The organism is Glaciibacter superstes DSM 21135, assembly GCF_000421145.1.
GTDB classification, from domain to species: domain Bacteria; phylum Actinomycetota; class Actinomycetes; order Actinomycetales; family Microbacteriaceae; genus Cryobacterium; species Cryobacterium superstes.
The window spans coordinates 1-57,282 of the sequence record NZ_ATWH01000002.1 but is presented as its reverse complement, the minus strand read 5'-3'; the positions used below and the strand labels follow the sequence as shown (position 1 = coordinate 57,282).

55 protein-coding genes, 1 tRNA gene and 3 rRNA genes (1 of these 59 only partly in view) are annotated in these 57,282 nt (G+C 64.1%); 29 read left to right on the top strand and 30 right to left on the bottom strand.

Annotation, left to right across the window (positions count from 1 at the left end; all coding sequences use genetic code 11):
• A protein-coding gene (gene mobF / locus K323_RS0102425) for a MobF family relaxase (RefSeq protein ID WP_022883697.1) crosses the window boundary here: on the bottom strand, window positions 1–173 show its start. It extends 3,385 nt beyond the left edge of the window; only the first 173 of its 3,558 coding nucleotides appear in the window; it begins with the start codon at window positions 171–173; its stop codon lies off the left edge, out of view.
• Between the two features lie 265 nt (window positions 174–438).
• On the opposite strand from mobF, the gene K323_RS0102420 reads away from it, so the two are divergent.
• From K323_RS0102420 to K323_RS30810, 3 genes are all read left to right on the top strand, one after another.
• Window positions 439–1,515 (top strand): DNA cytosine methyltransferase, encoded by a 1,077-nt coding sequence (locus K323_RS0102420; protein WP_022883696.1) that lies wholly within the window; start codon window positions 439–441, stop codon window positions 1,513–1,515.
• Between the two features lie 589 nt (window positions 1,516–2,104).
• Window positions 2,105–2,296: a hypothetical protein gene (locus K323_RS0102410; protein ID WP_022883694.1), complete on the top strand. Its 192-nt coding sequence runs from the start codon at window positions 2,105–2,107 to the stop codon at window positions 2,294–2,296.
• Entirely contained in the window at window positions 2,293–2,571 is a 279-nt protein-coding gene (locus tag K323_RS30810) for an FAD-dependent oxidoreductase (RefSeq protein WP_425402256.1), read from the top strand. The genes K323_RS0102410 and K323_RS30810 overlap by 4 nt, the downstream gene beginning before the upstream one ends.
• A gap of 156 nt (window positions 2,572–2,727) precedes the next feature.
• Here the strand turns inward: K323_RS30810 and K323_RS0102405 are convergent, their stop codons facing one another.
• Window positions 2,728–3,015 (bottom strand): DUF1905 domain-containing protein, encoded by a 288-nt coding sequence (locus tag K323_RS0102405; RefSeq protein WP_022883693.1) that lies wholly within the window; start codon window positions 3,013–3,015, stop codon window positions 2,728–2,730.
• A 14-nt stretch (window positions 3,016–3,029) separates the two neighbouring features.
• The gene (locus tag K323_RS0102400; protein WP_022883692.1) at window positions 3,030–3,410 is read right to left on the bottom strand and encodes a DUF1761 family protein; all 381 of its coding nucleotides are present in this window, start codon (window positions 3,408–3,410) and stop codon (window positions 3,030–3,032) included.
• Window positions 3,411–3,488: 78 nt separating this feature from the next.
• Between K323_RS0102400 and K323_RS0102395 the strand changes: the two genes are divergently transcribed.
• Window positions 3,489–4,118, top strand: a complete 630-nt coding sequence (locus tag K323_RS0102395) for a TetR/AcrR family transcriptional regulator (RefSeq protein ID WP_033372370.1) — start codon at window positions 3,489–3,491, stop codon at window positions 4,116–4,118.
• 264 nt (window positions 4,119–4,382) lie between these two features.
• On the opposite strand, the gene K323_RS0102390 is transcribed toward K323_RS0102395, so the two are convergent.
• Window positions 4,383–4,931 (bottom strand): TetR/AcrR family transcriptional regulator, encoded by a 549-nt coding sequence (locus K323_RS0102390; protein WP_051147185.1) that lies wholly within the window; start codon window positions 4,929–4,931, stop codon window positions 4,383–4,385.
• A 137-nt stretch (window positions 4,932–5,068) separates the two neighbouring features.
• Here K323_RS0102390 and K323_RS0102385 point away from each other — a divergent pair, with 137 nt between their 5' ends.
• The 23 genes from K323_RS0102385 (at window position 5,069) to K323_RS0102275 (ending at window position 27,055) form a co-directional block, all read left to right on the top strand.
• Window positions 5,069–6,451 carry an MFS transporter gene (locus K323_RS0102385; protein WP_022883689.1) on the top strand — a complete coding sequence of 461 codons (1,383 nt, stop codon included), beginning with the start codon at window positions 5,069–5,071 and terminating at the stop codon, window positions 6,449–6,451.
• A 402-nt stretch (window positions 6,452–6,853) separates the two neighbouring features.
• The gene (locus K323_RS23840; RefSeq protein WP_022883688.1) at window positions 6,854–8,029 is read left to right on the top strand and encodes a Cmx/CmrA family chloramphenicol efflux MFS transporter; all 1,176 of its coding nucleotides are present in this window, start codon (window positions 6,854–6,856) and stop codon (window positions 8,027–8,029) included.
• A gap of 146 nt (window positions 8,030–8,175) precedes the next feature.
• Window positions 8,176–9,000, top strand: a complete 825-nt coding sequence (locus K323_RS0102375; RefSeq protein WP_245570904.1) for a helix-turn-helix domain-containing protein — start codon at window positions 8,176–8,178, stop codon at window positions 8,998–9,000.
• Window positions 9,001–9,214: 214 nt separating this feature from the next.
• Entirely contained in the window at window positions 9,215–10,291 is a 1,077-nt protein-coding gene (locus K323_RS0102370; protein ID WP_022883685.1) for an ArdC-like ssDNA-binding domain-containing protein, read from the top strand.
• Entirely contained in the window at window positions 10,291–11,202 is a 912-nt protein-coding gene (locus K323_RS0102365) for a bifunctional DNA primase/polymerase (protein ID WP_026851135.1), read from the top strand. Before K323_RS0102370 ends, K323_RS0102365 begins: the two co-directional genes overlap by 1 nt.
• Window positions 11,199–11,855: a DUF2637 domain-containing protein gene (locus tag K323_RS0102360; protein WP_022883683.1), complete on the top strand. Its 657-nt coding sequence runs from the start codon at window positions 11,199–11,201 to the stop codon at window positions 11,853–11,855. Before K323_RS0102365 ends, K323_RS0102360 begins: the two co-directional genes overlap by 4 nt.
• Complete coding sequence (locus K323_RS28690) at window positions 11,852–12,253, top strand: hypothetical protein (RefSeq protein ID WP_022883682.1); 402 nt, start codon at window positions 11,852–11,854, stop codon at window positions 12,251–12,253. Before K323_RS0102360 ends, K323_RS28690 begins: the two co-directional genes overlap by 4 nt.
• Window positions 12,254–12,338: 85 nt before the next feature.
• A complete protein-coding gene (locus K323_RS0102350; RefSeq protein WP_022883681.1) occupies window positions 12,339–13,202 on the top strand; it encodes a hypothetical protein in 864 nt (287 codons plus the stop codon).
• Window positions 13,195–14,259 carry a ParB N-terminal domain-containing protein gene (locus K323_RS0102345; protein WP_022883680.1) on the top strand — a complete coding sequence of 355 codons (1,065 nt, stop codon included), beginning with the start codon at window positions 13,195–13,197 and terminating at the stop codon, window positions 14,257–14,259. Before K323_RS0102350 ends, K323_RS0102345 begins: the two co-directional genes overlap by 8 nt.
• A 74-nt stretch (window positions 14,260–14,333) precedes the next feature.
• The gene (locus tag K323_RS0102340; protein ID WP_022883679.1) at window positions 14,334–15,020 is read left to right on the top strand and encodes a hypothetical protein; all 687 of its coding nucleotides are present in this window, start codon (window positions 14,334–14,336) and stop codon (window positions 15,018–15,020) included.
• A gap of 14 nt (window positions 15,021–15,034) precedes the next feature.
• A complete protein-coding gene (locus K323_RS23825) occupies window positions 15,035–16,231 on the top strand; it encodes a M23 family metallopeptidase (protein WP_022883678.1) in 1,197 nt (398 codons plus the stop codon).
• Window positions 16,228–16,494 carry a DUF6112 family protein gene (locus tag K323_RS0102330; protein ID WP_022883677.1) on the top strand — a complete coding sequence of 89 codons (267 nt, stop codon included), beginning with the start codon at window positions 16,228–16,230 and terminating at the stop codon, window positions 16,492–16,494. Before K323_RS23825 ends, K323_RS0102330 begins: the two co-directional genes overlap by 4 nt.
• Before the next feature lie 82 nt (window positions 16,495–16,576).
• Window positions 16,577–16,846, top strand: a complete 270-nt coding sequence (locus tag K323_RS0102325) for a DUF6112 family protein (protein WP_022883676.1) — start codon at window positions 16,577–16,579, stop codon at window positions 16,844–16,846.
• A 40-nt stretch (window positions 16,847–16,886) separates the two neighbouring features.
• On the top strand, window positions 16,887–18,350 hold the full coding sequence (locus K323_RS0102320) for a TrbL/VirB6 family protein (RefSeq protein WP_022883675.1): 1,464 nt from the start codon (window positions 16,887–16,889) through the stop codon (window positions 18,348–18,350).
• A gap of 41 nt (window positions 18,351–18,391) precedes the next feature.
• Window positions 18,392–19,813: an SCO6880 family protein gene (locus K323_RS0102315; protein ID WP_157509336.1), complete on the top strand. Its 1,422-nt coding sequence runs from the start codon at window positions 18,392–18,394 to the stop codon at window positions 19,811–19,813.
• A 39-nt stretch (window positions 19,814–19,852) separates the two neighbouring features.
• The gene (locus K323_RS0102310; protein ID WP_022883673.1) at window positions 19,853–20,662 is read left to right on the top strand and encodes a hypothetical protein; all 810 of its coding nucleotides are present in this window, start codon (window positions 19,853–19,855) and stop codon (window positions 20,660–20,662) included.
• Complete coding sequence (locus K323_RS0102305; RefSeq protein ID WP_022883672.1) at window positions 20,659–22,203, top strand: ATP-binding protein; 1,545 nt, start codon at window positions 20,659–20,661, stop codon at window positions 22,201–22,203. Before K323_RS0102310 ends, K323_RS0102305 begins: the two co-directional genes overlap by 4 nt.
• Window positions 22,203–22,742 (top strand): hypothetical protein, encoded by a 540-nt coding sequence (locus tag K323_RS0102300; protein ID WP_022883671.1) that lies wholly within the window; start codon window positions 22,203–22,205, stop codon window positions 22,740–22,742. The genes K323_RS0102305 and K323_RS0102300 overlap by 1 nt, the downstream gene beginning before the upstream one ends.
• Window positions 22,739–24,514, top strand: a complete 1,776-nt coding sequence (locus K323_RS0102295; protein ID WP_022883670.1) for a TraM recognition domain-containing protein — start codon at window positions 22,739–22,741, stop codon at window positions 24,512–24,514. The genes K323_RS0102300 and K323_RS0102295 overlap by 4 nt, the downstream gene beginning before the upstream one ends.
• A 65-nt stretch (window positions 24,515–24,579) precedes the next feature.
• Window positions 24,580–25,032 carry a single-stranded DNA-binding protein gene (locus K323_RS0102290; protein ID WP_022883669.1) on the top strand — a complete coding sequence of 151 codons (453 nt, stop codon included), beginning with the start codon at window positions 24,580–24,582 and terminating at the stop codon, window positions 25,030–25,032.
• 13 nt (window positions 25,033–25,045) lie between these two features.
• A complete protein-coding gene (locus K323_RS0102285) occupies window positions 25,046–25,630 on the top strand; it encodes a hypothetical protein (protein ID WP_022883668.1) in 585 nt (194 codons plus the stop codon).
• Window positions 25,627–25,842 carry a helix-turn-helix transcriptional regulator gene (locus tag K323_RS0102280; RefSeq protein WP_022883667.1) on the top strand — a complete coding sequence of 72 codons (216 nt, stop codon included), beginning with the start codon at window positions 25,627–25,629 and terminating at the stop codon, window positions 25,840–25,842. The genes K323_RS0102285 and K323_RS0102280 overlap by 4 nt, the downstream gene beginning before the upstream one ends.
• Entirely contained in the window at window positions 25,826–27,055 is a 1,230-nt protein-coding gene (locus K323_RS0102275; protein ID WP_022883666.1) for a tyrosine-type recombinase/integrase, read from the top strand. The genes K323_RS0102280 and K323_RS0102275 overlap by 17 nt, the downstream gene beginning before the upstream one ends.
• Before the next feature lie 186 nt (window positions 27,056–27,241).
• Here K323_RS0102275 and K323_RS0102270 read toward each other — a convergent pair.
• Window positions 27,242–27,315, bottom strand: a tRNA-Pro gene (locus K323_RS0102270).
• Window positions 27,316–27,573: 258 nt separating this feature from the next.
• Between K323_RS0102270 and K323_RS0102265 the strand changes: the two genes are divergently transcribed.
• Both K323_RS0102265 and K323_RS0102260 read left to right on the top strand, forming a co-directional pair.
• The gene (locus K323_RS0102265) at window positions 27,574–28,137 is read left to right on the top strand and encodes a GNAT family N-acetyltransferase (RefSeq protein WP_245570903.1); all 564 of its coding nucleotides are present in this window, start codon (window positions 27,574–27,576) and stop codon (window positions 28,135–28,137) included.
• A gap of 127 nt (window positions 28,138–28,264) precedes the next feature.
• On the top strand, window positions 28,265–28,738 hold the full coding sequence (locus K323_RS0102260; protein ID WP_022883664.1) for a hypothetical protein: 474 nt from the start codon (window positions 28,265–28,267) through the stop codon (window positions 28,736–28,738).
• A gap of 108 nt (window positions 28,739–28,846) precedes the next feature.
• Here the strand turns inward: K323_RS0102260 and der are convergent, their stop codons facing one another.
• The 25 genes from der to K323_RS0102140 form a co-directional block, all read right to left on the bottom strand.
• The gene (gene der / locus K323_RS0102255; protein WP_022883663.1) at window positions 28,847–30,370 is read right to left on the bottom strand and encodes a ribosome biogenesis GTPase Der; all 1,524 of its coding nucleotides are present in this window, start codon (window positions 30,368–30,370) and stop codon (window positions 28,847–28,849) included.
• Window positions 30,367–31,068 carry a (d)CMP kinase gene (gene cmk / locus K323_RS0102250; protein WP_022883662.1) on the bottom strand — a complete coding sequence of 234 codons (702 nt, stop codon included), beginning with the start codon at window positions 31,066–31,068 and terminating at the stop codon, window positions 30,367–30,369. Before cmk ends, der begins: the two co-directional genes overlap by 4 nt.
• A 5-nt stretch (window positions 31,069–31,073) precedes the next feature.
• Window positions 31,074–32,156: a prephenate dehydrogenase gene (locus tag K323_RS0102245; RefSeq protein WP_022883661.1), complete on the bottom strand. Its 1,083-nt coding sequence runs from the start codon at window positions 32,154–32,156 to the stop codon at window positions 31,074–31,076.
• A gap of 39 nt (window positions 32,157–32,195) precedes the next feature.
• Window positions 32,196–33,017 carry a pseudouridine synthase gene (locus tag K323_RS0102240; protein ID WP_022883660.1) on the bottom strand — a complete coding sequence of 274 codons (822 nt, stop codon included), beginning with the start codon at window positions 33,015–33,017 and terminating at the stop codon, window positions 32,196–32,198.
• On the bottom strand, window positions 33,014–33,712 hold the full coding sequence (gene scpB / locus K323_RS23820; protein ID WP_022883659.1) for an SMC-Scp complex subunit ScpB: 699 nt from the start codon (window positions 33,710–33,712) through the stop codon (window positions 33,014–33,016). The genes K323_RS0102240 and scpB overlap by 4 nt, the downstream gene beginning before the upstream one ends.
• Entirely contained in the window at window positions 33,702–34,544 is an 843-nt protein-coding gene (locus K323_RS0102230; protein ID WP_022883658.1) for a segregation and condensation protein A, read from the bottom strand. The genes scpB and K323_RS0102230 overlap by 11 nt, the downstream gene beginning before the upstream one ends.
• Complete coding sequence (locus K323_RS0102225; protein ID WP_026851128.1) at window positions 34,528–35,409, bottom strand: ParA family protein; 882 nt, start codon at window positions 35,407–35,409, stop codon at window positions 34,528–34,530. Before K323_RS0102225 ends, K323_RS0102230 begins: the two co-directional genes overlap by 17 nt.
• A gap of 140 nt (window positions 35,410–35,549) precedes the next feature.
• Window positions 35,550–36,455, bottom strand: coding sequence for a site-specific tyrosine recombinase XerD (gene xerD, locus K323_RS0102220; protein ID WP_022883656.1), 906 nt, complete (start codon window positions 36,453–36,455; stop codon window positions 35,550–35,552).
• Between the two features lie 119 nt (window positions 36,456–36,574).
• A complete protein-coding gene (arfA, locus tag K323_RS0102215) occupies window positions 36,575–38,128 on the bottom strand; it encodes an arabinosylfuranosidase ArfA (RefSeq protein WP_022883655.1) in 1,554 nt (517 codons plus the stop codon).
• 76 nt (window positions 38,129–38,204) lie between these two features.
• The gene (locus K323_RS0102210; protein WP_022883654.1) at window positions 38,205–39,104 is read right to left on the bottom strand and encodes a carbohydrate ABC transporter permease; all 900 of its coding nucleotides are present in this window, start codon (window positions 39,102–39,104) and stop codon (window positions 38,205–38,207) included.
• Window positions 39,101–40,048, bottom strand: coding sequence for a carbohydrate ABC transporter permease (locus K323_RS0102205; protein ID WP_022883653.1), 948 nt, complete (start codon window positions 40,046–40,048; stop codon window positions 39,101–39,103). The genes K323_RS0102210 and K323_RS0102205 overlap by 4 nt, the downstream gene beginning before the upstream one ends.
• A 44-nt stretch (window positions 40,049–40,092) precedes the next feature.
• Window positions 40,093–41,397, bottom strand: coding sequence for an extracellular solute-binding protein (locus tag K323_RS0102200; protein ID WP_051147181.1), 1,305 nt, complete (start codon window positions 41,395–41,397; stop codon window positions 40,093–40,095).
• Between the two features lie 167 nt (window positions 41,398–41,564).
• On the bottom strand, window positions 41,565–42,563 hold the full coding sequence (locus K323_RS0102195; protein WP_022883651.1) for a LacI family DNA-binding transcriptional regulator: 999 nt from the start codon (window positions 42,561–42,563) through the stop codon (window positions 41,565–41,567).
• Between the two features lie 10 nt (window positions 42,564–42,573).
• A complete protein-coding gene (locus tag K323_RS0102190; protein WP_022883650.1) occupies window positions 42,574–43,245 on the bottom strand; it encodes an NUDIX domain-containing protein in 672 nt (223 codons plus the stop codon).
• Window positions 43,238–44,965, bottom strand: a complete 1,728-nt coding sequence (locus K323_RS0102185; RefSeq protein WP_022883649.1) for a CTP synthase — start codon at window positions 44,963–44,965, stop codon at window positions 43,238–43,240. Before K323_RS0102185 ends, K323_RS0102190 begins: the two co-directional genes overlap by 8 nt.
• Window positions 44,962–46,656 carry a DNA repair protein RecN gene (gene recN, locus K323_RS0102180; protein WP_022883648.1) on the bottom strand — a complete coding sequence of 565 codons (1,695 nt, stop codon included), beginning with the start codon at window positions 46,654–46,656 and terminating at the stop codon, window positions 44,962–44,964. Before recN ends, K323_RS0102185 begins: the two co-directional genes overlap by 4 nt.
• Window positions 46,657–46,726: 70 nt before the next feature.
• The gene (locus tag K323_RS0102175) at window positions 46,727–47,647 is read right to left on the bottom strand and encodes an NAD kinase (RefSeq protein WP_022883647.1); all 921 of its coding nucleotides are present in this window, start codon (window positions 47,645–47,647) and stop codon (window positions 46,727–46,729) included.
• A 4-nt stretch (window positions 47,648–47,651) separates the two neighbouring features.
• Entirely contained in the window at window positions 47,652–48,530 is an 879-nt protein-coding gene (locus tag K323_RS23815) for a TlyA family RNA methyltransferase (protein ID WP_022883646.1), read from the bottom strand.
• Entirely contained in the window at window positions 48,530–48,805 is a 276-nt protein-coding gene (locus tag K323_RS23810) for a hypothetical protein (protein WP_022883645.1), read from the bottom strand. Before K323_RS23810 ends, K323_RS23815 begins: the two co-directional genes overlap by 1 nt.
• Before the next feature lie 10 nt (window positions 48,806–48,815).
• A complete protein-coding gene (locus tag K323_RS0102160) occupies window positions 48,816–49,841 on the bottom strand; it encodes an HAD-IIA family hydrolase (RefSeq protein WP_022883644.1) in 1,026 nt (341 codons plus the stop codon).
• Window positions 49,822–50,634, bottom strand: coding sequence for a tetratricopeptide repeat protein (locus tag K323_RS23805; protein ID WP_245570902.1), 813 nt, complete (start codon window positions 50,632–50,634; stop codon window positions 49,822–49,824). The genes K323_RS0102160 and K323_RS23805 overlap by 20 nt, the downstream gene beginning before the upstream one ends.
• Before the next feature lie 218 nt (window positions 50,635–50,852).
• On the bottom strand, window positions 50,853–51,326 hold the full coding sequence (locus K323_RS23800; protein WP_157509318.1) for a hypothetical protein: 474 nt from the start codon (window positions 51,324–51,326) through the stop codon (window positions 50,853–50,855).
• Window positions 51,327–51,618: 292 nt separating this feature from the next.
• Window positions 51,619–51,735, bottom strand: a 5S ribosomal RNA gene (gene rrf / locus K323_RS0102150).
• A gap of 120 nt (window positions 51,736–51,855) precedes the next feature.
• A 23S ribosomal RNA gene (locus tag K323_RS0102145) occupies window positions 51,856–54,985 on the bottom strand.
• A 493-nt stretch (window positions 54,986–55,478) separates the two neighbouring features.
• Window positions 55,479–57,013, bottom strand: a 16S ribosomal RNA gene (locus K323_RS0102140).
• Together the 16S, 23S and 5S rRNA genes form the textbook arrangement of a ribosomal RNA operon.
• Between the last annotated feature and the right edge of the window lie 269 nt (window positions 57,014–57,282).

Genomic DNA, 57,282 nt, shown 5'->3' with positions numbered 1-57,282 from the left:
CTTCCGAGCGTTGGGAGGCCGCTGCCCATCCAGCGTCCCGGCGGCGTGCCGTCCGCGTTGTAATACCTCGTCAACGGGGTCGAAAGGTCCCGGTCGCCGTCACCAGCCGCCACTGTGCGCAGCAGGTACTTGTAGCCGTCGCCAGCCGACATCACCCGCATCGACACCGTCACCGCAGCTCACCTTCCCTCCATCAAGGAGGAGGTGAACAAGCAGGATCAATGGCTTCAGAAATCACACGCGGGTGGTCGCGACCTCGATCTGCAAGACGCGTGGTGGCTCAGAAGCGAGGTGAGCGAAAAGGGGTCCAGGTGGGTCCGGAATGAGTGATCTGGCCTGCTCGGCGTGGGGCGTGGGCGTGTACCTGGCAGGTGACCAGCTCGGCACTGGAGTCCGTGAACGGATGACGACCGAGGTCACCGATCAGGCGGAGTCCCCATGCACGAACCGAACGACATCACCGACCAGCGGCTACGGGTCGGATCGCTGTTCTCCGGATACGGCGGCCTCGACCTCGCCGTCGAAGAAGCCTTCAACGCCCGAACCGTGTGGTTCTCTGAGATCAACGAGCCTGTCGCCCGCGTCTTCGCCCACCACTGGCCCGACGCCCCGAACCTCGGCGACATCACCACCATCGACTGGAATCAGGTTCCGCCAGTGGACGTCCTCTGCGGTGGGTTCCCCTGCCAGGACGTCTCCACCGTCGGCAAACGCGCCGGCCTCGCCCCAGGAACACGTTCCGGGCTCTGGGCGAACATGGCTACCGCGATCGACGCGTTGCAACCTGAGTGGGTTGTCATCGAGAACGTCCGCGGGCTACTTTCCTCGCCCGCGATCCGCCCCGTTCAGGAAGGAACCGACGATGAACGATGCAACCCCGAAACCGCAACCCCCGGCAAGGCAACCCTTCGCAACCTGGAACTCGATCCTTGGGGCTTGGGAGACGAGTCAGCTCGACCTCTTCGCGCGCTTGGCGCCGTTCTCGGAGACCTGGCCGACCTCGGCATGGATGCACGATGGATCGGTCTACCCGCTTCCGCGATCGGCGCACCACACCCAAGATTCCGGATCTTCATCCTCGCTCACCGCACTCTTCCGCACTCCGCTCGCATCGGACTCGTCCAGGGGCGGCGAGACCCTGGATCAGGTGAAAGCTCGCCGCGGGACGATCGCGCTCAGCCATCAGGTCATCGACCTCGTACTCAACCACGGACAGCCTTCACCGGAGAAGGCGGCAGAGTTGATCGCGGACTTCTTCGACGCTGGGGACGCTACGCCCCAGCCATCGCCCGATGGGAACACATCACCGGACGAACAGCCCCAGCCCCCGCAATCCTGAACGAGGGGGCTGGTCCACGACCAGCCCCCTCGTTCGTGGAATGGCTCATGGGCTTGGACGAAGGCTGGGTCACGGACCAGGAGCTTGAACTGACCAACACGCAACAACTCACCGCGCTCGGCAACGGCGTCCTGCCCCCGACAAGCCGCGGCAGCATTAGACGCTCTACAGCATGACCATACGACCTGAAGTCAGCGATGTCTGGAGCCTCATTGACGCCGTGATGTTTGGGCACGTCATCGGGGCAACAGTATCGCTCGGGTGTAGTTGGCCCTCACATGCCGGCTCAGGGCACCGCGACTCAGTCGCCTGAGCTTCAGTAAGTCGGCGAAGAGTCCTACCGACTCGGTGGCTCGGTCGGACACACAGGGCGATATCACCGTCACCGCACGAGACGACCGATCGCCTGGGAAGCCTCGCGGATCTTCTCCTCCGCGATGTCGCCGCCTGCCCTGGGGTATCGACAGGTTCAACTGTATACCCTCCTGGGGTATTCCGTTCAAGGCGAAATGAGGGAGCCGATGGACCAGCAGGACACCGATGTGCTCATCATCGGCGCGGGGTGGCGGGCCACGCGGCGGCGATGACGTTGCGCCACGAAGGTTTCACCGGAACGGCCTGCATCGTGCACGACGAGACGACCGCACCGTACAACCACACTCTGGTGGACAAGGGCATCCTCCCGGGCCTACTCGCCCTGAACAAGCAGCTCTCCCGAACCTCGAACTACTGGACGCACCGTTTGTGCAAGGCCGTGCCACCGGAATGGATCGAGCAGAAAGTGTCGTCCATTCGGAGGGTGGGGGGACCCTCCGATTCCGCGCACTCGTCGTCTCCGCGGGCGGCACGCCGCAACCGACGATGGGTGATGGCGTCGGCGGAGTGTTCACGCTGCACAGCGCATTCGATGCCGTTCGTATCCGCGAGCACATCGGCACCGAGTTCGCCGGCCCGTGACCGGGCTCGGGGCCGGAATCGTGGGGACGGAAGCCGCAAGCGTGTTCGCCGGTGCCGACGTACGCCTGGTTGCTCGGGCAGATTTGCCTCTCCAAGCGAGCCTGGGGGAACCGATCGCTGCGCAGCTGCGAGGTCTCCACCTCATGCACACAGATTTTCGGCCCGGAAGGGTGGTGCAGGCGGTGAAGAGGTCGAGCCGGGGCGTCGAGGTGCGTCTCGACGACGGAACCCGAGTACGTGCTTCTAAAACTCGAGCAAGCCGCTTAGATCGTTGATTTCCCGGGTATATCGAGGGATATCTGCTTGAGTACTGGCATGAAGTTCAGGGTGCGAGATCGCACCGTGCGAGCAATCACTCGCAGAGCTGGAGGGCGTCGAACCCTCCCCGTCATCCCGCTCTAACAAATACCTCCGGTTCGACTTCGCTGCTGTTAGTTCAAGCGCCGCTGAAGGTGGACGGTGACTTCGTCGCCATCGTCCTTGTGGATGCGCTTGCGGATGGTTGCGGAGACCGGGAGCTTGTGGGTGCCGTCACCCAGTGCCATGAAGGCACCCTTGAAAGGTTCTCCGTTGACGGTGCCCTCGACTTTCACGAGACCTCGGGTGCCGAATACGGTCGCCGAGTCTGGCAGTTGGACGCAAGTCCAAGTGTCTCCTTCGCGGACCTTGCCGAGGATGGCGGTGAAGGTGATGTCGAGCGGTTGTGGTTCGCGTGTCATGTCGATGCTCCGTTTCAGATGAAGAGGCCGACGAGGAGGCCGATGATGATGAGCTTGGCGATCCAATCGGCGAGGTGGATGGCCGCCACGGGGACAGGCGTGTTCTCGTGCACCACGCCTCCGAGGAGCAGGACCAGCGGCAGTAATGACAGGGCTAGACCCAGCAGAGCGCCCGGCCCCGCGCCATGCCAGTGTGCGGCGATCAGGAGACCGGCCAGGAGGCAGGACACGATGAGACTGCGCAGCACGACGAGCAGCATCTGGACTGCGATCGGGATGCCGGGCCTTGCGGTGCTCCGACTCGTGATGAGGCGTGACACCGGCGGCACCGCGTACAGGGCCGCGCTGGCGATGAATGAGACGACTGTCGCCAGAGCGACTCCCAGGATGACCATGATTTGCCTTTCGGTACGTTCGAGTACTTAATTACACTAAGGATCCTATTCAGTCCTGTCAAGTACTAAACTGTGGTCGTGGTCGAAGAACGAACGCCCCGAGGGCGCCCTCCCGGATCGAGCGGGGATGAGCTGCTCGCGATCGCGCGCGCGGTATTCCTCGATCGGGGATTCGCGCGCGCCACGATGGACGAGGTCGCGTCACGAGCGCACATCTCCAAGGCGTCGCTCTATCGCGCGCACAGGTCGAAAGCGGCCCTCTACGCGGCGGTCGTTTCCGACTGGGCTGCAGCCGGCCGTGGCGCGATGCGTCCAGCGCTGAACCAGCTCGTCCAGGGTGAGGATCCTGAAAGCGACCTCATCGAGCTCGGGGCTACGATCCGGGCCGGCGTCCTCAGTCCCACCGTCCTGGCAATGCGCCACCTGGTGAGTAGTGAGGCGGAGGCTCACCCCGAGGTCGCGGCGACGTACTTCGCGGAGAGCTGGGAACGAAATATCGATGACCTCGCGGACGCATTCCGTGATTTGGATCGACAGGGCAAGCTGGAGATTGACGACCCACGTGCCGCTGCAGACGAGTTCACCTGGCTGGTGATCGGTGCCGCGCTCAACGCGGCCCTCCTCAAGGGCGACGTTCCGGATGCGCCTCCCCGGCTTGCCTCCGCCGTCGCACTGTTCCTTGCCCGGTACGCCCCCGACACCAACTGACTCGTTGAGATCCGGCGGGTCGTCCACATGGGTAAACGGTCTCGCCGCAACCGTGCGGACGATGTGGCAATCCACCTCGCACTCCGCGAAGCCGGGGTGATGCTCGTCTCGGCCACCGAGAACATCGTTGGTAGACCTGAGTAGAGTGAGAAATTTCCCTCGGCGGTCAAGAACTCTTGCAATCGGGCTGTCGGGACATGCCGTTCGAGCCTACGCCCGTCCGACTCTTGGCCGGACCGAGGAGATGACCGACCTTTCCGCTTCCTAGCCAACGTCAGGCGGGTTGAGGAGGCCGAGCACTGTGCTGACAATCAACTCGGGCGCATCAGCTGGGTCGAGGCGGCCACTGGCAATCTCGGCCGATGCGCCGTGGAGAATCTGTTGGAGCACGGCGATAAGCCACGAAATCGGCATATCAGTCCGGAACAAGCCTTCGTCGCAGCCGCGACGAATGAGCGCCTCGACTCGTCTGGCCGGGTCAGCGTGAAGCTGCCGGATGCGCGCCGGTGAGAGTTCATCCTGGGCAGCGGCGATAATCGAGCGCGCTTGGTCGACCAGACGCCAGCTGCTGTGGATTAACCGAGTGAGCGCCTCGCGTGGATCCCCGTCGAGGTCGACAGAGCTCAGGGTCTGCTCGCCATGCTCGATGACTCTCGCGACGACAGCATCAATGAGCTCGGGGCGTGAAGCGAAGTGGCCGTACAAAGTGACCCGTCCGAGCCCTGCTTCCTTGGCGATGTCCGCCATGGTCGCGTTCGGACGGTTCCCTAGGCAGGTGATCGCGGCGTCAAGGATGCTCTCGACGTTCCGCATGGCATCGGCACGCTTGGCGGTGGGCCGTGGACCGTGGACCGGCAACTATCATTGCGACCTCGTTTCTCAAACACGCGTGTACGAGTTATAGTAACAGGGTACAACTCAAACACCCATGTTTGACTTAGGAGAACGCGATGTCGACCACAAGAGAACAACTCGATGCCAGCGACGGGACCCATCCAAAACGCTGGCTGGCATTGGCCCTGCTGGGCACGGCGCAGTTCATGCTCATCCTCGATGTCACCGTGGTTGCGGTAGCGCTGCCCCAGATGGGTGCCGATCTGGATCTGTCGCGCGAAGCGTTGACCTGGGTCGTCGCCGCCTACACAGTGGCCTTTGGCGGGCTCATGTTGCTGGGCGGGCGTAGCGCGGACCTATTCGGTGCCAAGCGGATGGTGGTCGCCGGTTTGCTCGTATTCGTTGCCGGCTCGCTCGCTGCCGGCCTGGCCGACAACGTCACCTTCCTGCTGGGAGGTCGCGTTGCTCAAGGGATCGGCGCGGCCATACTCTCACCCGCAGCACTCTCGGCCGTCGTGCGGCTATTCTCCGGGGACGAGCGCAACCGTGCTCTGGGAATCTGGTCGGCACTCGGCGGTGGCGGAGCGGCCGTGGGAGTGCTACTCGGTGGTCTCATCACGGCAGGTCCGGGATGGCCTTGGGTGTTCTTCATCAACGTGCCTGTGGGCGCGATCGTCCTCATCGGCCTCCTGCGCGTGCTGCCACCGCTGCCACCTATCTCCGGGCGCGGCGGCCTGGACGCCGTAGGTGCGCTTCTAGTCACCGTGGCGACTGGCCTTGCGATCTACTCCCTGACCGTCGCGGGCGATGCTGGCTGGGTTTCAACGCAGACACTCATCTCGGCCGGAGCAGCGGTCGTGCTCTACCTCCTCTTCGGTTGGCGGCAAAGGACTGCAGCGTCCCCGCTCATGGACCTCGGCCTGCTCACTCGGCGGCCGGTGTTCACTGGTGTGTTCGTCATCCTCATTGCCACAGCCCTCATGGTTGCAGTGTTCTTCCTCGGCACCTTCTACTTCCAGCAGTCCGCAGGACACGGACCGCTGGTCACCGGGCTCCTGTTCCTGCCGGTGGCTCTGGCCACCATGATCGGCGCCAACCTCGGCGGACGACTCATCGGACGTATCGGTGCGCGCAAGCTGGGTGCCATCGGGATGATCATTGCCGCGGTCGGGTTGCTCATACCTGCCCTCTGGGTGACAACACTGGCCACGACCATCGGCATCAGTTTTGGCGCGTTCGGTATCGGGACTCTCTTCATCGTCGCTTCCGCCACCGCACTGGGCCAAGTCGCTCCGGAGGAAGCCGGCATCGCCTCGGGCCTGCTCAGCACCTTCCATGAGTTCGGCGCATCAATCGGAGTCGCAACCGTCTCCAGCATCGCCGCCCTCAGCCTCGCCGGCGGTGGCAACGCGGGATTCCAACAGGCCTTCCTCGTCGCAGCCATCGCAGCCATCGTCGCGGCAATCATCTCCAGCATCATGATCCCGGCAAAACGTTGATGCGACTAAGGAAGGGGCCATTCACAAAATGGAGCTGGCGGCTGGCAACGCACATCACCCGATCGACAAGCTTCACTGCGGACCGTCCCGGTCAGGCTGTGTGCGCACTCCGAGCTCTTCAAGGACGCTTGGGTTGGTGACGAGTCGTCACGACGGCCGGATGCTGCCTTCCGCAGTACCCGGATGATATTCTCCTCAGGTGAGTTCTCCTGAAGCATCCAGAGTCGGGCTGCCGGCCTTCCGGTAGCCCAAGATGCTGATGCGTTGACACCACCCGGTTGAGACGACTCCAGAACACCCAGTAGCCATACTCGCGGCCGGCTGTTCTGTTGATTCGCGTCCGAAGTACGGAAGTGCCGTTCGAGCACCCTTTCCCAACTTCTCACTTCGGAGCGTATTTTCATGCCCATTTTGCTGTATCTCCTCGCTGTCGCCGTCTTCGCGCAGGGAACCTCAGAGTTTCTCCTCGCAGGACTCCTGTCCGGTATCTCATCTGATCTCGGCGTGACCATTCCGCAGGCGGGGCTTCTCACATCCGCATTCGCTGTTGGCATGGTGGTGGGAGCACCCGTCATGGCTGCTCTCGGTCGTAACCTGTCACCACGCTGGACGCTGTCCGGCTTCCTCGCCGTCTTCATCGCCATGCACGTGGTCGGTGCGATGACGGACGACTTCTCCGTGCTGCTGACAACCCGTGTCATCGCTGCTCTCGCCAACGCCGGCTTCCTCGCGGTGACCCTCTCGACGGTCACCACGATCGTTGCCCCGGAGCGGCGAACCCGCGCTCTCGCCGTCGTGCTTGGCGGAACAACAGCCGCGCTGATCGTGGGTGTTCCCGCCGGTGCGCTCGTCGGATCGCTCTGGAGCTGGCGAACCGCTCTTCTCGCTATCGCGGTCATCTCGCTGCCTGCACTCATCGCTGTGCTCGCGGCCACTCCGACCAGACTCGACCAAGCCGATCACTCGCGCTCGCGGGGGACGCTCCGTACCGAGCTACGAACCCTCCTGAGCCCGTCCCTCCAGACGACAATGCTGCTGGCGGTCCTGGTCAACGCCGCAACGTTCTGCACGTTCACCTACCTCGCACCCCTCGTCACCGATCAAGCAGGCCTGGACGAACGTGTGGTTCCTGTTGTGCTCGCCCTCTTCGGTGTCGGGGCTTTCACGGGAGTGACGACGGCGGGAAGGCTCGCCGACCGCTACTGGCGTCAGATCCTGACCTTCGGCGGTATTGCTCTGCTCGTGGGTTGGGTCCTGTTGGGAACCACTGCGGTGCATCCCGTTGCCCTGTTCGGTTTCGTCTTCCTCCAAGGCGCGTTGTCGTTCGCCGTGGGCAGCACCCTGATCGGCCGAATCATGGCCGTGGCTCTGGAGGCGCCGACCATGGGGGGCTCTTACGCGACCGTCGCGCTGAACCTCGGTGCCATTCTTGGCCCAATCCTTGGCGGCATCGCTTTCGGAGCTTTCGCGGAGCAAGGTCCTGTCTTTGTGAGCGCTGGCCTCGTTGTCGCGGTGCTTTTCGTATGGGCGATGCAGGCGCAATCGATCCACCGTACCAACACCTCGCTGAAGCCGTAGAAGCAGGAGTTCAGGGGTGACGCGGGATCGCGATGTCGGCTGACAGTGCAGGACATTCGTTCTGCTTCGAGCCTGTGGTGGCTCGAAGCAGAACGGTCTGCTCTGTGGTCGCGCCGGTCGCGTATGACTGCATCAAGCTGATCTTCGTGAGATCAGGTTCAGCCACGCTATGCAGCGAGGTCGGGCAACATCGCATCGTGGCCGGCGATGTGGTGCTTCTCGCCTCGAACACTCTTTGCGGAAGCGAGCCACGGGACACGATCACGGTCACGACCCTCTATCTGGACCGCGATTACCTGACCGATCAGGTGTTCTGGCAGCTCTCCGCTATTCTCCGTGATCGGCACGAAGCGGGACTGCTCATCGACGCCGTCTACGCCGACCCTCTCCAGGTGATTCATCTTGGAGAGGACAGCGCAGGAAAATTCGCACCGTGGCTGGATGAACTCGTCGCCCTCAGCAGTGATCGTGGGCAACAGTCCCGCTTCTATCGGATGCAAGCATTACTTTTCGCTGTCCTGGACGTGATCGTGCCGCATATCAGCGTGAGCGTAACCCGCCGGCCTGCTGTGCAACGCAGAGCAACCGCTCCCGGCACGCCGCGACAACGCCGGTTCCTCCCGCTGCGTCGCGAGGCCCACCACGTCGCCAACTTGATCCGCGAAGCCCCTGAACGCGATTGGACTCTGAATGAACTCGCTGAGACCGTGTATCTGTCCGCATCGCAACTCGGCCGAGTGTTCGCGGAGGCATACGGGAAGTCGCCGATCGCCTACCTAACCATGGCGAGAGTCGAACGCATGGCCGCTCTCCTGCATGACTCTGATGACTCGATCGCGTTAGTTGCCCGTCAAGTTGGATGGGCAGATGCGGATCACGCTGCCCGGCAGTTTCGCCGGAGCGTCGGGGTTCCGCCAAGCGAGTATCGACACAGCGTCCGGAGGGCAAGCCAGTCTGAGCGTTCCGTCTGATCTACGCATCCACCCAGACGATTTCAGCGAAGTCTCGTTCTCCCGCGTGTCACGGTTGCTGTGATCGCGTAGACCGGATGTGAAGCGTCGGGTTCGTCGCGGAGCCTGACGGTCGCCGCGTTTGTTCTGACGTCCGTCCTCCTGATCCTCCTGGCGTACCTCATGGTCGCAAGGGTCACTTCTGTTCTGGTGGCCCGCCAGGAGGGAGGTCATCATGGCGACGACGGAGGAGGCTCGGGCTGCGCGGGATGCGAAGCTCGATGCTCTGCATGAGCGCTTGACTGGTGCTGTCGAACGGCTGGTGTCGGGTGAGGACTGGAAGCGTGCGCTCGAGTTCGCTGCCCGGTTCCGGTCACGCTCGTTCAACAACACGCTGCTGATCTGGGCGCAGCATATGGATGCGTTCGAGCAGGGACGTGTTACGGAGCCGGAGCCGTCGTATGTGGCGGGGTTCAAGCAGTGGCAGACCCTCGGCCGACAGGTCGCGAAGGGCCAAGCCGGGTACATGATCTACGCCCCCGTGATGGGTCGGTTCGCGACGTTCACTCCGGCGGATGCGGGGTCGTGGCGCCGACTTGGGAAGTTCGAGAAGCCGAAGCCTGGCGAGGCCGCGCGGTCGAACATCATTGGTGCCCGACCGGCCTACGTGTGGGACGTTTCCCAGACGCATGGGGAGCCGATCCCGGAACGCCCGGCCCCGGTGTTTCTCGAAGGCGAGGCACCGGCTGGGCTCTGGGATTGGCTCGCAGCGCTGGTGGAGGCTGAGGGCTTCGCGGTGTTGCGGGTGCCGCATGAGGGCATGATCGGCGGCGCGAACGGCTTAACCGACTACACGGCGAAGACCGTCGCGGTCCGGGAGAATATGCCGGACGCCGCGCAGGTAAAGACCCTCGCGCACGAGCTCGCCCACGTGAAGCTCCACGGGCCAGGCAATCCGGAGGCGTCGGGACATCGCGGGATCGGTGAGGTCGAGGCTGAGTCGGTCGCTCTGATGGTCGGTGCCGCTCACGGGATGGACACCAGCGAGTATACGATCCCGTATGTCTCGGGGTGGGCGGGCACGGTGAAGGATAAGAACCCGGCAGAGGTGGTGCAGGCCACCGGTGAACGAGTCCGCAAGACCGCCGGGACGATCCTCGACGCACTACCCACGGTGCAGGTCGCTGCAGGTGATCCTCCGGGACTGGTCCGTGAAGCCCGGCCGGCGGCACGACCTGAATGCGCGACGGCCCAGAGTGCCGATGCCACCCGGTCGACGCGATCGGCGACTCCGGCGGCGAGAGGGCTGTGATGGATACCGCAAGCCTGCTCGCGTCGGTTACTGGACGTTCTCTACCGGACGCCGCCACATTATTCGCTCGTGCCGGGGTGCCGGTGTTTCCGTGCGTGCCGGGCGAGAAGCGACCGCTCATCAGGCATGGTTTCCACGAGGCGACGAGTGATGCGCGGCAGGTCGCGGCGTCGTGGCGGCGGTGGCCGGCCGCGAACATCGGAATCCCGACCGGTGGCGTCTCCGGGCTGGAAGTCGTCGACGTGGATGTGAAGGCTTCAGGTTCGGGGTTCGCCGGGTTTAACAGGGCGCACCGGGAGGGTCTGGTAGCGGGGTGGGAGGTGTTGGTGCGGACGCCGTCGGGCGGGATGCACGCCTACTACCCGGCGCACCGTGACCGGCACCAACCGTCATGGCAGGCCGCCGGCGCGCATGTCGATTTCCGGGGCAACGGCGGATACATCATCGCGCCACCCTCCGTCGTCCAGGTGACCACGGAGCTGCGTGCGTCGTATGTGCTGATCACCGGGTCGAACTCCCCAGGGTCCCCAGTGAATGCTCCTGCTCTGCGGGAGTTCCTAGACCCCCGCCCCAATCCCGCTCTCTTGCGAAATTGGGGACGGTTGACGGCTTCCGTTGCTGCTGACCCGGAGCGGCTCGCAGCCTGGATCACGGCCCGCGGCGAGGGGGAACGCAATCGCGGGCTGTTCTGGGCTTCCTGCCGTCTCTCCGAAGCCGGCATGAGTCTGCCTGAGATGCACGACGCCCTCGCGCCGGCTGCAGAACATGCAGGGCTCTCGCCGCGGGAGATCACCGCAACGATCCGTTCCGCCTACCGCGCCACCCACACCACCTCTGCCACCTCTGGGGGTTCTGGGCGCGATGAGATACCGCGCCGTATGGCACGGTCCAGTAGCCAGGTGCTCTCATGAACCCCGCACCCGTGGATCTCGTGCGCAGACGTGGCGGGCGCCTGGCCGTCGTCACCGCAGTCGCCGGAACAGTGTTCATCGCTGCCGGAGCTTTCTGGTTGTCCTTTACAGCGTTGGCTGATCTGGCGCACCGGTCGGGAGTATCAGCGAGCCAGGCGTGGGCGTGGCCGTTGATCGTGGACGGCATCATCGTCGTCGCGACAGTCGCCGTCGTCGCCCTCGCCGCGCAGAAGTCGGCCTGGTATCCGTGGCTACTCCTCGGAGCCGGTGCCGTGGTCTCGGTGACGGCGAACGCACTCCACGCCGTCGTGTCTGCTGACGCGGATGTGCCGCCGATACTGGCCGCCAGCGTCGCGGCCGTCCCGCCGCTGGTGCTGCTCGCGATCACGCACCTGACCGTCATCCTCACCCGCCCCCTCCACCTCGAACCGGTCGAGCTCTCTCCTGAGACCGAGTCCGACGGTGTGACTGATGCTGATGCCGCGGAACTCGTGGTGGCGCGGCCCGTGGGTCGCGAGCTGGCGGTGGCGCTGCGGGGCGATGGCTGGTCGAACAAGCAGATTGCCTGGCAGGTCGGAGTGCACCCTTCCACCATCGGCAGATGGTTCCACACGCCCGCACTTCCCAGCACCGATGACAAGGAGACACCATGAGCACCGACCAAACACCAGAGACCATCGACCGCCCAGCGAGCGAGAAGCCCGACGTGCCGCGTGCTGTTGAGGACAACGAGGAACTGTCGCGCCACGGCGACCCGTCCCTCACCAAGCCAGACCCGACAAAGAAGGCGGAGCGGAAGCCCGGCCGGGGCGTCGTATGGACCCGACCCACAGACCTGCTCTCCCACGCAGGCGGGCGAATATCGGGGTGTGGGATCGACTTTCAGGCCGAACTCACTCGCCGCACTCGCCGGGTCACCGTCCAAGCGGCCGCAACGCGCCGGCACGCGATCAGCGAACGTGCTCACCGCTTGTCGCCCTTGTCAGCATTCGGAAACCGGAGAACGCCGCCAGCCCAGTCAGTGGGGCGTCCGGGGATCGGAACGCGGTGAGCTGATCATGATCACCCCCAGCATCATTGCATCGTGGATTACTGGGGGTGGTGTGTGCACCTGCCTGTCAGGAGGTGCCACACCCATGACAACCACGAGCACACAGCAAGGCCAGCGCCGACAGGGTTTCGAGAACTCCGAAGGACTCCGCACTCTCCTCACCCGCCTGCACGCTCAGGGACGCGGGGCATGGCGAGCCGACCCCGAGGTCACCGCGCTCATGCGGCACGCCGCCGAGAAGTACGCGGCGTTGGCGAAGAAACATGGCTTGGACCCGTGGGAAGCCGTCTCGGCCGCGTTCGACGCGATGCGTGCCCCGTCAGTGCGGAAGGCCGATGATCCGTGGGCGATGGTCACCCGCGCCGTGCAGGTCACCTGCATCGCGGAAGAACGCGCCAACGGGCTCTTGTGTTCGGTGCATCAGGCCAGGCGGCCGCGCTTCTCCGTGTTTCATGACGCGGAGCGGTTCAGCGACCGCGAGAACCCGCTCACCGACTATCACGAAACGTTCCGCATCACCCCGTTCGATGATGACGATGAGGAACAAGCGGACGGCTTCGACGGGATAACGAGCGTCGAGTCAGCGGTCGAAGACGCGATCGACCTGTTCACCCTGATGGGCTGGTCCAGTACCTCGGCACGAGGCGGAGTCGAGTACATCTGCTCCCGCCTGACCGATTCCGCGTCGCGCCAGTCCGCGTTCGAGGCGCTGCGCCGCGACTACCCCGCCCGCGCACTCTTGGATCTTCCCAGCGCATCGTGGCTGGGGATGCTGCGGATCGTGCTCGGCAACCCCGACCCCGATCTCGCGCACACCGACGCCGGCCGCGGTGTCCTCTTGCGTCTCCTCATCGGCGAATCACTTCCCGCGCTACTCAATGATGATGCTTTGCTTGCCGAGATCGTCATGGTGACGCCAGAACATCCGTCGAGGTGGGGTCGTGGCTAACAGTCCTGGGCATATCGAGCTGGAACGCTCACTCGACTCCATCACCGTCGGCCGTCGCCACCGCACCGACCTCGGCGATCTCGACGCGATGATCGAGTCCATCCGCCGCGAAGGACTCCTCCAGCCGATCACGATCACGCCCGAGGGTGCGCTGGTGTGCGGTGCCCGCCGGCTCTCCGCGCTCCAAGCATTGGGGATCAAGACGGTGAACGTCTGGGTGCGATCCGGGATCACCGACCGGCTCGGGCAGCTCCTCGCCGAACAAGACGACAACGCCCTCCACAAGCCCCTGACCCCGACTGAGCAGGCAACCCTCTATCGGGAGCTGAAGACCGTGATGGCTGAGGATGCAGCCCGCAGGCAGGTCGATTCACGGTTCGTTGCGGGCGGTCACAACCCGAGAGTTGACGGTGGTGCCAAATTGGCACCACCGTCAGAATCGGCGGGCAAAGCCCGTGCGCAGGCGGCTCTTATGGTCACGGGACGCAATGCCTACACAACTCTGGAACGAGTCGGACGTCTCCAAGATCTGGCAGGCGACGCTTCCCAGCCCGAGCATGTACGCGCAGCAGCATCGGCGGAGCTGGAACGGATCGATGCAGGCGCCGGTGTGTACTCAGCCTTCCAACGAGTGAATGCGGAAGCCACGCTGACCGAGCTGGAACAACTCGCTGTGAACCCCGACGCATCCCCAGCCGAGCAAGCCCACGCCCGCGCAGAAGCCGCGCGGGTTCGCGCGGAGGAACCGACCGTGCGGGCCGCCGACCTGGAACGGTTAGCCGCGGACGCACTCGCCCGTGTCCGGGCATCAGGAAAGAAGCCCCGAGGGAAAACACCTCTGGTGCTTCCGGGCGGATGGGAGCGGCGAACCTTGCGGGCGTTCGTGCTCACCTGGACGGACCTCATCGAGTGGTGGGAACACTTCGATGTCGAGGAAATCGCGGCCGGGCTGACGGATGAGCAGTGGGAGCAGTTCACCGCGACCGTTGCCGGCACTGTCGCTTTCGCTGAAGCTATCGAGGTTGCGCGACAGGATTCCTCTCGCCGCACGGCCTAACCAGGGGGCTCGGGTGCGGGGTGTGCACCTTCTAGGCGACAACCCTGTTCGTCGTCTTCTGGGAGGACACCCGCATGGACCCCGCCGCTGACCGTCGCCGCCGTCGCCTCCTGATCGCCGTCATCGCTGGCGGTGTCGCACTTTTTCTCCTGGTTGGTGTCGGCGTGTACGGGCTGCTTCGCGGGCCCGGCTCCGACGCCGACACTCCTGACCCGGTGACCTCCACTGCACCGGGCACTCCCACACCCTCGAACGGCACGGGCAGCAAACCCGAGCCGTTGCCCGTGTCAACTGATCCGGAAGCCTTCGCCCAGAGCATCGCCACAGCCTTGTTCACCTGGAACACGACCGGCAGCGCGGGGCCGGCGGACTACGCGCAACCGATCCTGGATGCCGCCGACGAGGCGGAGGCGGACCTGCTCGCCTCGGACATACGCGGATATCTGCCGTCTCCGCCTGCGTGGGCGCAGCTCCGGCAGTACCAGACCCGCCAATGGCTGACCATCGACACCGCCGCCGTCCCCGAAGCGTGGGAAACCGCGGTCGAACAGGCCGCGCCGGGCCAGCTCCCCAAAGGGGCGACCGCGTACACGATCACCGGAGTCCGGCACCGTACCGGGACCTGGGATACCGACCCGGTGGAGTCTTCCGGGCCGGTGTCATTCACGGTGTTCATCGCTTGTAGTCCGGTGGCGCCGGAGTTCCGTGCGGGGCCTTGCCGGGTGCTGCGGCTGTCCCAGCTCGACAACCCTCTCCACTGAGCCGGAGGTTCGTGATGTTGAAGAAGGTCCTCGCTCTCGGCCTGGCGCTCGTCTTCCTCGGCCCCGCCGCCGCGCTGGTCGGGGTCGGGGCGTTGATGAACCCCGCCGGGATCTCCGCCTGTCTACCGGGGTCGCTCGCGTTGGGGCCGATCCCGGACTCGCTGACCGCGACCACCCGCGACGGCATCACCATCACCCTCGACAAAACCCAGCTCACCCACGCGGCCACGATCATCACCACCGCCGGACAGACCGACGGCGTCGGCGCACCGGGTGCGCGGATCGCGATCATGGCCGCCCTTACCGAGTCGTCCCTGCGGATGCTCGCCAATACCGGCACCTACCCCGAATCCGGGAATTACCCGAATGACGGTAACGGCTCCGACCACGACAGCCTGGGTTTGTTCCAGATGCGCCCACAATCCGGGTGGGGCACGGTCGCCGAACTCATGGACCCGCGGTATCAAGCCAAAGCTTTCTTCGGTGGGCCGACCGGCCCGAACTACCCGAGCCCGCGCGGCCTCCTCGACATCCCCGACTGGCAGAACCTCGACCCCGGCGAGGCCGCGCAGTCGGTCGAGGTTTCGGCGTTCCCTGACCGGTATCAGAACTATCAACCCGTCGCGGAGAAGATCCTCGCCACCCTCACCCGGCCCGCGCCTGGTCCAGGCGGCGGGAATCCGGGCGGTGCGCCGGTGGTGCCGGAGACGACCAGGATCGTGTTTCCTCTGCCGGAGGGGACGTGGACGAGGACGAGTCCGTGGGGGCCACGGATTGATCCGATCACTGGTGCGGCGTCCTTCCACGGCGGCAGTGACTTCGCCGCCGCGGGCAGGACCCCGATCTTCGCGGCGATGGATGGTGTCGTCGTCCATGCCGGCTACACGGATTCTGGGGGCGGGAACATCGTCATCGAGCACACCGTCCAAGGTGAGCGTGTGGCGTCGATGTACGTCCACATGTGGGAGAACGGGATCTTCGTCACCGAAGGGCAGACCGTCACCGCGGGCCAGCACATCGCTGACGTCGGCTCCTCCGGCCACTCCACCGGACCCCACCTGCATTTCCAGATCCACCCCGGCGGCCAAGGCCAGCCCACCGTGGACTCCGACATCTGGCTGACCGAGCATCACGCCGAAGGCATCACCGGCGGCGACACCGCATCCAAGACCTGCACCCCTATCTCGACCGAGAGCGATGGCACCCCATGAACGTGTTTCCCGACTTCGGCGGCGTCGGTGCCGCAGGCGACCTCCGCTCCGTCATCGGTGCCCTCCTCATGTTCGTCTTGGTGATCGCGGTACTCATGCTCATCGTCTCCGCGATCACCTGGGCCATCGCGTCCCCCAACGGCAACCACCATGTCGCCGCTAAAGCGAGGGCGGGCCTGTTCGTCTCCGTCGGCACCGCCGCACTGGCAGGGGCTGGCGTCGCGTGGCTGAACTTCCTCATCGACATCGGCAACACCCTCTAACCGTCTCTGTGCTCCGCCTGGGGCGTGCTGTGCACCTGACCGTCGAGAACTTCATCTCGCCACTGTCAAAGGGAGCACACTCGTGATCGACATCGACCCCAACGGAACCGGCCTTCCCGGTATCGAGCAACTGCGCACCATCGTCGGCGCAGTCATGACCATCGGCCTCATCCTCTCCGTCCTCGCCTTGATCATCTCGGCGATCATCTGGGGCTTCGGCTCCAACGGCTCGAACCCCCACCTCGCGTCCCGCGGGAAGACCGGCGTTCTGGTTTCTTGCGGGGCGGCGATCATCTGCGGTGCGGCCGTGACGCTCGTGAACTTCTTCTGGAACGTGGGCCAAGGCGTATGAACCCCCGCAACCACACTCCACGCGGGCGGAGGTGGGCCGGATGAGCGTCTGCGATGTCCCCGTCATCTCCACCGTCTGCGACGCCGTCGGCGAAGGAACCGCGTCCCTGATCGCAGCACCCTTCGACTGGCTCGCCCAAGCAATGGGACAAGCCGCATCCTGGCTGTTCGAAGCCGTCTGGTCGGTCTTCGATACCACGACCCTCGTCGATGTCACCGGCGCCGAATACATCGGCGTCTACAACATCCTCTTCGGCGTCGCGATCTTCGTCATGCTGGTGTTCTTCTGCCTCCAGCTCATCACTGGACTGATCCACCGCGACCCCACCGCCCTCACCCGCGCAGCCCTCGGCCTCGCCAAATCGGTGCTCGGATCGTTCGTCATCATCAGCCTCACCACCCTGCTGCTGGAGATCACCGACCAGCTCGCCGTCGGCATCGTGCAAGCCACCGGGAACACGATGGAAGGAATGGGCGACCGGATCGCCCTGCTGGCTGCCGGGTTCGCAACGATCAACATCGCAGGCCCCGGCGTCGGGGCGATCATCACGATTTTCCTCGCGGGACTCGCCATCAGCGCGGCGGCGATCGTGTGGTTCTCCCTCCTCATCCGCAAAGCCCTCCTCCTGGTCGCAATCGTCTTCGGACCCGTCGCCCTCGCGGGAGCGTCGTGGGATGCGACCAAGGGCTGGTTCGGGAAATGGGCGTCGTTCGTGATCGCCCTCATCCTGTCCAAGCTCGTCCTCGTCGTCATCTTCCTCGTCGCCATCGCCCAAGTCAGCGCACCCATCGACGCGGATCTCGCGTCGATCTCGGACCCGATAGCCGGGGTCGTGCTGATGTTCATCGCAGCATTCGCGCCCTACATCACCTACAAATTCATCAGCTTTGTGGGCTTCGACATGTACCACGCGATGAGCTCCGAACAAGAAGCGAAATCCGCGCTGAACCGTCCCGTCCCTGTGCCATCCAACCCGTCCCCTGATGGCGCGAAGAAGGTTCTCGACGGCGGCGGCGACAAGAACGGGTCCCCGCCACCAGATCCATCGCCCGGCGGTGGAGGCGGTACGCCTCCCGCGTCTCCAGGCGGAACGCCAGCCGCCGGGGCAGGCTCGAGTACCGCCACGACTGGTGGTGCATCAACCGCGGGAGCGAGCGGAAGCGCCGGGGCCGGCGCAAGCACTGCCGGTGCCGGCGCTGGTGCTGGTGCGGCTGCTGGGCCGGCAGGTCTCGCGATCGTTGCGGGCGCCGCAGTCGTCAAGGGTGCCGCCACCGCAGGGCCGAAGGCCGGCGGCATGGTCGGCGGTGCTGCCGAGAGCCAGGCCGGTGCCGCAAACGAACCCTCCTCGCCACCGCCCGCGCCATCGCAGACAGCACCCCCGACCTCGTCTCCGTCTGCCCCTCCAGCGAGTGCGCCTCCGACGGCTGCTTCACCATCAGGCTCGACGCCCCGGTCTGCCCCGCCACCGCCACCACCCTCTACGCCACCTACTGGGAAGGGCTGATCGTGTCTTCCACCAATCAGAGCGGGTACGCGCTGTCGCCGATGCAGTTCTCTCGCCTCACCCGCCGAGGCATCCTCCTCGGCCTGTCACTGCCGCAGCTCATCGTCCTCGGCATCGCCCTCCTCACCGTCGTCGCCGCCCTCTACACGTCCGGCGGCATGGGCCTGGCCTGGACCGCACCAGTGTGGGCAACAGCGGCATTGCTGGCAGCGATCCCCGCGGGCGGGCGGAAAGTGATCGAGTGGGCACCGATCCTCACCCGATGGATGTTCCGCACGTATCTCGGACAGCTCGTCTACCGCCGCAAGATCATCAAGCCACGCCCGGCAGGAACACTCGCCCTGCCAGGCGACGCGGCGTCACTGCGGGAGTGGGAGGACCCGGAGACGGGTGCCGCGATGATCCACGACCCCCACGCCCAGACCCTCACCGTCATCCTCGGGGTCTCCCACCCCGCGTTCGTGCTCCTCGATCCCGGCGAGCAGCAACGCCGGGTGTCCGGGTGGGGGCGGGTTCTTGCCGCGACGTGCCGGTCCGGGCGGATCGCTCGCATCCAGGTCACCGAACGCACCCTGCCAGATTCCGGGACCGGGCTTGCCGAGTGGTGGCGGCAGCACGGCACCGACGACGGCTCCTGGGCTGCGACGACCTACAAGGAACTCATCGACCGTGCCGGCCCTGCCGGGGAACGCCACGCGACCACGATCAGCCTCGCCCTGGATATGAAAGCTGCCGCCCGGCAGATCCGCACCGCAGGCGGCGGCGTCCGCGGTGCCGCCGCCGTGCTCCGGCAGGAGATGACGACCCTGACGGCTGCGTTGCGGGCGGCGGAGCTCACCGCCACGGGATGGCTCACACCAGGTGAAGTCGCTGTCGTTCTCCGGTCGGCCTACGACCCGGCCGCGGGCCCCGCGCTGGAACGCCACGGTGCGCTCGGGCGCGACCTCGCCACCGCCGGCCCCGTCGCCGTCACCGAAACCTGGGACCGCCTGCGCTCAGACTCCGCACACCATGCGGTGCTGTGGATCACCGAATGGCCCCGCTCACAGGTCTATCCCGGATTCCTCGCCCCGCTCGTCCTGTCCAACGGCATCCTGCGCACCTTGTCCCTGCACTACACGCCAGTGCGGGCGGATCAGGCCGCTCGGGATCTGCGGAAGAAGAAGACCGAGTTGATCAGTGATGCGAACCAGCGGCACCGCATCGGCCAGGTCGAGGACGCCACCGCGACCGCTGAATACGCCGATGTTCTCCAGCAAGAAGCCGACCTCACCGCAGGGCACGGCGTCCTGCGCGTCTCCGGCCTCATCAGCATCACCGCGTCGACTCCGGAAGACCTCGACGCCGCGGTCGCTGCGATCGAGCAGGCCGCGATCCAAGCCTCCTGCGAAACCCGGAAATTAGTCGGCCAGCAGGCCCAGGCGTTCACCGTGGCCGCGTTGCCGCTGTGCCGCGCGGTCTGACGCACCTTCCCGGCGACACCCATTTGTGAGGAGAAGAACATGCCAGATTTCGATGCCCCGTTCCCGGACGCAGTTGACGCCTACGCCGCGCTGCGGCGTCTCGCCCACGAGACCCGTACCATCACCACCCCAGCCCAGATGTATCCGATGCTCGGGGAACTCCTCGGCACAGTCCGCGCACTCCGCCAGGTACTCGATCAACTCGCAACCGCCAACGTGAACCACCGCGCCTACGCGCTCGACGACAACGGCAACCACCTCGCTGGCGCCCACTCGGCTCTGGCTGCTGCTGATGAGCTCGCCCAGGCCGTCACTGCCCTCGATCAGGTTCATGACCGGCTCGATCAGGCCTCCGGGCATTCGTCGCGCATCGCGTGGCGGACCGCCCCGCAACCTCACACCCCTGAAAACGTCCAAGCATCCATGCCTGAGCGGCGGTGGGTGAATGTGGTGTTCCTGCAAGGTGACGCCGCTGACGAGATCCTGGATCTCATCGCCAAAGACGGCACGGACGCGGCCATCAACGATCTGGCCGGGTGCGACTACGGGGACGAGACCACACAGGCCGCGCTGGAGAACGGGTACGTCTACGACGACGTGCCCGTCGGGGCGCTCGACAAAGTCGCCACCCAGGGCGCATACACCTTGACCTACAGCCCGTTCCTCGGGCATGTCTCTCTGAACCGAGAGCACCCGCCCGCCCCCGTAGGAGGCCCGATGGCTATGGCGGCGGGCGGTGCGGTCGCGAGGCAGCACGGGATATTACCGGTGCAAGCGAAGAAGCAGGACTGGTTCACCCGCCCACCCGGCGCATCATCCCCACGGTCGGGACGGGAGCTCGCGCTGTGACCGGTGACGAGGAGAAGCTGCACACCACGGTGCTCGTCGGCCCCGAAGGAGAACGCCGCAAGCACCGCAAAGCACGCCGGAAAGCCGCCACCGAAATCGAGGCCGACGCCCGCCGGACCCGGAAGAACGAGGCAAAGGCGACTTGGGAGGCCGAACGGGCCGCAGAACGAGCGACGACATATCTGCCTGCCGCCGGTGAACCCGGCCCGACAGCGTTGCGCACACCGGGCCGGTTCCGGCTCCCCAGGCATCAGGACACGTCCGCGACGCTGGCCGGGCAGTACCCGTTCCTCGCCGAAGCCGGCCTCGGCAGCCGCGGCGTATTCGTCGGGCAGGACCTCTACTCCGGCGGATCGTTCGTGTATGACCCGTGGGAGCTGTACCGGCAAGGCATCATCACCGCCCCCAACATCGTCCTCGCCGGCATCGTCGGCTCCGGCAAATCCTCCCTCGCCAAAAGCCTCTACACGCGCTCCCTCCCATTCGGACGGCGCGTGTACGTTCCCGGTGACCCGAAAGGCGAGCACACCGCCGTCGCGGAAGCCGTCGGTGGGAAGGCGATCGTTCTCGGCCACGGGATGACCGCCCGCCTCAACCCGCTCGATGAAGGACACCGACCCTCCGCGATCTCAGACCTGGAATGGGCCACACAAGTCGCAGCACGGCGTCGTGACCTCATCGGGGCACTCGCGGAGACCGTGCTGGACCGGGTGCTGACACCGTTGGAGCACACCGCGATCGACCTCGCCCTCACCGACACCGTCCGCACATCAGAAGTCCCGATCCTCCCAATGGTCGTCGACCGCATCCTCGCCCCTAACCCCGCCGACGACGCAGATGGCCGACTGACTGAGGACGGCCGGCTCGTCGGACACGCCCTCCGCCGTCTGGTCGCCGGCGACCTCCAAGGGCTCTTCGACGGCCCCTCCACTGTCCGGTTCGATCCCTCACTACCGATGGTGTCCCTCGACCTGTCCCGCGTTGCAGAGAACAGCACTCTGATCTCGGTGCTGATGACCTGCTCGTCGGCGTGGATGGAATCCGCCCTGTCCGACCCCAACGGCGGGCAGCGGTGGGTGATCTACGACGAAGCCTGGCGACTCATGGCCTACCCATCACTGCTCCGACGAATGGACGCGCAATGGCGACTATCCAGGCATTACGGGATCGCAAACATGCTGATCTTCCACAAACTCAGTGACCTCGACAACGTCGGCGACCAGGGCTCAGCCATGCGAGCCCTCGCCTCATCACTCCTCGCGAACGCCGAGACCAGGATCGTCTACCGACAGGAACCCGACCAACTCGGCGGAACCGCCACCGCGCTCGGACTCACCGGAACAGAGCAAAAGATCATCCCAACCCTCGGCACCGGGCAGGGATTGTGGCGGATCAAGGACCGCTCGTTCGTCGTGCAGCACCAGCTCCACCCCAACGAGCTCACGACGTTCGACACCACAACCCGCATGATCACAAAAAACCGCGAGTTCAGGAACCCCGACGTTCCTTCGGGAATCTCGAACGATCAGGAGGAATCCTGATGAACCGGCCCCGCTATAAGCGCACGCCCACCGAGACCGATCAGGTTCCGGTGGTGTTGCCGTCCGTCGTGATGGCTGTCTCCGAAGACGGCACCATGACCGTCTCTGTCGACGGTGAGCCCCACCTGCCGGAACCGTTCGCGCCACCCTGGAGACGCGAAGCATTCCCCACGATCCTCGACAGCTTGACCGGTGAACGGCGCACCCCGGTCAGGGTCGAGGTCCGCGAAGCGGACGGAACCGTGTTCACCGACATCGTCACCGCCACGAATAAACGCCGACCAGCGCCGGAACTGAAACTGTCTTCTGCTTCAGTACCGGCAGTCCCGGCGTTGGCCGAGTTGCAGATGGTTCAGGGTGAGGGGTTTGTTCCCGGTGAGGATGTCGCGGTCGCGGTGATCCTCACCCATAGCGACGCCGCCCACAACGGGACCGCCCGTGGACTCCTCACTCCGGAACAGGTCGCGTCGTCGCCGACTCGTGAGGTGATCTTGTTCGGCCGGATCTCCGGCACCCTCACGGTCGAGCGCCTGCCATGAGGACGCCGCGCTCGTCGGGGTCGTTCGGGGACGAGCTCACCAACATCCTCCTCGGAGGGCTCATCGCCGTCGCCGGCCTCGCTGCGCTCCTCCGAGGTGCGGGGTCTGTCGCAGCCTGGGTGACCGGAACGCCTCAACCCGCAGCAGGGATCGAGGCCGGCGTCGGGGTCTTCACCAACCCTGGCGACCCCGGCACTGTTCTCGGTGCGGAAGGACTCAACCCGGTCGCGTATTGGGCCAGCGTCATCGTTCTCCTCACACTGCTCGGCGTTGTCGGGTGGTGGGTGTGGCGAACCATCCGGGAACACGGACGCCGCACAAGAACAGACCCCTACCGGATCGTCGGAATCGCGACCCGCCCCGACGTCACCGCCGCCGCGTCAGAGAAAGCGCTACTGCGCCGTGCCGGACACCTGCGCCCCTCGCTCGAGAACCCCCAGGCCACCGATATCGGCTACCAGATCGGCACCTCACGCGGTGCAGGAGTGTGGGCGTCAGTGGAGGACTCGATCCTCCTCATCGGACCGCCCCGCTCCGGGAAAGGCGCCCACGTCGTGATCAACATGATCCTCGACGCACCCGGCGCAGTCGTCACCACTTCCACCCGCCCAGACAATCTGACCGCAACGCTTCGAGCGCGAGAGAAGATCGGGCCGGTGGCGGTGTTCGACCCGCAGCACCTCGCCGAAGGCGTCCCCGCCGGCCTCCGTTGGTCGCCTATCCGGGGATGTGAGGACCCCCTCACGGCGATGATCCGCGCTACCGGTCTCGCCGCAGGCACTGGCCTGTCCGCCGGCGGAGTAGAAGGTGGCGGGTTCTGGGAAGGGAAAACCCGCACGGCCCTGCAAGCTCTCCTGCACGCCGCAGCCCTCGATCACCGGACGCCCGCTGAGTTGTTCCGGTGGACCCTTGACCCTTCCACCGCCGCGGACGCCGTGGCGATCCTCACCGGGCACCCGAACGCGGCCACGGGATGGGCGGACTCGTTGCAGGCGATGATCGACTCCGACCCGAGAACCCGCGACTCCATCTGGCAAGGTGTCTCCCTGACCCTCGCCGCACTCGCAGACCCCCGCGTCCTCGACGCCGTATCCCCGAGAGAGGGTGAGGACTTCGACCCCGAAGCTTTCCTGAAAGCCAACGGCACCCTCTACCTCCTCGCGACCGGCGCCGGGGCAAACAACTCATCCGCGGCCGTCGCCGCGTTCGTGGAAGACCTCGTCGAAACGGCCCGGCGCATCGCCGCCCGCAGTGCTGGCGCGCGTCTCGACCCGCCGCTGCTTCTCGCCCTTGATGAGGTCGGGAACCTTGCCCCGCTGCCGTCGTTGCCGACCTTGATGGCAGAGGGAGGTGGCACCGGGATCACGACGATGCCCGTCCTTCAGTCGCTCGCGCAGGCACGGGAGAAGTGGTCCGAGAATGCGGCCGGTGCGATCTGGGATGCGTCCATCGTGAAGATCATCCTCGGCGGAGCCTCGAACTCGAAAGACCTCCACGACCTCACCACCCTCATCGGCGAACGCGACGAACTCACCGACTCCACCACCATCGGTGACCACGGCTCCCGATCCGCGCAACGCTCCATTCGCCGGGTTCCGATCATGCCCCCCGACACAATCCGCACCCTCCCATTCGGCACCGCCCTAGTAGTTCTCCGATCTGCACCACCGATCGTGACCCGGATGCGCACCTGGACGAACCGACGTGATTCAGACCAGCTCCGGACGGATCGCGCCGGGATCGAGAAGCTTCTGCAACGTCGCGCGTCGTAAACGGCGGTGCACCTGGCAGGTAGAGCGACCCCGTCCGGGGTTGCCGATGTCAGGAGGACAGATCGATGGCTATCCGCACGCAAGAGTCCCTCTCGGGGTTCATCGCATCCGATCCGCAACTCGCCCCAACTACCAAGGGCGACCCGAGGCTCTACGTCCGGGTCGGGCAGGAGCACTACCGGCACGAAGAGGACGGGTCGTTCACGCAGACCGAGACGACTTATCACCACCTGGTGATGTTCGGTCGGTCTGCGGAGCGAGCAGCGGAGCAGTTCGGGAAAGGTGACAACTTCGTCGCCGAGGGCTACACCCGGCACAGCGCCTACGAGAAGGACGGACAGAGCGTCGAGGGCGAGGAGTTCGTCGCGAAGAGGATCGGTCACGACAGTGCCCGCACTCGTTACGAAGTCGACCGGACTTCGCGCTCCGCCCCTGCTGTGACGGAGCAAAGGGACATTCCCGCCGAGTTCACCGCACCATCCACGGCCGCCCGTCCCGCGTCGAGTATCAGTCTCTGAACCGGGAGCTGTGATGAATGACGACGACGACGCCCGCCCCGTGCCTGACGAATCCGAACCGCCGCTGCCAGGTGACGATCCTGCCGATGCTTTCGGTGGACCGTTGATCCCGGAACCTCCGCATCCGGTCAACTGGAATCTGCTCACTGCCACCGAGGCGGAAGCTGAATGGCTGGAACTGAACAGGTGGATCGACTGGCTCCGCCACACCTATGGCCTCCCCGCCGGAGTTATTCCGCCGTTCTGGCACCGTCATCCTGAACTCGTGTGGGAACTATCGGCGCTGCACCTGCACTGGCTGTGCGCCTACGATCCGGAGCGGAGCGGGTCGGCGCCATTGGGCTGGCATCGGGATTTCGCCGACACACGCCAACGGCTGAGGGACTGGGTTACCGCTTCCGGAACACGTCTCGACCGCGACCGGCCCACCAGGCAAACGCCCTGGCCCGGCGAGCCTGCCGCGCCGGTCGAGGACATCATCATTGCTAACCGGGACGAGGACTTCGTCCAGTTCGTGCTCGATGACGTCGCCCGCCGCCGCAAGCAAGAGGACGACTTCTATGCGGGCCTGAACCCCGTTACCGGGGAACTGCCATGAGCGAGGGAGCCAGCGCCGCGACGGTGTCACCGCTCATGGACAGCCGTGAGATTGCGGCCTACCTGAAGGTCTCCGAGTCCACGCTCTCCCGGTGGAGGTCAGCTGGTCAGGGGCCTCCGTTCTTGCGGCTGGGAGGGATCGCCCGGTATCGGCTGGATGCGGTCGATGCGTGGCTGGCGCGGATGGAACACGATCATGCCGCGGAAGGCTGAGCCGCTCCCGACGGCTCAGCCGAAGCCGGTGCCGCCGATCGGGGTGAAGATCTCGACGGACCTGGAACGACGGTCGTACGGTATCCGTGCCCGTGCTCGGTGGACTGACCCGCTCAGTAAGCGCCGGATTATCCGTTCTGAGATCGTCGCTGACGAGGCCGCGGCGCATGAGTTCTTCGAGTCGCTGCGCCATTCCTCTGTGAAGGGCATGGATGTGTCCATGACCCTGACCGAGTTCGTCACCGCGATCGGTGACCGTTGGGCGCGCGGCCTCGATCCGACGTCGACTGGTGAGACCTATGAGTACGGGCTCAAGCTTCGTGTTTTGCCTGCACTCGGTCATATGCCGGTCACGCAGATCACTGCCGGTGCGATCGACCGCACGATCGATGCCTGGGAGAAACGCTATGGCGCGTCCACGATCAAGAACTCCATCGCCCCGCTTGTGCGGGTCCTCGACGAGGCAGTCCGCGACGGGATGCTGACGATCAACCCAGCGAAGAACCGCGCTAAGCGCAGTCTGAATCGCAATGCGTTCCGGGCCCAGCCCGCTGAGCAATCGTCTCCGCGCGCTCACGCGATCCCTGAGATGTCCACCCTGGTCACTCTGGCCGAAGCGTGCGGGAAGGTGCACCAGTCCTATTCGGACTTCGTCATGCTCGCCGCGCTCCTTGCGGCACGCTCTTCCGAGGTTTCCGGCCTCCAGGCCGGGGATGTGAACTTCGACAAGAACCTCGTCGTCATCGCCCGGCAGACCTTCCCTGGCAGAGGCGGGTTGATCACCAAGCAGACCAAGAGTCGCAAGGAACGTCGCGTCCCGATTTTAGATGCTCTCCGCCCCGTCCTGGAACGCCTCACCGACGGCAAGGAGCCCGAGGATCGGTTACTCGTCGGCCCGAAAGGCGGAGCGCTCACCACTGCAACCGTGCGGGACGCGACGAGCTGGGACACGATCGTCGCTGCTCTCGGACTACCCGACCTCACACGTCACGGGCTCCGTCACACCGGAGCAACCTGGATGGCCGACGCGGGAATCCCGTTGCACGTCCTTCAAGAGATCCTCGGCCACGCATCCGTCGACACCACCCGAGGCTATCTCCACCCTGATGACCGCCATCTCGCGTCGGCCGCTGAGCAGGCCAACGCGTTCCTTGCCAAGGCGACTGGTGCTGCCAGCAGCCCGAAGCGCAGAGGTCCATCGAGGTCTCTGTGATCGTCGCGGGGAGTGTTCTGGTCCCCTTTTGGTCCCCTTATCCACAGGCAGAGCCCGCTACAGGGTTCCGCTGTCCACCCGGCATCGGCGGCAGGGACGTTCAGGGGACCAGAGGGGGACCACAGAAAGTCGTCTCTAGATATGACAAAACCCTGATGAAAATCGCTTCTCATCAGGGTTTTTACGTCGGGCTGACAGGATTTGAACCTGCGACCCCCTGACCCCCAGTCAGGTGCGCTACCAAGCTGCGCTACAGCCCGTAATCCCACACCGAATCCGCTGAACGGATCCCGCAGAAGACAACTCGAATAGCTTACCGCGTCGAAAGGGGTGGGTGTGCGCACGGGTGTCCTGCCTGCCGGATGAAATGGCTGAGTTCTGAGATCGGGTTACGAGGTTTCGAGACGCCGCTTCGTTCCTCAGCGGCTCCTCAACCAGCGAGGATCTTGACAAACTCGACCAGCGAAGTGGGCGGGCGTAACGTCTTGTGTATGCCGGTTGGGACAGGATTCAGAGTGGTGTCGGTCTCTGACGTGCCGTGGGAAGACGTGCGCACGGCATTCGGAACGCGAGGCGACCCAGCGGGGTGCTGGTGCCAGTACTTCAAGATGCCGAACGCCGCATGGGAGACCGCAACTCGCGACGAGTGCGCTGGAATGCTCCGGCAACAGATCGAAGCGAACGAACCGGCACCCGGCGTCATCGCCTACGACGGCGACGAACCCGTCGGCTGGTGCGCCGTCGAACCCCGACCGAAATACAGCCGGCTCCAACGCCTCAAAGTCCTCAAAGGCAGCGACGAAGACCCAACCGATACATCCGTCTGGGCCGTCACCTGCTTCGTCGTTCGTGTGGGACACCGCCGCAAAGGCGTCGCCTCCGCGCTGCTCGATGGCGCGGTGCACCACGCGCGGGAGCACGGCGCCCGCGTGATCGAGGGGTATCCGGTCGACACGGGCGAGCGGGTGAAGGCGTCATCCGCGGAGCTGTACCACGGGACACTGTCGCTCTTTGAGCGCGCCGGGTTCGAGATAGCGTCGCGCCCCACGGATGCCCGTGCCGTTGTGCGGCTGGAAATGTGAGCATCGGCAGCCGTGAACAGAGGCTCGATTCTGTGGGGATGCCCTGCAGACTCATAGGAAACACATAGAAGGCATCCCTACGTTCGAGTGTGGTCCGGACAGGGCCACTCCCCCACGGAAGGACATCATGTCTTCGAACGCCTCAAGCCCACTCGCGAAAATCAACATCCCCCTTATCGTGCTGTGGCTGGCATCCGTCATCGTCGCCGTGCTCGGCTACCTCTGGATGACCTCCTCGAACTCCGGCCAGGCCGCCCTGTACACCTCGGGCGCCGCCGACTACGACAAGCTCTTCGTTGCTCAGTCCGGCAGCACCGTCGGCGGGCTCCTGATCGCCGTCGGCGTGCTCGGAGTGCTCCTCGCGCTGGCCGCCCAGGCCGCCAGCCGCAAGCAGGCCGTCGAGCCCGAGGTTGTTGTTTTCGATGATGTTGACGAGTTCGACGACGAGGACCTCATCGAGGCTCCTGTCGACGAGGTCGCCCTGACGGAGGAGACGGCAACCGACGAGGCGACGACGGATGCTGCAAAGCCGGCCGCCGAGGATGAGACCGTCACCGAGAACCAGACCATTCCAGAGGCTGAGCCCACCGAAACGCGCTAGATTGTTGCCCGCGAGTGCGGTCAGATGGTCGGTTCCAGCGAAACGAAGCGGCCATCTGACCGCACTCGCGACTCGATGTGCACTCGCGACTCGACGGGCGGGTGCGCCCTACTTGCGAGCGCGCTTCTCTCGCACGCGCATGCTGAGGTTGATCGGGCTGCCCTCGAAACCGTAGATCTCGCGGAGGCGTCGCTGGATGTAGCGACGGTAACCAGGGTCGAGGAATCCGGTGGTGAACACCACAAATGTCGGCGGCCGGCTTGACGCCTGCGTGCCGAACAGGATTCGCGGCTGCTTTCCACCGCGAACCGGGTGCGGATGCGCCGCCGTGAGCTCGGCCAGGAAAGCGTTGAACTTGCCCGTCGCAATGCGGGTGTCCCATGACTCCAGCGCCAACTCAAGCGCCGGCACCAGCTTCTCCATGTGCCGCCCGGTGCGCGCGGAGATGTTCACCCTCGGCGCCCACGCCACATGCGCCAGGTCCATCTCGATCTCGCGCTCCAGGTACCGGCGACGCTCGTCGTCGATCATGTCCCACTTATTGAACGCCAACACCAGCGCACGGCCGGACTCGAGCACCAGGTCGATGATGCGAATATCCTGCTCGCTGATCACCTCGGTGACGTCGATCAGAACGACCGCAACCTCGGCCTTCTCCAGCGCTGCGCTGGTACGCAGCGATGCGTAGAAGTCGGCGCCCTGCGCCAGGTGAACACGACGACGGATGCCGGCGGTGTCGACAAAACGCCACACCTTGCCACCCAGCTCGACCTGTTCGTCGACCGGGTCGCGAGTCGTGCCGGCGAGCTCGTTGACAACAACGCGCTCCTCCCCCACGACCTTGTTCAAGAGGCTCGACTTGCCCACGTTCGGCCGTCCGAGCAGCGCAACGCGCCGCGGCCCGCCGACTTCCTGCTTGGCGACAGTCGAGATCTCTGGCAGTTCGAGCAGAATCGCATCAAGCAGATCGGCAACACCACGACCGTGCAGTGCAGACACCGGCCACGGCTGGCCGAGGCCAAGCGACCACAGGCTCGCCGACTGCGGCTCCTGACGAATGTCGTCGACCTTGTTCGCCACCAGGAAGACGGGCTTGCCGCTCTTCCGCAGCATCCGTACGACGGCTTCGTCTGTTGAGGTCGGCCCGACATTCGAGTCGACAACGAACATCACCAGGTCGGAGAGGTCAATGGCCACCTCGGCCTGCGCGGCGACGGAAGCGTCGATGCCACGGGCATCCGGCTCCCAGCCACCGGTGTCGACGAGGCTGAACCGGCGCTCGTTCCACTCACCCTTGTAAGTGACACGGTCACGGGTCACTCCAGGAGTGTCTTCGACGACCGCTTCACGGCGACCCAGGATGCGGTTGACCAGCGCCGACTTGCCGACGTTCGGGCGCCCGACGATCGCGATGACCGGCAGCGCAGGCAGGTACTTGATGGCGTCGGGGTCTTCGGTGGCGGCCTCGAGCACGTCGAGGTCTTCCTCGTCGAGCTCGTAGTCGTCGAGTCCGCTGCGGAGGGCGGAGGCGCGCTGGTGCGCGAGGTCGTCATCGAGGTTGGCCAGGCGCGAAGCCAGCTCGGTGTCGAGCTGTGTGTCCAGCTCTGGCGCGTCGTTGAATTCATTGGTCATGGCGAGGTCCTCGCGGTACGTGTGGTGATGACCTCAGCGACCGTGTCTACGGTCTGCTCGAAGTCGAGATGGGTGGAGTCGACGGTGGTCACACCGTCTGCGGCGCTCATGAAATCGACAACCTGCGAGTCAGCCCGATCCCTCGATCGCAACTGCTCTGCCACAGTGTCAGCCGATTGGGTCGAAATTTCCAGAGAGCGCCTCGCCATTCTAGCCTCTTCAGACGCGGTAAGCAGGATCCGCACATCGGCGTCTGGCGCGACCACTGTTGTGATGTCCCTGCCCTCAATCACCATCCCGGGCCGATCGGTCGATCCCGCGATGGTGCGGAACAGCTCGGTGAGGTGGGAACGAACAGCAGGAACCCTCGCGATCGCGCTCACCACGGCCGTGACACGGGGCAGACGGATGGCGTCGGTCACGTCGATTTCGCCGACCCTGACGAAGTAGACGTCTGGGTCTGTTCCGATGCTGTAGTCGAATCCGTCGAGCGAGGCAGTGACGGCATCTGCGTCTTCCTGGTCGAACCCGCCCTCGACCACGCGCCAGGCGAGCGCGCGGTAGGCGGCACCGGTGTCGAGGAAGCCGAAGCCGAACCGCCGGGCGACCGCCTTGCTCACGCTGGACTTTCCGCTGCCGGCCGGCCCATCGATGGCGACAACGATCGGCACAGTGCGCTCAAGGGACTCATTCGGCATGGCGCTCAACCGGCAATCCGCCAGCCGCGGGCGGCCAGCTCTTCTGTGAGGCGTGCGACCGCCTCGGGGAGGACAGAGATCTCGACGAGCCCGAGTTCGGCTCCCGGTGAATGCTCGAGACGCAGGTCTTCGAGGTTCACCCCGAGCTCGCCGATCTCGTGGAGAAGCTTGGCGATCTGGCCCGGTGTGTCGTCGACCATGACCACCATCGATGCAAACCGTCGATCGTGCCCGTGTTTACCTGGCAACCGGGCTACTCCGGCGTTGCCACCGGCGATCTCCTCAGCCACCTTGCGCTCTGCACCTGGAGCGGTCGGGTCGGTGAGACTCTCAATGAAGCGGTCGAGGTCGTCGCGGTAAGCCAGAAGAATTTCGCGCACTGGATCGGAGTTCGCGCCGAGGATCTGCACCCACAGCTCCGGGTCGCTCGCCGCGATACGCGTCATATCGCGAAGTCCCTGCCCGGCGAGGTTGAGGGCGGAGCCAGGGGCATCCGTCAGCCGTCTCGCCAACAGCGTGGAGATGACCTGCGGCACGTGCGATACCAGGGCGACGCCGCGGTCGTGCTCCTCTGGTGTCATTTCGACGAGGGTGGCACCGAGGTCGAGGATGAGGTCGTCGACGGCGTTGGCGCGCTGGTAACTGATGCCGTCGTGCGCGGCGACCACCCACGGGCGGCCGAGGAAGAGGTCGGCGCGGCCGGCCAACGGCCCGCCGCGTTCCTTGCCCGCCATCGGGTGAGATCCGATGTAGCGGGAGATGTCGGCGCCGCGGGCGCGCAACTCCTGCAGCGGGGCCAGCTTGACGCTGGCGACATCCGTCACGATCGCGTCTGGGTAGGCCTCGAGCTCGCGCGCGACGACGTCGGCGGTCACATCGGGCGGCACACAGACCACGATCAGCTGCGGTGCGTCGTGCGGTCCGGCTGCGCGGCCCGCGCCGTAATCGATGGCGATGCGAAGGTGCGTCGGCGACGCATCGGCAAGAACAACCTCGATGCCGCGCGCAGACAAACCCAGCCCGATGCTGCTCCCGAGCAGGCCGACACCGACGATGCGCACCGGTCCGACCAGTCGACTCTCGACCACGTGCGCTCTCCTGACTGTTGCTTTCGGCCGGCCTGCCGGTTACTTCGGCGGTTCTGCCCTGGCTGCGTCCGACCGAGAGACCGTGAGCAGCTGGCCGAGTTCCACTTTAGTCAACTCGCGCACGGCACCCGATTTGAGCGTGCCAAGGTGCAGCGGGCCGAACTGGCGCCGCACCAGATCGATGACGGGGTGGCCGACGGCATCGAGCATGCGTCGGACGATTCGGTTGCGGCCGGAGTGCAGGGTCAACTCCACCAGGCTCGCGCCCTCGCCTGGAGGGCTGGTGAGAATGCGCGCCTTGTCGGCTGCGATCGGCCCGTCTTCGAGCTCGATGCCGCTCTGCAACCGGCCGATGGTCTGCGCTGAGACGCGCCCCTCGACCTTGGCGATGTAGGTCTTCGACACCCCGAAAGACGGATGCGCAAGCACGTGCGCCAGGTCGCCGTCGTTGGTGAGCACCAGCAGCCCGCTGGTCATGGCATCGAGCCGGCCGACATTGAACAGCCGCTCCTCGAACGTGTCGGTGAACTCGCGGAGGTCAGGGCGGCCGCTCTCGTCCTGCATCGACGAGACAACACCGACCGGCTTGTTCAGCATCAGGTAGCGACGGCTGGTGTCCAGCTGCACTGCAACATTGTCGACCGCGATCTCGTCGGTCTCCGGGTGGATGCGCCTACCGAGCTCTGTGACGACCTTCCCATTCACTCGCACACGCCCTGCGGCGATCAGTTCCTCAGAACCACGGCGGGAGGCAACACCCGCAGACGCCATCACCTTCTGCAGACGGATGCCGTCTGCCGCCGCATCGCTCGGGGCAATGCCGGCGTCGATGTCACTGTCGATGTCTCTGTCGTCTGTCATCGTAGATCCTCAAATCCTTCTGCGCCGTCTGCGAGCAGCGGCGAAATATGGGGCAATTCGTCGAGCGAATTGATCCCGAGCTGCGTGAGCAGCACGTCGGTGGTGGCGTAGTTGATGGCGCCGGTCTCGCTGTCGGTGAACGCCTCGGTGATCAGACCGCGGCCGAGCAGGGTGCGCACGACCGAATCGACGTTGACCGCCCTGATCGAGGCTATCGCGCCGCGGCTGATCGGTTGCTTGTAGGCGATCACGGCGAGGGTTTCGAGAGCCGCCTGCGACAGCCGGCTGGGGTTCTGCGTGAGCACGAAGTCGGCGACGATCGGGTCGTAGTCCTCGCGCACGTAGATGCGCCAGCCGCCGGCCACCTCGCGCAACTCGAAGCCTCGCTGAATGGAACCTGTTGCTTCGCCGTCGTAGTCGGCGACGAGCCTAGCGACGGCGGAGCGCACATCCTTCAGCGGACGATCGAGTGCCGTGGCGAGGTGGATCAGGCTCTGCGGCTCGTCTGCCACGATGAGAATCGCCTCGAGTGCCCGGTCGATGTCAACGCCAGGGCCGAGACGGGCCGCGGCCGAATCGGCCGGCGTTGGCGCAGCATCCGTCGCCTCGACCGTCGTGTCGTCTGTGGTGCCGTCTGTGGTGCCGTCTGTCGCATCGGTGAGGGAGTCGTCAGTTGACGCTTCGTCAGTTGTCATAGTCGGCTCCGAGGTTGGCGAGGTTCTCTTCTGACCAGGACTCTGCGCTCCAGCGCAGGGTGAGCTCGCCGAGCGGTTCGAGCTGGTCGAAGGAGATGGCGGAACGGCGGTACAGCTCGAGCACCGCAAGGAAGCGGGCGACCACAACGCCCCTCTGGTCGATGCCGACGATGAGCTGGCGGAACGAGACCGGCTCGCCGGAACGCAGCACAGCCACGACGTGGGCAGCCTGCTCACGGATGCTGACCAGCGGCACATGCAGGTGGTCGAGTCCGACGCTCGGAATCTCACGCGGAGTGAAGGCCAGCGCGGCGAGTGCGGCGAAGTCGTCAAGCGAGAGCGTCCAGACCAGATCGGGCGTCTGTTTGCGGTATTTCTCCTCCAGGCGCACCGACCGCACATTCCTGGTCGACTCTGCGTCGAGGCGTCGCTGAAACCAGGTCGAGGCTTCCTTGAACGCGCGGTACTGCAACAGGCGGGCGAACAGCAGGTCGCGGGCTTCGAGCAGGGCGACGTCTTCGGCGTCGACCAGCTCACCCTGGGGCAGCAGACCGGCAACTTTGAGATCGAGAAGGGTGGCGGCGACCACCAGGAATTCCGTGGCCTGATCGAGTTCCTCGGCGGAGTCGAGGCCCCGCAGATATCCGATGAACTCGTCGGTGACGCGGCTCAGCGTGATCTCGGTGATGTCGAGTTCGTGCTTGCCGATCAGCGACAGGAGCAGGTCGAACGGTCCCTCGAAGTTGCCGAGGTTGACCGAGAAGCCGGTCGCAGCGGGCGTGGCGGATTCCGCGAGCTGGTCGATACCGGCCGCGCTAGGCGACAGCGCCACGGACGATCATCTCTCGGGCCACCTGACGGTAGGCCTTCGATGCTGCATGTTCGGGGGCGAAATCGGTGATCGGAACACCCGCCACACTCGCATCCGGAAATTTGACTGTGCGACCGATAACGGTCTCGAGAACGCTGTCTCCGAAGGCATCGACGACGCGCTCGAGCACCTCGCGCGAGTGCAGGGTGCGGGAGTCGTACATGGTGGCCAGGATGCCGTCCAGCTCGATGGCCGGATTGAGGCGGTCGCGCACCTTGTCGATGGTCTCGATGAGGAGGGCAACTCCGCGCAGGGCGAAGAATTCGCACTCCAGCGGGATGAGCACGCCGTGACTGGCGGTGAGCGCATTGACGGTGAGGATGCCGAGTGACGGCTGGCAATCGATCAGGATGACGTCGTAGTCGGCCGACACCTTGCGCAGCACCCTCGCCAGGATCTGCTCCCTGGCGACCTCGTTGACCAGGTGCACCTCGGCTGCGGAGAGGTCGATGTTCGCCGGAATGATGTCGAGTCCATCGACCGCAGTCTTCTGGATGGCATCGAGCGGGTCTTTCGACCCGCTCAGCAGCAGGTCGTAGATCGTGGTGACCTCATGCGTCGGCACGCCAAGGCCGGCGGAGAGGGCACCCTGCGGGTCGAAGTCGACCGCGAGCACACGGCGGCCGTAGCCCGCGAGGGCGGCACCAAGGTTGATCGTGGTGGTGGTTTTGCCCACCCCGCCCTTCTGGTTGCACAGCGAGATGATTCGGGCGGGGCCGTGGCTCTTGAGAGGTTTGGGTTCGGCGAATTCCTGCTTCGGTCTTCCGGTCGGCCCGACAATCGGCTCATCGAGGCCGGGGAGCCGGTCATCCTGCTTTCGCGTCACTGAGATGTCCTCGATCCGTCCTGCACCCATCACTTGGTCGATTGTAGCGAGCCGAAGCCGAGTGAATGGTGCGCACCGCCGCGACCGGCGGCATCCGTTCGCTGTCGCCGACGCCGTTCACGTGGTGAGAGTCACAGTCGTCAGCGGGCGCGCGGATGCGCGGTGGTGTACATGTCGCGCAGGGTGTCGGCCGTGACGAGCGTGTAGATCTGCGTGGTCGCCACCGAGGAATGGCCGAGCAGTTCCTGCACCACCCGTACATCCGCTCCCCCGGCCAGCAGATGGGTGGCGAAGGAGTGACGCAGCGTGTGCGGCGAAACCTCCACCTCCAGCCCGGCCCGTTCGGCCGCTGCACGGATGATCAGCCACGCGTTCTGCCTGCTCACCCGCTGGCCACGGAGCCCGAGGAACAGCGCAGGGGTGGCCTTGCCGCGCTTCGACAGTTCCGGCCGTGCACGAACGAGGTAGATGTCGAGAGCAGCGCGCGCGAAACTCCCGACCGGAACGATGCGTTGTTTGTCGCCCTTTCCGGTCAGCCGCACGACCTCCTCATCGAGGATGTCGTCGACGTTGAGGTTCACCACCTCAGAGACCCGCGCCCCTGTCGCGTAGAGCAGCTCGAGCAGTGCCTTGTCACGCTGCTGCTGGATTCCGTCGCCGTCTGTCGCCGCCAGCAGCGCATTCACCTGTTCGATCGAGATCGCCTTCGGCAGCCTCGAACCGAGTTTCGGCGGTTTGCTGTCGTGCGCGACATCCGTTTCGACCACAGACTCGTCGAGCATGAACCGGTGAAGCCCGCGCACACTCGAGAGGATACGCGCGATCGACGCGGCGGTCAGCGGCGACTCCTCACGGGTAGCGAGGTGCCGCACGAACTCCGACACGTGTCCGCTATCGATGGCCGTCGGGTCCGTGATCTGCTGCTCTCCCAGCCAGGCAGCGTACAGCGCGAGGTCGCGGCGATACGCCGCGACCGTGTTCGCCGACAGCCCCCGCTCGATCGTGACGTGACGCAGGTAGGTGTGCACCGCCGTCGCAACCGTCATGAGCACCTCCCCGTCAGAACGCTCACCGCACGGCGCACTCTGTCGCTCCTCACGCGTTAATCGAGAACTCATTTCGATTATGCCGCAGCGAAGAGCGGGCAGAGACCGTCACGCGAGACTCAGACGACAGCAACCTCCACCTCGATCACGGCCCACGACAGCGCGGGCAGCGAGAAGGTCAGCCGGCCGGCGCCCTGTTGACCACCGTCGTGCTGCACCCCCTCCAGCGGCACCAGGCCGACCTGCTCCCCCGCGGCCTGGTTGTTCGTCGCAAAGCGGTCGGCACCATTTGGCACCCTCAACACCTCGGCGCGGGTCACCCTCGACACCGAGAAGCCCCGAAGCGCCAGGTCGACCTGCGCTGCTTCGTCGAGCCCACGATTGGCCACGAAGAAGGCGGCGCGCCCGTTCTCCTCATCCCAGGTTGCGCTGATGTCGACGAGGTCGGCATCACCGAACTGCGCCGTGTCGATCCGGTCGGAGTCGACGGATGTCCGCAAGATCTGTCCGCGCGCGAGCTCGGCCATCCGCGCGAACGGCCAGAAGATGCTCTGGCGCCACGCCGGACCGTTCTCCTCGCTCCTGATCGGGGCGATCACGTTCACCAGCTGCGCCTGGTTGGCGATCTTGACCCGGTCACCGTGCCGCAACAGGGAGTTGAGCAGCGTGCCGACGACAACGGCATCCGTCACGTTGTATGCGTCTTCGATGACCCGCGGATGCTCGCGCCAGCCGGCTTTCGACACGGCGGCGGGCTGATCGTCGGTGCCCAGTCCCCGCTGGTACCAGACGTTCCACTCGTCGAACGAGAGGTTGATGTGCTTCTTGTGCTTTCCGCGGGCGCGCACGGCATCGGTGGTGGCGATCACCGATTCGATGAAGTAGTCCATGTCGACGGCGCTGGCCAAAAAGCTCTTCGCGTCGCCGTCGTGCTCCTGGTAATACGCGTGCAGCGACATGTAGTCGACCTCGTCGTAGGCGTGGCTGAGCACCGTGTACTCCCATTCGCCGAAGGTCGGCATGCCGGAGTTCGAACTGCCGACGGCGACGAGTTCGATGTCGGGGTCGACAAAACGCATCGCCTTGCCGGTTTCCTGCGCGAGCCGCCCATACTCGTCAGCGGTCTTGTGCCCAATCTGCCATGGCCCGTCGAGTTCGTTGCCGAGGCACCACAGCTTGATGTCGAATGGCTCAGCAGCGCCGTTCTTGCGGCGCAGGTCGGAAAGGTAGGTTCCGCCAGGGTGGTTCGCGTACTCGACCAGTTCCCTGGCCGCGTCGACCCCGCGGGTGCCGAGGTTGATCGCCTCCATCACCTCGACGCCGGCGAGTTTCGACCACGACATGAACTCGTGCAGCCCGAACGCGTTGGACTCGAGCGTGTGCCACGCACCGTCGAGTCGCCTGGGCCGCTGGTCGACGGGCCCGACCCCGTCTTCCCAGTTGTAGCCGGAGACGAAGTTGCCGCCGGGGTAGCGCACCACGGTGGCGCCGAGTTCTTTGGTGAGGTCGAGTACGTCCTGGCGAAAGCCCTCCTCTGTTGCGGTCGGGTGCCCCGGCTCGTAGATGCCGGTGTAGACGCAGCGGCCCATGTGCTCCACAAATGAGCCGAAGAGCCGCCGCGGCACCTCTCCGATCGTGAAGTCCCGGTCGATGGTGATTCGGGCGCGGGTCATGAAGGTCCTCCTGGTTGGGTTGGTGATGGCAATTGTGGCAAACGGATGCTGTGAAAGGGTTGCCGACCTGGCTCGGCTACTGCCCGCCGAAGCCGGTCGTCGCCACGCCCTTGATGATCTGGCGCTGGAAGAACAGGAACACGATGATCAGCGGCAGCGCGGCGAGGATGGCCGAAGCCATGTTCTGGGCGTACTGCACCCCGAACGCGCTCTCGATGGTCTGCAGGCCAACGGGCAGGGTCATCAGCGACGAGTCGTTGACCACGATGAACGGCCAGAGGAAGTTGTTCCAGGCAGCGATGAACACGAAGATCGATACCGCGGCCAGGATCGGTCGCGACAGCGGCAGCACGATCTGGGTGAAGACACGCAGTCGGCTGGCGCCATCGACCCGCGCCGCCTCCTCGAGTTCGATCGGCACCTGGTCGAAGAACTTCTTCAGGATGAAGACCATGGCCGGCGCAATGATCTGCGGCAAGATGATGCCCCAGTACGTGTCGATCATGTCAAACGCGAGCATCTGGTAGAACAGCGGCACGATCAGCATCTGCGGCGGAACGATGATCGACGCGATGATGACGAAGAACAGCACCTTCTTGCCCGTGAAGTCTATTCGGGAGAACGCGTAGCCGGCGAGCGCCGAGATGACCACCGTGATGACGGTGATGACCACCGAGGTCAGGATGCTGTTGAACGCCCACTGCGGGATGTTTCCCTCGGTCAACACCTTGGTATAGGCGTCGAAACTGAAACCGCCCTCTGGGAACCAGGTGACAGGAACCGCACCGGCATCCGTCTCGCTCTTGAGCGACGTGACGAATGCCCACGCGAACGGGAGCAGCCAGATGATCGCGAGCACGGCGAGGATGACGACGGCGACGACCGAAGACGGGCGGAACGGCTTGCGCCTCGGCCGCGCGGAGATGATCCGTGGCGGCGTGTCCGACGAAGCGGGCGGAGTCAGTGTCTGGGTCATGAGGCGCCCTTTCGTGCGGAAATGCGAAGTTGGATGAGCGACACGATGATGATGAGGGCGAAGAACACGTAGGCGACCGCCGACGCGTAGCCCAATCGGTAGGCGGTGAAGCCCGTCTCGTAGACGTACTCCACGATCGACCTGGTCGAACCGCCTGGCCCACCGGCTGTCATCTGGTAGATCTGGTCGAAGACCTTCAGCGAGGCGAGTACCTGCAGGATCAGGATCAGGATCGTCGTTGGCGCCAGATTCGGAATGGTGATGGAGAACAGCTGGCGCCACTTGCCTGCCCCGTCCAGCGCTGCAGCCTCGTATTGCTGCTCTGGAATGTTCTGCAGTGCGGCCAGGTACAGCAGGAAGTTGAAGCCGGCGGTCCACCAGACCGTTGCGATGACGATAGCGATCATCGCCGTGTTCTGGTCCTGAAGCCAGTCGACGGCGGGAAGGCCGAACGTCGACAGGATGTCGTTGATGAGGCCCAGCTGCGGGTTGTACATCCACACCCAGAACAGCGACACGACGGTGGAGGCCAGCAGGAACGGCATGAAGAACGAGAGCCGCCACAACCACTGGCCGGGCAGGCCGAGGTTCACGAGCAGTGCGAGCACCAGCGCAACGACGACGAGGGGAATCGTGCTCAGCACGGTGAACCAGAGCGTGTTGCCGAGCGAGCGCCACATCTCCACGTCGCCGAACGCCTCGGCGTAGTTTGCGAATCCGATGAGTTCGCTGTTTGCTCCGGTGATGGACTGGCTGGTCAGGCTCTGGTAGAAACCGAAGATGACGGGCCAGATCAGAAAGAGCAGAAACGCGATCACAAACGGTGCCGCGAATGCCCAACCGTGGAGGGAATCGCGGCGTTTGGAACTGAGTGGTGTCTTTGCCGGCTTGGCCAGACCGTCCAGTGCGGCTGTCCTCCGGTTGAGTTGCGCTGCTGTCGTCACGAATGACTCCTTCGTCAGTTTCGTCGTCGCGTGAAGTGGGTGGGTCAGTTCGCGTCTGCGGGCGCGAGCGGATTGGGCCGGCTGAGCAGCACGTCCAGGCGATCGACGAATGCCTGCATGCCTTCGTGCGGGTCCTGGTTGCCCCTGAATACGTCCTGCACGTACTGCAGAAAGTAGTTCTGAAAGTCCGATCCGGATCCGCTGAACCAGGCCACTGGATCGAAGACCACGTTCTCGGCCGCCTGCGCATAGTGCGACTGCGGAAGCAGCGCCTCATAATCGGGGCTGTCGACGATCGGCAGGTACGCCGGAATGTGCCCGGCCTCCGCCCAACTGATCGAGTTCTTGAGGATCCCGGCAACGAAGGTGTACACATCGCGCCGTTTCGCTTCGTCCGGGTCATTCTGGTGCGGCAGAACGAAGGTGTGGGAGTCCGCGTAGGTGGCCGGTGTGCCGAACAGCGTGGGGATCGGCGCGGCATCGAATGGGATCTCCGCGTTCTGCATGGTGGGCAGTTCCCAGACGCCGGTGAGCAGGATGCCGCTGCCACCGCCGATGAACTCGCTGATTGCCGTCGCGTAGTCACCACTCGCGCTCGCGATGGTGCCGTCGAGCATGGTGCGGATGAATTCGAGTGCCTTCACCGCCGCATCCATGTCGACCTCCGCCGGTTTGCCGGGCTCCAGCACCATCCCTGCGCCCTGCTGGGCGTAGAAGGTGTAGAACAGCCGCCACATCTGTGCGCCATCACCGAGGTAGCCGTACGAGATCCCGAATTTGCCGGTGACCTGCTGAATCTTCGAGGCCACCTCGAGGAACTGCTCCGGTGAGTCGATCTGCTGCATCAGGCCGTCCGGGCCGAGAACACCGGCCTGATCGGCGATCTCGGTGTTGTACATCATGATGAACGGATGCGTGTCGAGGGCGACAGAGAACAGCTCACCGTCGATCACGCCCTTTTCGAACACCCTCGGCAGGAACGAGTCTTCGGTGACGCCTTCCTCGGCGAGGATCTTCCTGTCCCACGGGTCAAGCAACCCGCCCGGCGCGTAGCCGGCCACGCGGGTGACGTGCATGATCGCCACGTCTGGGGCGCGCCCGCCGACGGATGCCATCGCGAGTTTCGTGTAGTACGGCGTGCCCCAGGCCAACACTGACTGAGTGGCGCGGAACTCGGGATTCTCAGCGTCGACGGTCTGCACGAGTGCGTTCATCTTGATTCCGTCGCCACCGCTGAGCAGGTGCCAGAACTTGAGCTGCTGCACCTGCTGCGCGAACGCGGGCGTACAGCTGGCGAGAGCCGCAGTGATGAATGCACCGCCCAAGACTGCGACACTCCCCCTGAGCATGTTCCGGCGGGTCAGGCCGGCAGACACCGTCTCTACCTGTGCGTTCGGTTGCTTCACCCGTCACTCCTTCGTGATACGTGTCCAACAGGAATTACATCGTTGTAGACGAAATTACATCGTTGTAAACGATTGCGCAAGACGATGTCCGGAATCTGCACACGGCGGGCTCACGGACGGGCCCGGGTGCTTGCCCGTTCCACTAATGCGTGGGGGACGACGGTCAGTCCCGGCTCCGCTGACCGGTTCGTCATCCGGTTGACGAGTTTGGCAAACGTGGCCTCTGCGAATGCCCTCTTGTCGAACGAAACGGTGGTCAAGGCCGGGACGAGATACTTCGCCGCTTCGATGTCGTCGAATCCGGCGACGGAAACATCATCTGGCGCGAAGAGGCCGCGTTCGGCCAGGGTACCCAATGCACCGATCGCCAGACCATCCGTGAAGCAGAAGAACGCATCTGGCAGGTCATTGTGGCTGAGGTATTCCTCCACCACCGCGGCACCACCCGCGTGGCTCCACGTGCCTTCTTCGACCTCGATCGTTTCGAGGCCGGCCTCGCTCATCGCACGGCGGTACCCGAGTGCACGCAGATGACCGGCCGCGGAGACCGATCGTGCGCCGGCACCCACCGCCACGATGCTGCGGTGCCCAAGGCCAAGGAGGAAGCGGGTCATCTCCCAGGCCGCACCCTCGCTGTCGACGCAGACGCGATCGGTGAGCTCCTGTTCGACCTCACCGATGATGACGACCGGTGGCAGGTTGGTCCCTCGCTCGATTGCGCTGTCTTCGAGGACGACCGGGTTCAGGATGAGCCCGTCGATCTGGTGCGCACGCGCTTTGACCAGCAGTTCGCGCTCCCGCACGGGCTCCATGCCGGTCTCTTCGACCTGCACGCTCCATCCGGACGCGTGGGCAATGTCGACGATGGCGCTCACGATCTCAGCGGAATATGCGGTCTGCAGGTTCGGCAGCGCCAGGGCGATCAGGCCTGAGCGCCCGGTCCGCAGTCCGCGTGCGGAGAGGTTCGGTACGTAGTCGAGTTCGACCAGCGCGCGCTCGACCCTTTCCCTGGTCTTCTCACTGACCGGCACCAGTCCGTTGACGACGTTCGAGACGGTCTTGGGAGAGACACCGGCACGGCTGGCGACATCCTTCACGGTTGCGCGCATGATCTTGAATCTAGCGCCAGTTCGACGGATGCCGCGGCCACGGCGCGTCTGCAGGCGCCAGAGTGCTCCAGTCGCGGGCTTTCGACGCCTGTGCCGCGAGCACGCCGAGTAACAGGGACGGGTTCTGGATTCGGCGTGCGAGTGCGGCGTCGACGCACTCGTCGAGCGGCACCCAGCGCAGCTCGATGTCCGCTTCTTCTTCGGTGCGGTCAAAGGCGTCCAGGCCGCTCAGGCCCCGCGCCAGATAGATGCGGATCGCCTCTGAGCTGCCGCCGGGCGAGGTGTAGAAGTCGGTCAGCACGCTCCACTGGCTCGCCTGCACGTCTGCCTCTTCGGCAAGCTCGCGCTGCGCTGCCGCGAGCGCGTCTTCCCCCTCGACGTCAAGCAACCCGGCCGGGATCTCCCAGTCACGCACGCGCACCGGATGCCGGTACTGCTTGATCAGCAGCACCCGCCCCTGGTCATCGAGTGCAAGAACAGCCACGGCCCCTGTGTGCTCGACGTACTCACGCACGATCGACGAATCGTTGTAGCCGAACCGGTCTCGGCGCACATTCCAGACCTTGCCCTCGAACGCCAATTCAGACTCAGAGACGGGGGCGAACTCGAGGTCGTCCTCGATCGGCGACCCGGTACCGGACGATTCGGCAGCAGGCGACCCGGCGCTGGTCAACTCAGGCATCTTCCTTCACTTCGAACAGGCGGCTGGCCTGCTGGCGATCGAGCGCCGCGCTGATCAGCCCACGGAACAGCGGATGCGCGTTGTTCGGGCGCGAGCGCAGCTCGGGGTGCGCCTGTGTACCGACGTAGAACGGGTGCTCGTCGCGCTTCAGTTCGACGTACTCGACCAGGTGCCCGTCTGGCGACGTTCCGGAGAACCACATGCCGGCCTCTGCGATCGCGTCGCGGTAGGAGTTGTTCACCTCGTAGCGGTGGCGGTGGCGCTCCGACGCCTCCGACGCCCCGTAGAGCTCTTCGACCAGCGAACCGGGGGCAAGCGCCGCCGGGTAGAGGCCGAGGCGCATGGTGCCGCCGAGGTCTCCACCGGCGATGATCTCGACCTGCTCTGCCATGGTCGCGATGACCGGGAATTGGGTGTCTGGATCGAATTCGCTCGAGGATGCGCCGTCAAGGCCTGCCTTGTTGCGTGCGTACTCGATGACCATGCACTGGAGGCCAAGGCAGAGGCCGAGCACGGGAATGCCGTTCTCGCGCGCGAAGCGCAGGGCACCGAGCTTGCCCTCGATACCTCGCACTCCGAATCCGCCTGGCACACAGATGCCGTCGAGCTCGCCGAGCATTCGGGAGGCGCCCTCCTCCGTCTCGCACTCGTCGGAGGCGATCCAGTGGATCTTCACCTTCGTCTGCTGCGCAAAGCCGCCAGCCCTGAGGGCTTCGGTGACCGACAGGTAGGCGTCCGGCAGGTCGATGTACTTGCCGACCAGCCCGATGTTCACCTCGTATCGCGGCTCATGCACGGCTTCGAGCAGAGTTTCCCAGCCCGACCAGTCGACGGCGGGCGCCTCGAGGTCGAGTGCGTCGATGATGTAGCTGTCGAGGCCCTGGTCATGCAGCATGGTGGGGATGTCATAGATGCTCGGCACGTCGATGGCGTTCACGACGGCGTCTTCGTCGACGTCGCACATCAGGGCGATCTTGCGCTTGTTCGGCTCTGAGACAGGGCGGTCGCTGCGGAGCACCAGCGCATCGGGCTGGATACCGATGGAGCGCAGCGTCGCAACGGAGTGCTGCGTCGGCTTCGTCTTCTGCTCCCCAGAGGCGTTCATGTACGGCACCAGGGAGACGTGCACGAAGAAGACGTTCCCGCGCCCGAGTTCGTGTCGAACCTGGCGCGCGGCCTCGATGAACGGCTGCGACTCGATGTCACCGACGGTGCCGCCGATCTCGGTGATGATCACGTCGGGCTTCGGATCGTCTGTGGCCTGCAGGCGCATGCGCCGCTTGATCTCGTCTGTGATGTGCGGGATCACCTGCACGGTGTCACCGAGATATTCACCACGGCGTTCCTTCGCGATCACCTGCGAGTAGATCTGGCCGGTGGTGACGTTGGCCGCCTGTGTCAGATTGATGTCGAGGAATCGCTCATAGTGGCCGATGTCGAGGTCGGTCTCTGCCCCGTCATCCGTCACGAAGACCTCACCGTGCTGGAACGGATTCATGGTGCCGGGATCGACGTTGAGGTAGGGGTCGAGCTTCTGCATGACGACGCGGAGACCGCGTGCCGTGAGCAGATTGCCGAGGCTCGCCGCCGTCAGGCCCTTGCCCAACGAAGAAACGACACCACCGGTCACAAAAATGTGTTTGGTAGTGCCGTCTGAGTTGTCCGCGTTTCTAATGTTCACCACGGGCTTCGAGCCTATCAGTTCGCGTGAGCCAGTCATGACGAATGAGCCAGTGAGATCAACTCGCGGGCATGTTCGAGCCCGCTCGCCGAATCGGGCAGGCCGGAGAGCAACCTGGCCATCTCCGCCGTGCGTTCATCGCCCTGCAGCTGGCGCACGCTCGACGCGGTGACCGCACCGTCGCTGTCTTTGACCACACTGAGATGGTTTCCGGCGAAGGCCGCCACCTGCGCGAGGTGGGTGACAACGATCACCTGCGCGGTCTCGGCAAGCCTGGCGAGCCGGCGCCCGATCTCGATCGCCGCCGCCCCGCCCACCCCGGCATCGACCTCGTCGAAGACGAAGGTCGGTACGGGGTCGGACACGTTGATGACAACTTCGATGGCCAGCATGACTCGAGACAGTTCGCCACCGGATGCCCCGCGAGCGAGCGAGCGAGGCTGCGCTCCAGCGTGGGGCCGCAGCATGATCGTGACCGTGTCGCGTCCGGCTGCGGTGAGTTCGTCACGGGTATCGATCTGCACGACGAGTGCCGCGTCTGGCATGGCCAGCGCCGACAGTTCAGCGGTCACGGCCTCGCCGAGGGCGCCGGCCGCCTCAGCTCGCAGGGAGCTCAGCCTGCCCGCGAGTTCATCGACCGTGACACGATCTGACTCCGTGTCTGCCTTCAGCCGATCGAGCCGGTCAGAGTCGCCGTCGAGTTCGAGCAGGCGTGCGCTCCCCGTATCGAGGAAGGCGATGGCCTCGTCGATTCCGCCTTCGAATTTGCGCGAAAGGGCGGTGAGATCGGCGCGTCGTTCCTGCACGATGTCGAGTTCGCGGGCACCGTCCGCGTCGAGACCGGCGAGGTAGCTGGAGAGTTGGGCTGCGATGTCCGAGACCACAAATCCCGCGTTCGCGATCGCCTCGGTGAGGGCCGGAAGCGCCGGGTCATGCCCGGCGACGCGTTCGAGGTGCCGTCTCGCCGACTCGAGCATCGCGATGGCGTCTGGAGCGTCATCCGGATTCTCTTCTGCCGACAAAAGCTCGCGAGCCTGTGCCGCACCGAGGCGCAGTTCCTCAAGATTACTCAGTCGTTCTGCCCGCTCGGTGAGGTCGGTGTCTTCACCCGATTGGGGCGCGACGGTCTCGACCTCGGCGATCGCGGTGCGAAGCTCGGCGGCCTCTGCCGCGCGTTCGTCCTGTTCCCTGGTGAGCCGGTCGAGCTCTGCCGCGTTGGCCTGCCAACGATGGAATGCGTGCTGATACGTCGCGAGGCATGCAGCGAGCTCTACACCGGCGAACCGGTCGAGTGCCTCCCGCTGGGCAACGGCGGAGCGCAGGCGCACCTGGTCTGACTGGCCGTGCACCACAACGAGGTCGGCGCCGAGATCGCCCAGCACACTGGCCGGCGCACTCCGCCCGCCAACGATGGCGCGGCTACGCCCCTCGACGGAGACCGAACGCCCGAGGATCAGTTCCGGCCCGTCGAGCTCTCCCCCGGCATCACGCACGCGTTCGGCGGCTGCACTCTCGGGGTCGATGAGCCAGCGGCCCTCCACCCAGCTCTGCGGCTGTCCTTCACGCACGGTTCCGGCATCCGCTCGCTCACCCAGCAACAGGCCGAGCGCCGTGACGACCATGGTCTTGCCGGCGCCGGTCTCACCGGTCACCGCGGTGAACCCTGGGCCGAGTGGCAGCGTCGCTTCTGCGATGACCCCCAGGTCTTTGATGGAAAGTTCCTCGATCATTCCTTCTCACCGATCATGACTGGACTCATCACAGACTGTAATCATTCGGACCATCTCGCATGCGATCGTCTCACTCACGACCGACCGGGCCCCTCCAGCCGTGCACCGGCAGATCGAACTTCTTGACCAGCCGGTCGGTGAACGGCCCGCTGTGCAGGCGCGCCAGCCTCACCGGAACGCTGGAGCGGCGCACGATGACGCGGGCGCCGGCCGGGAGGTCGAACGGCCGTCGACCGTCGGCCCAGAGCACGGCTGAACCGTTCGTGCGGGCCAGCACCTCAACGGCCAGCGATGAGTCTGGCGCGACGACGAGAGGGCGGGCGAAGAGCGCGTGGGCGCTGAGCGGCACCAGGAGCATCGCGTCGAGCGTCGGCCACACGACAGGGCCACCGGCCGAGAACGAATAAGCAGTCGACCCGGTGGGCGTCGACATGACCACCCCGTCACAGCCGAACGACGAGAGCGGACGACCGTCGACCTCGATGACGACCTCCAGCATCCGTTCTCTGCTGGCCTTCTCGACGGTCGCTTCGTTGAGCGCCCAGGTCTCGTAGACGACTTCGTCGTCGACCTTCACTCGCACCGAAATGGTCATGCGTTCTTCGACGTGATAATCGCGTGCGAGTACCCGGCGAACGGCTTCACCGAGGTCGTCGCGTTCGCTTTCGGCCAAAAACCCGACATGGCCGAGGTTGATTCCGAGAAGCGGTGCAGAGCAGCCGCGAACGAGTTCCGCCGCGCGCAGGATCGTTCCGTCTCCGCCGAGAACGATGGCGAGTTCGAGGTCACCAGGTGCGACGGTCTCGTCGAGAATGGCGAGTGCGCCGTTCAGCCCGGGGGCGACGGCACGGATGTCGTCGCGCTCGCCCCGGTCGAGCACGGGAACGGCCCCGGCCGCGATGAGTTGCTCGCACACCGTGACGGCAGCTTCCAGCGAATCGTCGCGGCCCGTGTGGGCGACGACAAGAATGTTGCGTGGCTTCTCGCTCATCGTGTCAGGCTCCCACCAGTGCGGTTATCCGGTCAGTCCATTGTGTCGGATTGCCTCGTGGCGTGGAGAGTTCGCCTGGGTCCGATTCGGGATTCGCTTGGCCATTCGCCGTCGCTTTCGCTTTCGCCAGGGCATCGTCAGCAGCCGTCAGCCAGCACAGATACTCCCGGTTGCCTGAACCGCCGGCGATCGGCGAGGCGATGAGTCCCATGGTCAGAAGCCCGAGATCCCACGCGGCCCAGAGTACCCCGGTGATCGCGTCGGCTCGCAACGCCGGATTGTGCACGACGCCCTCGCGAATGCCTCCCCTGCCTACCTCGAACTGCGGTTTGATCAAAAGCACGAAGTCGGCACCGGGTGTTGCCGCCCGGACGAGCGCAGGCAGCACGGTAGTCAGCGAGATGAAGGAGAGGTCACCGACAACCAGATCGGGTCGTTCCCGAACGCCGGATGCCGCAGCGAGCGTCTCCGGGGACGCGTACCGCAGGTTGAATCCCTCCACGAGGGAAAGGCGCGGCTCCAGGGCGAGCGAGGCCGCCAATTGCCCGTGGCCGACATCGACCGCGAGTACCCGGTCGGCTCCACGTTCGAGCAACACCTGGCTGAAACCGCCGGTCGAAGCTCCGGCATCCAGCGCGATGCGACCGGCAACCGACACGGCGAAGGCATCCAGCGCCGCGATCAGCTTGTGCGCACCGCGGCTCACGTAGTGGTCGGTCGGCGCGACCGCGAGCACGTGCTCGTCGCCTACCTTGTGCGAGGGCTTGACGACGGGTTCGCCGTCAACAGTGACCAGCCCGTCCGCGATCAGGCGTGCCGCCTGGGTGCGCGAGCGCACCAGCCCGCGTTCAGCCAGTGCGGCGTCGAGCCGGGTCCCCGCCATCAGTTGGTCGACCGGGGCACATCCCCGCCTTCAAGGCGACCCTGCAACTGATCGAGGAGCTGCGAGTATGCGGCGGCGCGAGATTCCAGCGGCTGGTCCTCGATCACGGCCAGGCGGGAGACCAGCCCGTCGTCAGGCGTGCCGGTGCCGACATCGCCGTCTGTTCTGGAATCCCCAGCGGTTGTGGAATTCTCAGCGCTGCTGGAATTCTCAGCGCTGCTGGAATTCTCAGCGCTGCTGGCATCCTCGGTGGTTCTGGCATCCTCGGTGGTCACACCTACTAGGTTACCGCCAGAGGGTGAGTCGCTCGGGTACCTTGAGGCCATAGATCGGTCGGCCGGAGGCCCAGATGATGGCGCAGGCGGCGCGCAGCAGATTGATTGCGCCGTCTCCCTCTGCTGTGATCTCGACGTCATTGCCGCGGATGCGCACGGCTGCACCGGCCACTGTTGCGGTGGTGCGGTCTCGGGAGAAGCTCGTCTCCGGGTAGGGCTCGTGCAACTCACGGAGGTCTCCGAGAATGAAGGTCGGCCGGGAATCGGCATCGGCCGCGAGCACGTGCTTCGCCTTGTCGACACCGGTCAGTACGAGAACGGAGGGGATGCCGGCCCGGTTCGAGCCCAGGATGTCGGTATCAAGCCGGTCGCCGACGAACAGGGCGTGGCGGGCCTGGAAGCGATTCACGGCCTCGGTGAAGATGGCGATTTCCGGCTTGCCTGCAACAATCGGTAGTCTCCCGACGGCGGAGTGCACGGCAGAAACCAGGGTGCCGTTGCCCGGCGCGATTCCGCGCGCCACCGGGATGGTCCAGTCGGTGTTGGTGGCGATCCAGGGGATGCCGCCACCCTCTACGTCACTGGCCAGCGCAAATGAGGCCTCGGCGAGTTCGGTCCACCCCACCTCAGGGGCAAAGCCCTGGATGACGGCCGCCGGGTCGTCGAGGGCAGAGCGGGTCACAACGAAGCCGGCCTTCTGTACCTCGTCGACGAGGCCGTCTCCGCCGACCACGAGGATGCTGGAGCCAGGCGCCGCCTGCTCTGCAAGCAGACGCACAGCTGCCTGGGGCGACGTGACGACATCCGTTGCCGCAACGGTGAGACCGAGCTCGGTCAGGTGGTCGGCGACCGACTGGTCAGTGCGAGACGCGTTGTTGGTGATGTAACCGACACGGATGGACTCGGCCGCGCGGTTGAGGCTGTCGATTGCGAACGGAATGGCGGCTGGACCGGTGTAGACGACGCCGTCGAGGTCGGCCAGGACGACGTCGACCCCGTCGAGCGGCGTCACCGCTTTAGTCTTCCGACCGAACATCGTCGTCGGTCTCCTCAACCCCACGCTCGAAACCTGGCGAGCCGATCTCGGTATCCTGCTCGTCGGTCTCGTCGAGATCGATGATTTCCATCGTCTCGTCGTCGGCCTCCGAAGCGCCCAAAGCAGCGTCGGCACGCGCGGCGAGTTCGCTCCAGCGTTGTGCGTCTTCCACCCGCCCAAGCTCCCCGAGCACCTCCGCATACGCGGCGAACAGCTCAGGGCTGTAGGAGTACGCCCTGGACGCATCGAGCTGCGGGATCTCGAGCTCGCTCAACGCGGACTCCGTCTGGCCGAGGTCGAGGCGTGCCCCCGACATTGCGATCGCCACGGAGACCTGCTCAGGAACCGGAAGTGTCGCGCGGTCGACCGAGCGACCGAGTTCAAGTGCACGATCTGGCCGGCCAACTCCCCGTTCGCTGTCGACCATCAGCGCCAGCTGGTCGTTGGAGCCGGAGATGCGGCGGTAGGTGCGCAGTTCGCGAAGGGCCAGCGCAAAGTCCCCTGTTGCGTATGCGGTGATCGCGAGGGTCTCCCGCACTACCGCGATACGGCCTGCGCGCCTGGCTGCCGACATGGCGTGCCTGTGCGCCAGTGCCGGGTCTTCGTCGATGAGGCGGGCGGCCATCGCCATGTGACGGCCAACTGCTTCTGCGTTGTCTTTGGTGAGGGTCTTCAGCTCGTTGCGCGCGACGCGGTCCAGATCTTTTGCTGTGACGTCTTCTGGCAGTTCGGGGTCGTCGTGACGAGGACGCACGGCACGCAGCTCCCGCTGCATGCGTTGCTCTTCGGTCATCTCCTCTTCGACGGCGTGGGCTTCGCGGTCGCCGCGTGCTGGCGCGCCGCCTCTGGTCCAGAGGCGCTGTTCCGAAGAACCGGCGTCCCGGCGGGGTCGGTCAGGCCGAGCCCCGTCCTTGCTCCACGGCTTGCGCTCCCCATCACGGGGCGGGCGTGCGCCATCGCGAGGACCAGACCGGTCGGAGCCGCCGCTGTGCGGCTTCCGTTCACCGTCCTTCACCCACGGCTTGCGCTCTCCATCGCGCGCAGGCCGGTCAGGCCGGGCCCCGTCCTTGCTCCACGGCTTTCGCTCGCCATCACGGGCAGGGCGCGCGCCATCCTTAGCCCACGGCTTCCGCTCACCATCACGAGCCGGACGCTCACCATCACGAGCCGGACGTGCGCCATCGCGAGCCGGACGTGCGCCATCGCGAGCCGGACGTGCACCGTCACGCGGTGCAGAGCGATCGGAGCCGGCGCCGTAAGACTTCCGTTCTCCATCCTTTGCCCATGGCTTCCGTTCGCCATCGCGGGCGGGGCGTGCTCCATCGCGTGCCGGGCGATCGGACTTGCCGGCGTACGGCTTGCGTTCGCCGTCTCTGGCCGGCCGTGCGTCGTCACGACGCTCGGAACCGCCTCGATAAGGCTTCCGTTCTCCGCCACCGCTGCTGCGCGGGTTACCTTCACCGCTGCGGGGATTCTTGCTGTCACGTCGAGGCTCGTCGCGCGATCCTGATGGACTCACTTGTATCTCCTGTTGTATTTTCGTCCGGTCGTCCGGAAGTCTTGCGGCCGGGTGGCAGGGTTCGGCGGGGTGTCGAGTTATCGGTGTTTCGGTGTCGGCCCGGAGCCTGCGGAGGGTCGATGCCGAAGCGCCGATTGTTTGAGCTGAGGAGCCGAATCCTGCCACCCGGCACCCCAACGAACCCACTCATTCATTCAAGCGTACGGGTTAACGCAGAATGGCCACCCTGGGGTGGCCATTCTGGTGTTTCTAAGTTAAGTCCGGCGGTGTCCTACTCTCCCACAGGGTCCCCCCTGCAGTACCATCGGCGCAGAGAGTCTTAGCTTCCGGGTTCGGAATGTGACCGGGCGTTTCCCTCTCGCTATAGCCGCCGAAACACTTGTGATGTTAATCAAAGTGAATCAAACAAGCACAACGTGATGTTGTGTGTTTGGTTCTCGACCGTACATCGAGAACCACATAGTGGACGCGTAGCATCTTCGATTCGAACGAAGTGTTATCAAATTATTGGCTTATTAGTACCGGTCAGCTCCATGAGTCTTTAGTCCTCACTTCCACATCCGGCCTATCAACGCAGTAGTCTAGCTGCGAGCCTCTCCCCCTAAGGGATGGAAATCTCATCTCGAAGCCGGCTTCCCGCTTAGATGCTTTCAGCGGTTATCCGTTCCGAACGTAGCTAATCAGCGGTGCTCCTGGCGGAACAACTGACACACCAGAGGTTCGTCCATCCCGGTCCTCTCGTACTAGGGATAGATCTTCTCAAATTTCCTACGCGCGCAGCGGATAGGGACCGAACTGTCTCACGACGTTCTAAACCCAGCTCGCGTACCGCTTTAATGGGCGAACAGCCCAACCCTTGGGACCTACTCCAGCCCCAGGATGCGACGAGCCGACATCGAGGTGCCAAACCATGCCGTCGATATGGACTCTTGGGCAAGATCAGCCTGTTATCCCCGAGGTACCTTTTATCCGTTGAGCGACAGCGCTTCCACAAGCCACTGCCGGATCACTAGTCCCGACTTTCGTCCCTGCTCGACTTGTCAGTCTCACAGTCAAGCTCCCTTGTGCACTTACACTCGACACCTGATTGCCAACCAGGTTGAGGGAACCTTTGGGCGCCTCCGTTACTTTTTAGGAGGCAACCGCCCCAGTTAAACTACCCACCAGGCACTGTCCCTGAACCGGATCACGGTTCGAAGTTAGATATCCAATATGACCAGAGTGGTATTTCAACAGTGACTCCACCTGAACTAGCGTCCAAGCTTCACAGTCTCCCACCTATCCTACACAAGCCACACCGAACACCAATACCAAGCTGTAGTAAAGGTCACGGGGTCTTTCCGTCCTGCTGCGCGTAACGAGCATCTTTACTCGTAATGCAATTTCGCCGAGTTCGCGGTTGAGACAGCTGGGAAGTCGTTACGCCATTCGTGCAGGTCGGAACTTACCCGACAAGGAATTTCGCTACCTTAGGATGGTTATAGTTACCACCGCCGTTTACTGGGGCTTAAATTCTCAGCTTCGCACCGAAGTGCTAACCGTTCCTCTTAACCTTCCAGCACCGGGCAGGCGTCAGTCCGTATACATCGTCTTGCGACTTGGCACGGACCTGTGTTTTTAGTAAACAGTCGCTTCCCACTGGTCTCTGCGGCCTTCAAACGCTCCCGGAGTAAATCCGTTCACGCCTCAGGCCCCCCTTCTCCCGAAGTTACGGGGGCATTTTGCCGAGTTCCTTAACCACGATTCTCTCGATCTCCTTAGTATTCTCTACCTGACCACCTGAGTCGGTTTGGGGTACGGGTGACTAAAACCTCGCGTCGATGCTTTTCTTGGCAGCATAGGATCACTGATTTCCCCCCTACGGGGTACCCATCGGGTCTCAACCTTCATGAGAGACGGATTTGCCTATCTCTCGGCCTACACCCTTAGACCGGGACAACCATCGCCCGGCTCAGCTACCTTCCTGCGTCACACCTGTTAATACGCTAACCGCACCAGAATAGGGTCGTACGCTAGGCCCACCCCCTCCACCCGAAGGCTTTGGTCGGCGGGATTCAGATACTTAGCATTACTGGATTGGTTCGGACGGTTTTTCGCCAGTACGGGAATATCAACCCGTTGTCCATCGACTACGCCTGTCGGCCTCGCCTTAGGTCCCGACTTACCCAGGGCGGATTAACCTGGCCCTGGAACCCTTGGTCTTTCGGAGGACGGGTTTCTCACCCGTCTTTCGCTACTCATGCCTGCATTCTCACTCGTGTGGCCTCCACGGCTGGTTTACACCGCCGCTTCGCTGGCCACACGACGCTCTCCTACCCATCAACACGGCTGAACCAACCACACAAGGTGGCGGCTTACCAAAAATGCTAATGCCACAACTTCGGTGGCGTGCTTGAGCCCCGTTACATTGTCGGCGCGGAATCACTTGACCAGTGAGCTATTACGCACTCTTTCAAGGGTGGCTGCTTCTAAGCCAACCTCCTGGTTGTCTGTGCAACTCCACATCCTTTCCCACTTAGCACGCGCTTTGGGACCTTAGTTGGTGGTCTGGGTTGTTTCCCTCTCGACGATGAAGCTTATCCCCCACCGTCTCACTGCTGCGCTCTCACTTACCGGCATTCGGAGTTTGGCTAACGTCAGTAACCTTTTAGGGCCCATCAGCTATCCAGTAGCTCTACCTCCGGCAAGAAACACACAACGCTGCACCTAAATGCATTTCGGAGAGAACCAGCTATCACGAAGTTTGATTGGCCTTTCACCCCTATCCACAGCTCATCCCCTCCATTTTCAACTGAAGTGGGTTCGGTCCTCCACGTGCTCTTACACACGCTTCAACCTGGCCATGGATAGATCACTTCGCTTCGGGTCTAGGACATGCGACTGAATCGCCCTATTCAGACTCGCTTTCGCTACGCATTCCCCTCTCGGGTTAAGCTCGCCACATATCACTAACTCGCAGGCTCATTCTTCAAAAGGCACGCTGTCACAGCAACAAGGCTGCTCCAACGGTTTGTAAGCAAACGGTTTCAGGTACTATTTCACTCCCCTCCCGGGGTACTTTTCACCTTTCCCTCACGGTACTTGTTCACTATCGGTCATGTAGGAGTATTTAGGCTTATCAGGTGGTCCTGACAGATTCACACGGGATTTCTCGGGCCCCGTGCTACTTGGGATACTCTTCGGGCGATTACTGCATTTCGGCTACGGGGTTCGCACCCTCTATGACCAGGCTTTCAATCCTGTTCGCCTATACAACGCTCTAACCCTCACCATCTCGGCAGAGACAGCAGAAAAGTCCCACAACCCCGACCATGCAACACCTGCCGGCTATCACACATAATCGGTTTAGCCTCGTCCGGGTTCGCTCGCCACTACTAACGGAATCACTATTGTTTTCTCTTCCTGTGGGTACTGAGATGTTTCACTTCCCCACGTTCCCTCTACCCGCCCTATATATTCAGGCGGGAGTCACCAGATCACCTCACGGGCCTGGCGGGGTTTCCCCATTCGGACATCCTCGGATCACAGTTCGTTTATCAACTCCCCGAGGCTTATCGCAGATTACTACGTCCTTCTTCGGCTCTACATGCCAAGGCATTCACCGTTTGCTCTTAGAAATTTGAAATCACATGAGTTCGAATCGATTAAGGTCACGAATAAATTCGCGACAGAAATTGACCAATGAAAGAGCCAACAAAAAAGAACAACCCAAAGGCTGAACGATTTCGCCGGCTCAATCTTTGTGATTCGAGACCGAAGTCTCGAATCTAAGATGCTCGCGTCCACTGTGTAGTTCTCAAAGTACGGGCGGTACCCTCCCCCGCCCCAAGTAATGGAAACGAGAAAAGGTCCAGAGGAACAGTCCAACCCAATGGCCGGCCCGGTCCCTCAGGACCCAACAGCGTGCGGTATACCAGCCCCCGTCCACCCCACCATTCCAACCGACAGTGAATAAACACTGGGGCGTACTAAGTGAAGCGAACTTCATCCGGCATCTATGTCAATGTTCCACCCATGAGCGTTGTCCAACCCGAACAGGCTGGTACAACTTGGCAGTTAATTCTCGCTTCACTCCGTGTAAACAGCAAAGACTCCACGAGACTGCACATGCTCCTTAGAAAGGAGGTGATCCAGCCGCACCTTCCGGTACGGCTACCTTGTTACGACTTAGTCCTAATCACCGATCCCACCTTAGACAGCTCCCTCCCTTACGGGTTAGGCCACCGGCGTTGGGTGTTACCGACTTTCATGACTTGACGGGCGGTGTGTACAAGGCCCGGGAACGTATTCACCGCAGCGTTGCTGATCTGCGATTACTAGCGACTCCGACTTCATGAGGTCGAGTTGCAGACCTCAATCCGAACTGAGACCGGCTTTTTGGGATTCGCTCCACCTTACGGTATCGCAGCCCTTTGTACCGGCCATTGTAGCATGCGTGAAGCCCAAGACATAAGGGGCATGATGATTTGACGTCATCCCCACCTTCCTCCGAGTTGACCCCGGCAGTATCCCATGAGTTCCCACCATAACGTGCTGGCAACATAGGACGAGGGTTGCGCTCGTTGCGGGACTTAACCCAACATCTCACGACACGAGCTGACGACAACCATGCACCACCTGTATACGAGTGTCCAAAGAGTTCCACATTTCTGCGGCGTTCTCGTATATGTCAAGCCTTGGTAAGGTTCTTCGCGTTGCATCGAATTAATCCGCATGCTCCGCCGCTTGTGCGGGCCCCCGTCAATTCCTTTGAGTTTTAGCCTTGCGGCCGTACTCCCCAGGCGGGGAACTTAATGCGTTAGCTGCGACACGGAGACCGTGGAATGGCCCCCACATCTAGTTCCCAACGTTTACGGCATGGACTACCAGGGTATCTAATCCTGTTCGCTCCCCATGCTTTCGCTCCTCAGCGTCAGTTACGGCCCAGAGATCTGCCTTCGCCATTGGTGTTCCTCCTGATATCTGCGCATTCCACCGCTACACCAGGAATTCCAATCTCCCCTACCGCACTCTAGTCTGCCCGTACCCACTGCAGGCCCGAGGTTGAGCCTCGGGATTTCACAGCAGACGCGACAAACCGCCTACGAGCTCTTTACGCCCAATAATTCCGGACAACGCTTGCACCCTACGTATTACCGCGGCTGCTGGCACGTAGTTAGCCGGTGCTTTTTCTGCAGGTACCGTCACAACTCAAAAAAGAGCCACTTCTTCCCTACTAAAAGAGGTTTACAACCCGAAGGCCGTCGTCCCTCACGCGGCGTTGCTGCATCAGGCTTGCGCCCATTGTGCAATATTCCCCACTGCTGCCTCCCGTAGGAGTCTGGGCCGTGTCTCAGTCCCAGTGTGGCCGGTCACCCTCTCAGGCCGGCTACCCGTCGTCGCCTTGGTGAGCCATTACCTCACCAACAAGCTGATAGGCCGCGAGTCCATCCCCAACCAAAATTCTTTCCACAACCAGACGATGCCGTCAGCTGTCATATCCGGTATTAGACGTCGTTTCCAACGCTTATCCCAGAGTCAAGGGCAGGTTACTCACGTGTTACTCACCCGTTCGCCACTAATCCAAGGAGCAAGCTCCCCTTCATCGTTCGACTTGCATGTGTTAAGCACGCCGCCAGCGTTCGTCCTGAGCCAGGATCAAACTCTCCGTAAATGTTTGACAGACAACCAGGCGAACCCAGCGTCACATCTAGTGTGAAAGGCCACCGGAATAGGCGAACCAAACACAAGTTTGAAACTGACAGAACAAATCATTACTGACTTGCTTCTATCCATTAATCTTTTCCAAAGGAATCTCCTCATCAGACCGAAGTCCAACGACGAGGTTTTTGGCATTTGACATAGTGCACGCTGTTGAGTTCTCAAGGATCGGACACCCCAACCTCAGACCTCCCGGCCATCGCAATGGGGCAACTTCTCTAC

Excerpts from the sequence above, each read along its gene's own strand:
- K323_RS0102420 (WP_022883696.1), top strand. The coding sequence starts at position 439 with ATGCACGAACCGAACGACATCACCGACCAGCGGCTACGGGTCGGATCG.
- K323_RS0102410 (WP_022883694.1), top strand. The coding sequence starts at position 2,105 with ATGGATCGAGCAGAAAGTGTCGTCCATTCGGAGGGTGGGGGGACCCTC.
- K323_RS0102405 (WP_022883693.1), bottom strand. The coding sequence starts at position 3,015 with ATGACACGCGAACCACAACCGCTCGACATCACCTTCACCGCCATCCTC.
- K323_RS0102400 (WP_022883692.1), bottom strand. The coding sequence starts at position 3,410 with ATGGTCATCCTGGGAGTCGCTCTGGCGACAGTCGTCTCATTCATCGCC.
- K323_RS0102390 (WP_051147185.1), bottom strand. The coding sequence starts at position 4,931 with ATGCGGAACGTCGAGAGCATCCTTGACGCCGCGATCACCTGCCTAGGG.
- K323_RS0102385 (WP_022883689.1), top strand. The coding sequence starts at position 5,069 with ATGTCGACCACAAGAGAACAACTCGATGCCAGCGACGGGACCCATCCA.
- K323_RS23840 (WP_022883688.1), top strand. The coding sequence starts at position 6,854 with ATGCCCATTTTGCTGTATCTCCTCGCTGTCGCCGTCTTCGCGCAGGGA.
- K323_RS0102370 (WP_022883685.1), top strand. The coding sequence starts at position 9,215 with ATGGCGACGACGGAGGAGGCTCGGGCTGCGCGGGATGCGAAGCTCGAT.
- K323_RS0102365 (WP_026851135.1), top strand. The coding sequence starts at position 10,291 with ATGGATACCGCAAGCCTGCTCGCGTCGGTTACTGGACGTTCTCTACCG.
- K323_RS0102360 (WP_022883683.1), top strand. The coding sequence starts at position 11,199 with ATGAACCCCGCACCCGTGGATCTCGTGCGCAGACGTGGCGGGCGCCTG.
- K323_RS28690 (WP_022883682.1), top strand. The coding sequence starts at position 11,852 with ATGAGCACCGACCAAACACCAGAGACCATCGACCGCCCAGCGAGCGAG.
- K323_RS0102350 (WP_022883681.1), top strand. The coding sequence starts at position 12,339 with ATGACAACCACGAGCACACAGCAAGGCCAGCGCCGACAGGGTTTCGAG.
- K323_RS0102340 (WP_022883679.1), top strand. The coding sequence starts at position 14,334 with ATGGACCCCGCCGCTGACCGTCGCCGCCGTCGCCTCCTGATCGCCGTC.
- K323_RS23825 (WP_022883678.1), top strand. The coding sequence starts at position 15,035 with ATGTTGAAGAAGGTCCTCGCTCTCGGCCTGGCGCTCGTCTTCCTCGGC.
- K323_RS0102330 (WP_022883677.1), top strand. The coding sequence starts at position 16,228 with ATGAACGTGTTTCCCGACTTCGGCGGCGTCGGTGCCGCAGGCGACCTC.
- K323_RS0102320 (WP_022883675.1), top strand. The coding sequence starts at position 16,887 with ATGAGCGTCTGCGATGTCCCCGTCATCTCCACCGTCTGCGACGCCGTC.
- K323_RS0102315 (WP_157509336.1), top strand. The coding sequence starts at position 18,392 with ATGCAGTTCTCTCGCCTCACCCGCCGAGGCATCCTCCTCGGCCTGTCA.
- K323_RS0102310 (WP_022883673.1), top strand. The coding sequence starts at position 19,853 with ATGCCAGATTTCGATGCCCCGTTCCCGGACGCAGTTGACGCCTACGCC.
- K323_RS0102300 (WP_022883671.1), top strand. The coding sequence starts at position 22,203 with ATGAACCGGCCCCGCTATAAGCGCACGCCCACCGAGACCGATCAGGTT.
- K323_RS0102295 (WP_022883670.1), top strand. The coding sequence starts at position 22,739 with ATGAGGACGCCGCGCTCGTCGGGGTCGTTCGGGGACGAGCTCACCAAC.
- K323_RS0102290 (WP_022883669.1), top strand. The coding sequence starts at position 24,580 with ATGGCTATCCGCACGCAAGAGTCCCTCTCGGGGTTCATCGCATCCGAT.
- K323_RS0102285 (WP_022883668.1), top strand. The coding sequence starts at position 25,046 with ATGAATGACGACGACGACGCCCGCCCCGTGCCTGACGAATCCGAACCG.
- K323_RS0102280 (WP_022883667.1), top strand. The coding sequence starts at position 25,627 with ATGAGCGAGGGAGCCAGCGCCGCGACGGTGTCACCGCTCATGGACAGC.
- K323_RS0102275 (WP_022883666.1), top strand. The coding sequence starts at position 25,826 with ATGCCGCGGAAGGCTGAGCCGCTCCCGACGGCTCAGCCGAAGCCGGTG.
- K323_RS0102260 (WP_022883664.1), top strand. The coding sequence starts at position 28,265 with ATGTCTTCGAACGCCTCAAGCCCACTCGCGAAAATCAACATCCCCCTT.
- der (WP_022883663.1), bottom strand. The coding sequence starts at position 30,370 with ATGACCAATGAATTCAACGACGCGCCAGAGCTGGACACACAGCTCGAC.
- cmk (WP_022883662.1), bottom strand. The coding sequence starts at position 31,068 with ATGCCGAATGAGTCCCTTGAGCGCACTGTGCCGATCGTTGTCGCCATC.
- K323_RS0102240 (WP_022883660.1), bottom strand. The coding sequence starts at position 33,017 with ATGACAGACGACAGAGACATCGACAGTGACATCGACGCCGGCATTGCC.
- scpB (WP_022883659.1), bottom strand. The coding sequence starts at position 33,712 with ATGACAACTGACGAAGCGTCAACTGACGACTCCCTCACCGATGCGACA.
- xerD (WP_022883656.1), bottom strand. The coding sequence starts at position 36,455 with ATGACGGTTGCGACGGCGGTGCACACCTACCTGCGTCACGTCACGATC.
- arfA (WP_022883655.1), bottom strand. The coding sequence starts at position 38,128 with ATGACCCGCGCCCGAATCACCATCGACCGGGACTTCACGATCGGAGAG.
- K323_RS0102210 (WP_022883654.1), bottom strand. The coding sequence starts at position 39,104 with ATGACCCAGACACTGACTCCGCCCGCTTCGTCGGACACGCCGCCACGG.
- K323_RS0102200 (WP_051147181.1), bottom strand. The coding sequence starts at position 41,397 with ATGCTCAGGGGGAGTGTCGCAGTCTTGGGCGGTGCATTCATCACTGCG.
- K323_RS0102195 (WP_022883651.1), bottom strand. The coding sequence starts at position 42,563 with ATGCGCGCAACCGTGAAGGATGTCGCCAGCCGTGCCGGTGTCTCTCCC.
- K323_RS0102190 (WP_022883650.1), bottom strand. The coding sequence starts at position 43,245 with ATGCCTGAGTTGACCAGCGCCGGGTCGCCTGCTGCCGAATCGTCCGGT.
- K323_RS0102185 (WP_022883649.1), bottom strand. The coding sequence starts at position 44,965 with ATGACTGGCTCACGCGAACTGATAGGCTCGAAGCCCGTGGTGAACATT.
- recN (WP_022883648.1), bottom strand. The coding sequence starts at position 46,656 with ATGATCGAGGAACTTTCCATCAAAGACCTGGGGGTCATCGCAGAAGCG.
- K323_RS0102175 (WP_022883647.1), bottom strand. The coding sequence starts at position 47,647 with ATGAGCGAGAAGCCACGCAACATTCTTGTCGTCGCCCACACGGGCCGC.
- K323_RS23815 (WP_022883646.1), bottom strand. The coding sequence starts at position 48,530 with ATGGCGGGGACCCGGCTCGACGCCGCACTGGCTGAACGCGGGCTGGTG.
- K323_RS0102160 (WP_022883644.1), bottom strand. The coding sequence starts at position 49,841 with ATGTTCGGTCGGAAGACTAAAGCGGTGACGCCGCTCGACGGGGTCGAC.
- K323_RS23805 (WP_245570902.1), bottom strand. The coding sequence starts at position 50,634 with ATGACCGAAGAGCAACGCATGCAGCGGGAGCTGCGTGCCGTGCGTCCT.